General features: G+C 64.2%; 48 protein-coding genes (1 of these 48 only partly in view). 29 read left to right on the forward strand and 19 right to left on the reverse strand.

Features of this window, described 5'->3' with window-relative positions; genetic code table 11:
* Positions 1-1,940, forward strand: the 3' portion of a protein-coding gene (locus AC1DGE_RS09480) for a DUF262 domain-containing protein (protein ID WP_476917349.1). Its footprint begins 16 nt before the window's first position; only the last 1,940 of its 1,956 coding nucleotides appear in the window; its start codon lies off the left edge, out of view; it ends in the stop codon at positions 1,938-1,940.
* Between the two features lie 435 nt (positions 1,941-2,375).
* Here the strand turns inward: AC1DGE_RS09480 and AC1DGE_RS09485 are convergent, their stop codons facing one another.
* Positions 2,376-2,687, reverse strand: coding sequence for a hypothetical protein (locus AC1DGE_RS09485; RefSeq protein WP_476917350.1), 312 nt, complete (start codon positions 2,685-2,687; stop codon positions 2,376-2,378).
* A gap of 508 nt (positions 2,688-3,195) precedes the next feature.
* Here AC1DGE_RS09485 and AC1DGE_RS09490 point away from each other — a divergent pair.
* The gene (locus tag AC1DGE_RS09490) at positions 3,196-3,717 is read left to right on the forward strand and encodes a helicase C-terminal domain-containing protein (RefSeq protein ID WP_476917351.1); all 522 of its coding nucleotides are present in this window, start codon (positions 3,196-3,198) and stop codon (positions 3,715-3,717) included.
* Positions 3,718-4,768: 1,051 nt separating this feature from the next.
* Here AC1DGE_RS09490 and AC1DGE_RS09495 read toward each other — a convergent pair.
* The 5 genes from AC1DGE_RS09495 to AC1DGE_RS09515 all read right to left on the reverse strand — a co-directional run bounded on the left by AC1DGE_RS09495 (position 4,769) and on the right by AC1DGE_RS09515 (position 10,011).
* Complete coding sequence (locus AC1DGE_RS09495; protein ID WP_476917352.1) at positions 4,769-7,942, reverse strand: DEAD/DEAH box helicase; 3,174 nt, start codon at positions 7,940-7,942, stop codon at positions 4,769-4,771.
* Positions 7,943-7,978: 36 nt separating this feature from the next.
* The gene (locus tag AC1DGE_RS09500; RefSeq protein WP_476917353.1) at positions 7,979-8,617 is read right to left on the reverse strand and encodes a DUF7255 family protein; all 639 of its coding nucleotides are present in this window, start codon (positions 8,615-8,617) and stop codon (positions 7,979-7,981) included.
* Entirely contained in the window at positions 8,617-9,330 is a 714-nt protein-coding gene (locus AC1DGE_RS09505) for a TY-Chap2 family putative peptide chaperone (protein ID WP_476917354.1), read from the reverse strand. Before AC1DGE_RS09505 ends, AC1DGE_RS09500 begins: the two co-directional genes overlap by 1 nt.
* Positions 9,331-9,395: 65 nt before the next feature.
* Positions 9,396-9,647 carry a hypothetical protein gene (locus AC1DGE_RS09510; protein WP_476917355.1) on the reverse strand — a complete coding sequence of 84 codons (252 nt, stop codon included), beginning with the start codon at positions 9,645-9,647 and terminating at the stop codon, positions 9,396-9,398.
* 223 nt (positions 9,648-9,870) lie between these two features.
* Entirely contained in the window at positions 9,871-10,011 is a 141-nt protein-coding gene (locus AC1DGE_RS09515; RefSeq protein WP_476917356.1) for a hypothetical protein, read from the reverse strand.
* 129 nt (positions 10,012-10,140) lie between these two features.
* On the opposite strand from AC1DGE_RS09515, the gene AC1DGE_RS09520 reads away from it, so the two are divergent.
* Both AC1DGE_RS09520 and AC1DGE_RS09525 read left to right on the forward strand, forming a co-directional pair.
* Positions 10,141-12,195 carry a hypothetical protein gene (locus AC1DGE_RS09520; RefSeq protein ID WP_476917357.1) on the forward strand — a complete coding sequence of 685 codons (2,055 nt, stop codon included), beginning with the start codon at positions 10,141-10,143 and terminating at the stop codon, positions 12,193-12,195.
* An 8-nt stretch (positions 12,196-12,203) separates the two neighbouring features.
* The gene (locus AC1DGE_RS09525) at positions 12,204-13,853 is read left to right on the forward strand and encodes an Hsp70 family protein (protein ID WP_476917358.1); all 1,650 of its coding nucleotides are present in this window, start codon (positions 12,204-12,206) and stop codon (positions 13,851-13,853) included.
* On the opposite strand, the gene AC1DGE_RS09530 is transcribed toward AC1DGE_RS09525, so the two are convergent.
* Together AC1DGE_RS09530 and AC1DGE_RS09535 are read right to left on the reverse strand one after the other, a co-directional pair.
* Positions 13,846-17,211 carry a DEAD/DEAH box helicase gene (locus tag AC1DGE_RS09530; protein ID WP_476917359.1) on the reverse strand — a complete coding sequence of 1,122 codons (3,366 nt, stop codon included), beginning with the start codon at positions 17,209-17,211 and terminating at the stop codon, positions 13,846-13,848. The two genes, AC1DGE_RS09525 and AC1DGE_RS09530, sit on opposite strands and share 8 nt — an antisense overlap.
* A gap of 422 nt (positions 17,212-17,633) precedes the next feature.
* The gene (locus tag AC1DGE_RS09535) at positions 17,634-18,305 is read right to left on the reverse strand and encodes an NUDIX hydrolase (protein WP_476917360.1); all 672 of its coding nucleotides are present in this window, start codon (positions 18,303-18,305) and stop codon (positions 17,634-17,636) included.
* Positions 18,306-18,398: 93 nt separating this feature from the next.
* On the opposite strand from AC1DGE_RS09535, the gene AC1DGE_RS09540 reads away from it, so the two are divergent.
* Together AC1DGE_RS09540 and AC1DGE_RS09545 are read left to right on the forward strand one after the other, a co-directional pair.
* A complete protein-coding gene (locus AC1DGE_RS09540) occupies positions 18,399-19,358 on the forward strand; it encodes an ARPP-1 family domain-containing protein (RefSeq protein WP_476917361.1) in 960 nt (319 codons plus the stop codon).
* On the forward strand, positions 19,355-20,935 hold the full coding sequence (locus AC1DGE_RS09545; RefSeq protein WP_476917362.1) for an ADP-ribosylglycohydrolase family protein: 1,581 nt from the start codon (positions 19,355-19,357) through the stop codon (positions 20,933-20,935). Before AC1DGE_RS09540 ends, AC1DGE_RS09545 begins: the two co-directional genes overlap by 4 nt.
* 390 nt (positions 20,936-21,325) lie before the next feature.
* On the opposite strand, the gene AC1DGE_RS09550 is transcribed toward AC1DGE_RS09545, so the two are convergent.
* Positions 21,326-22,123 (reverse strand): VWA domain-containing protein, encoded by a 798-nt coding sequence (locus AC1DGE_RS09550; protein WP_476909184.1) that lies wholly within the window; start codon positions 22,121-22,123, stop codon positions 21,326-21,328.
* Positions 22,124-22,963: 840 nt separating this feature from the next.
* Between AC1DGE_RS09550 and AC1DGE_RS09555 the strand changes: the two genes are divergently transcribed.
* The 16 genes from AC1DGE_RS09555 to AC1DGE_RS09630 all read left to right on the forward strand — a co-directional run bounded on the left by AC1DGE_RS09555 (position 22,964) and on the right by AC1DGE_RS09630 (position 40,110).
* Positions 22,964-24,070, forward strand: a complete 1,107-nt coding sequence (locus AC1DGE_RS09555) for a DUF475 domain-containing protein (protein WP_476909183.1) — start codon at positions 22,964-22,966, stop codon at positions 24,068-24,070.
* Between the two features lie 56 nt (positions 24,071-24,126).
* Entirely contained in the window at positions 24,127-24,717 is a 591-nt protein-coding gene (locus tag AC1DGE_RS09560; protein WP_476909182.1) for a TerD family protein, read from the forward strand.
* Between the two features lie 63 nt (positions 24,718-24,780).
* Positions 24,781-25,362 carry a TerD family protein gene (locus tag AC1DGE_RS09565; RefSeq protein ID WP_476909181.1) on the forward strand — a complete coding sequence of 194 codons (582 nt, stop codon included), beginning with the start codon at positions 24,781-24,783 and terminating at the stop codon, positions 25,360-25,362.
* A gap of 66 nt (positions 25,363-25,428) precedes the next feature.
* Positions 25,429-26,010, forward strand: a complete 582-nt coding sequence (locus AC1DGE_RS09570; RefSeq protein WP_476909180.1) for a TerD family protein — start codon at positions 25,429-25,431, stop codon at positions 26,008-26,010.
* Between the two features lie 31 nt (positions 26,011-26,041).
* Entirely contained in the window at positions 26,042-27,238 is a 1,197-nt protein-coding gene (locus AC1DGE_RS09575; RefSeq protein WP_476909179.1) for a toxic anion resistance protein, read from the forward strand.
* Between the two features lie 34 nt (positions 27,239-27,272).
* Positions 27,273-27,791, forward strand: a complete 519-nt coding sequence (locus AC1DGE_RS09580) for a hypothetical protein (protein ID WP_476909178.1) — start codon at positions 27,273-27,275, stop codon at positions 27,789-27,791.
* Positions 27,792-27,799: 8 nt separating this feature from the next.
* Positions 27,800-28,342: a TerD family protein gene (locus AC1DGE_RS09585; protein WP_476909203.1), complete on the forward strand. Its 543-nt coding sequence runs from the start codon at positions 27,800-27,802 to the stop codon at positions 28,340-28,342.
* Between the two features lie 269 nt (positions 28,343-28,611).
* The gene (locus tag AC1DGE_RS09590; protein WP_476909177.1) at positions 28,612-29,169 is read left to right on the forward strand and encodes a hypothetical protein; all 558 of its coding nucleotides are present in this window, start codon (positions 28,612-28,614) and stop codon (positions 29,167-29,169) included.
* A gap of 37 nt (positions 29,170-29,206) precedes the next feature.
* Positions 29,207-30,388 carry an HpcH/HpaI aldolase/citrate lyase family protein gene (locus AC1DGE_RS09595; RefSeq protein WP_476909176.1) on the forward strand — a complete coding sequence of 394 codons (1,182 nt, stop codon included), beginning with the start codon at positions 29,207-29,209 and terminating at the stop codon, positions 30,386-30,388.
* The gene (locus AC1DGE_RS09600; RefSeq protein ID WP_476917363.1) at positions 30,385-32,997 is read left to right on the forward strand and encodes a phosphoribosyltransferase domain-containing protein; all 2,613 of its coding nucleotides are present in this window, start codon (positions 30,385-30,387) and stop codon (positions 32,995-32,997) included. The genes AC1DGE_RS09595 and AC1DGE_RS09600 overlap by 4 nt, the downstream gene beginning before the upstream one ends.
* Positions 32,994-33,911, forward strand: a complete 918-nt coding sequence (locus AC1DGE_RS09605; RefSeq protein WP_476909174.1) for an HAD family hydrolase — start codon at positions 32,994-32,996, stop codon at positions 33,909-33,911. Before AC1DGE_RS09600 ends, AC1DGE_RS09605 begins: the two co-directional genes overlap by 4 nt.
* A gap of 69 nt (positions 33,912-33,980) precedes the next feature.
* Positions 33,981-35,378 (forward strand): excalibur calcium-binding domain-containing protein, encoded by a 1,398-nt coding sequence (locus AC1DGE_RS09610; protein ID WP_476917364.1) that lies wholly within the window; start codon positions 33,981-33,983, stop codon positions 35,376-35,378.
* Between the two features lie 501 nt (positions 35,379-35,879).
* The gene (locus AC1DGE_RS09615) at positions 35,880-36,536 is read left to right on the forward strand and encodes a TM2 domain-containing protein (RefSeq protein ID WP_476909172.1); all 657 of its coding nucleotides are present in this window, start codon (positions 35,880-35,882) and stop codon (positions 36,534-36,536) included.
* A 120-nt stretch (positions 36,537-36,656) separates the two neighbouring features.
* Positions 36,657-38,273 carry an alpha-amylase family glycosyl hydrolase gene (locus AC1DGE_RS09620; RefSeq protein WP_476909171.1) on the forward strand — a complete coding sequence of 539 codons (1,617 nt, stop codon included), beginning with the start codon at positions 36,657-36,659 and terminating at the stop codon, positions 38,271-38,273.
* Positions 38,274-38,519: 246 nt separating this feature from the next.
* Positions 38,520-39,200, forward strand: coding sequence for a dTMP kinase (locus AC1DGE_RS09625; RefSeq protein ID WP_476909170.1), 681 nt, complete (start codon positions 38,520-38,522; stop codon positions 39,198-39,200).
* A gap of 16 nt (positions 39,201-39,216) precedes the next feature.
* Entirely contained in the window at positions 39,217-40,110 is an 894-nt protein-coding gene (locus AC1DGE_RS09630; protein WP_476917365.1) for a potassium channel family protein, read from the forward strand.
* A gap of 174 nt (positions 40,111-40,284) precedes the next feature.
* On the opposite strand, the gene AC1DGE_RS09635 is transcribed toward AC1DGE_RS09630, so the two are convergent.
* Entirely contained in the window at positions 40,285-40,665 is a 381-nt protein-coding gene (locus AC1DGE_RS09635) for a VOC family protein (RefSeq protein ID WP_476909202.1), read from the reverse strand.
* A gap of 312 nt (positions 40,666-40,977) precedes the next feature.
* Between AC1DGE_RS09635 and AC1DGE_RS09640 the strand changes: the two genes are divergently transcribed.
* From AC1DGE_RS09640 to AC1DGE_RS09650, 3 genes are all read left to right on the forward strand, one after another.
* Complete coding sequence (locus AC1DGE_RS09640; RefSeq protein ID WP_476909168.1) at positions 40,978-41,736, forward strand: DinB family protein; 759 nt, start codon at positions 40,978-40,980, stop codon at positions 41,734-41,736.
* Positions 41,737-41,795: 59 nt separating this feature from the next.
* Entirely contained in the window at positions 41,796-42,269 is a 474-nt protein-coding gene (locus tag AC1DGE_RS09645) for a hypothetical protein (protein WP_476909167.1), read from the forward strand.
* A gap of 146 nt (positions 42,270-42,415) precedes the next feature.
* Entirely contained in the window at positions 42,416-43,498 is a 1,083-nt protein-coding gene (locus AC1DGE_RS09650) for a glycerophosphodiester phosphodiesterase family protein (protein ID WP_476909166.1), read from the forward strand.
* A 164-nt stretch (positions 43,499-43,662) separates the two neighbouring features.
* On the opposite strand, the gene AC1DGE_RS09655 is transcribed toward AC1DGE_RS09650, so the two are convergent.
* Positions 43,663-44,082, reverse strand: a complete 420-nt coding sequence (locus AC1DGE_RS09655) for an ester cyclase (protein ID WP_476909165.1) — start codon at positions 44,080-44,082, stop codon at positions 43,663-43,665.
* A gap of 327 nt (positions 44,083-44,409) precedes the next feature.
* On the opposite strand from AC1DGE_RS09655, the gene AC1DGE_RS09660 reads away from it, so the two are divergent.
* The 3 genes from AC1DGE_RS09660 (at position 44,410) to AC1DGE_RS09670 (ending at position 47,096) form a co-directional block, all read left to right on the forward strand.
* Positions 44,410-44,991, forward strand: a complete 582-nt coding sequence (locus AC1DGE_RS09660; RefSeq protein ID WP_476909164.1) for a histidine phosphatase family protein — start codon at positions 44,410-44,412, stop codon at positions 44,989-44,991.
* 584 nt (positions 44,992-45,575) lie between these two features.
* Positions 45,576-46,445 (forward strand): Ltp family lipoprotein, encoded by an 870-nt coding sequence (locus tag AC1DGE_RS09665; protein WP_476917366.1) that lies wholly within the window; start codon positions 45,576-45,578, stop codon positions 46,443-46,445.
* Between the two features lie 234 nt (positions 46,446-46,679).
* Entirely contained in the window at positions 46,680-47,096 is a 417-nt protein-coding gene (locus AC1DGE_RS09670) for a hypothetical protein (RefSeq protein ID WP_476909162.1), read from the forward strand.
* Positions 47,097-47,211: 115 nt separating this feature from the next.
* Here AC1DGE_RS09670 and AC1DGE_RS09675 read toward each other — a convergent pair whose 3' ends face one another.
* The 8 genes from AC1DGE_RS09675 to AC1DGE_RS09710 all read right to left on the reverse strand — a co-directional run bounded on the left by AC1DGE_RS09675 (position 47,212) and on the right by AC1DGE_RS09710 (position 55,782).
* Positions 47,212-49,104 carry an FAD-binding monooxygenase gene (locus tag AC1DGE_RS09675; protein ID WP_476917367.1) on the reverse strand — a complete coding sequence of 631 codons (1,893 nt, stop codon included), beginning with the start codon at positions 49,102-49,104 and terminating at the stop codon, positions 47,212-47,214.
* Positions 49,105-49,310: 206 nt separating this feature from the next.
* Positions 49,311-50,675: an MFS transporter gene (locus AC1DGE_RS09680; RefSeq protein WP_476917368.1), complete on the reverse strand. Its 1,365-nt coding sequence runs from the start codon at positions 50,673-50,675 to the stop codon at positions 49,311-49,313.
* A gap of 213 nt (positions 50,676-50,888) precedes the next feature.
* Positions 50,889-51,095: a GYD domain-containing protein gene (locus AC1DGE_RS09685; protein WP_476917369.1), complete on the reverse strand. Its 207-nt coding sequence runs from the start codon at positions 51,093-51,095 to the stop codon at positions 50,889-50,891.
* A 194-nt stretch (positions 51,096-51,289) separates the two neighbouring features.
* Positions 51,290-52,057 carry an amino acid ABC transporter ATP-binding protein gene (locus AC1DGE_RS09690; protein ID WP_476917370.1) on the reverse strand — a complete coding sequence of 256 codons (768 nt, stop codon included), beginning with the start codon at positions 52,055-52,057 and terminating at the stop codon, positions 51,290-51,292.
* Complete coding sequence (locus AC1DGE_RS09695) at positions 52,054-53,142, reverse strand: amino acid ABC transporter permease (RefSeq protein WP_476917371.1); 1,089 nt, start codon at positions 53,140-53,142, stop codon at positions 52,054-52,056. Before AC1DGE_RS09695 ends, AC1DGE_RS09690 begins: the two co-directional genes overlap by 4 nt.
* Positions 53,143-53,148: 6 nt before the next feature.
* Positions 53,149-54,051: an ABC transporter substrate-binding protein gene (locus tag AC1DGE_RS09700; RefSeq protein WP_476917372.1), complete on the reverse strand. Its 903-nt coding sequence runs from the start codon at positions 54,049-54,051 to the stop codon at positions 53,149-53,151.
* 81 nt (positions 54,052-54,132) lie between these two features.
* A complete protein-coding gene (locus tag AC1DGE_RS09705; RefSeq protein ID WP_476917373.1) occupies positions 54,133-55,404 on the reverse strand; it encodes an alpha-hydroxy acid oxidase in 1,272 nt (423 codons plus the stop codon).
* 42 nt (positions 55,405-55,446) lie between these two features.
* A complete protein-coding gene (locus AC1DGE_RS09710; protein ID WP_441418359.1) occupies positions 55,447-55,782 on the reverse strand; it encodes a cupin domain-containing protein in 336 nt (111 codons plus the stop codon).
* Positions 55,783-55,938: 156 nt separating this feature from the next.
* Between AC1DGE_RS09710 and AC1DGE_RS09715 the strand changes: the two genes are divergently transcribed.
* Positions 55,939-57,651 (forward strand): RecQ family ATP-dependent DNA helicase, encoded by a 1,713-nt coding sequence (locus AC1DGE_RS09715; protein ID WP_476917374.1) that lies wholly within the window; start codon positions 55,939-55,941, stop codon positions 57,649-57,651.
* The last annotated feature ends 20 nt before the right edge of the window (positions 57,652-57,671 follow it).

A 57,671-nucleotide genomic window follows, 5' to 3' on the forward strand; every position in this document is an offset into this window, starting at 1 on the left:
TCAGCCCCGACTTGTGCACGGTGGCTCAGTTGTTCAAGTCAAGCGCCATATACACAGTTCCGGTCTATCAGAGAAGTTTCGCGTGGCGAGCTGAACAGATCGAACAGTTGATCGGGGACATTCGAGACGCGATCGAGCACGGCGAGGAGCAGTACTTCCTCGGTAACGTCATCGTCACGGCCAGAGGATCTGAATCATCGGAGTACGAAGTGATCGACGGACAGCAACGACTTACTACCTTGTATCTGCTGCTAACCTTCCTAGGGCGAGCCGACGGTGTCGCTAGCCCAAGGTTTCAGCATCACGCCACTCGCCTTCGCTATGAGTCACGTCCACGTTCCAGCGAAGCACTACGTCGACTTGACGGAGGTTTCCCGGAAAATTCCGCGAACACAGCTCCGGGTAGCCTGGAAGATTCCGGAATCCACCAGGGCTACAACATCATCCAGCAGTACATGGAACAACACGTTTCAGGCGACGCCCTCCACATATTCGGAAACTACCTGCTGAATCACGTACAACTTGTTAGGGCATCGTTGCCCGGAAGCACAGATCTCAACCGGTACTTCGAGGTCATGAACACCCGCGGGGCGCAATTACAACCGATCGATATTGTGAAGGCTCGTCTAATGAGCTACCTTCCTCATGAATCGGAGCGTGCGTGCTTTGCTTGGGTTTGGGATGCGTGTTCCAAAATGGATGCCTACGTACAAGGGCACCTAGCCCGCGGGAATCCGTCCCTTCGTGACGCTCTTTTCGACGAAAACTGGTCTTGGCTGACCGCTTCATCTTTTGAAGATCTGCTAGAAGCGTTTGATGAGCACTGCGAGCCAAAGTCAGACCCTCGTAGGCGCACCGCTTCGCATGCTTCATCAATGAGTATCGACGAAGCCTTGTCGTTCTACTCGGAGAAGAATGCTTCGGATGAAGCAGATCCGTCCGAGGCAGATCGCTTCAGTTCAACGATCCCTTTCAACTCGCTGCTTCTGCACACGCTTAAACTACTTGAGTTCCGAGCAAATCCGCTTGAAGACGAAGGCGGCCTAGACGACAAACGACTTATCAAGTTGTTCAACACTGAGTTTTCCGAAAAAGGGCCCGAACGCGTTCGCGAATTCATTGCGCTGCTACTTCGCACGAGAGTAGCATTTGACGCATTCATCCTAAAGCGCGAGTTCTTGGCCACGTACTCCGACGAAGGCGAGTGGTCACTTCGCAAGGTTGTGAAAACGAGAAGCGGAAACAAAAGCACAATCGGCTATCGCAACACGTACGCAAGTGACTCCAAGGACGACAGTGACACAGTCGACCCCACAACACGCGACCTTCTGCTACTGCAGGGGATGCTACGCGTTACGTACACATCACCTCGCACGATGCATTGGATTACACTAACGCTCCATCACGTTCTGCAAGCGGATAACCCCGGCAATGTCTCCATGAAGGACTTGGTTTTTCTTCTCCAGACGTACGTGCGCGAAAAGGTTCGAGAAGCGTTCTCCTTCGCAGATGAGCCGGTCGGTTTCAATATTTCACGTGTCGTTTTCGCATATGTTGACTACCTTCTCGTCGTGAATAATTGGGTACCAGCTCTCTCTGCTGACTACATGTTCTCGTTCCGAACCTCCATCGAACATTTTTATCCCCAGAGTCCTGATGAACAACAATCAGGCGAACGGGTCAGCATTACCAACCTGCACAAACTTGGAAACCTCGCTCTAGTGAGCGTGGGGGCAAACTCCAAGTTCAACAACAGCCTGCCGCACGCAAAAGCCACCAATTACCGCCAAACTATCGAGAAGCAGAGTCCCAAAATGCATCTCATGGCGGCGAAGACGCGACAGCTGGGCGCCTGGGGTGATCGCGAGGTCGAAGCCCACCATCAGGAGATGGTGAGCCTACTTCGCCAAGATCTCGACCCTAGCCCCGATTTTTTATAGCCCGTGTAGGTGATAGATGCGGCTTCGGGCTGGCGGGCTGATCGCTGGTTGTTTTTTGGTTTCCGGCGGCGTGGCCCTTTGGTTCGCCTTAGGGTTTGGCGCTGGTTCCACTGCCGCGTGATGGGGCTGGGTTGTCGTGACGGGATGAGCTTGTTACCCCGGTTAGGGCGGGAGCTATGTGAGGCGTCGCCGAGGCAGGCGCCGACATCACCAAGCAGCCGATCTTCTCGGTTTGGAACGCCGTCCGACGGCGATCACCACGATGCTCTCCTACGAGGCCGAACGGCAAATCCTCAAGGGGTCGCCATTGCACGGTGAAAACACGGCTGGGGCCCGCAAACGCTTCCGCGGCAGGCTCCGGTTCCGCCTCCGCGACGGAGAGCCCAGGCCCTGTCCACGCTGGCGTTGTTCATCCCCCACGCGGCCCTGGCGCTGTCAGGCGACCCACTTGAGAGCCCCTCCATGAGCGGTTCCCTCGTGTCCGGAGACGCGGTGCGGGATGCTGCGGCCGCGGACTCCAAGGCCCTGCTTGGCGGCGCCGTCGTCGATCCGGCCAGTCGCCTCGGTGCATGGGCGTCCTATTCCTCGGTGCCCGGCGCTCTGCCGGCATAGTGGAACGACGACGTGAAGCTGGCGGCGCGTGAGCTGCAGGAGCTGGACGAACTCACCCAGCGGCAAGGCAAAGCCCCGGACGACGGGGACACCGAGCAGGAAGGTGGCGCCGAGGCCGGGCTCTACCTCGCACACGTTGACCGGATGCTCGCGGCCGTGGGCGGCGAGCCGGCGGGCTGGGAGGACGGAATCGAAGACCTGGCAGTCAACTCCCCCGCCAACTGCATCTACCGCGCCCTGAAGCGTGTGGCTCCGGACGATTTCGACGGCGCCGAGCTGTGGAAGGCCGCCCTGTTAGCGGCGACCGGCCTGCGTACCCTGTTCAACCGGCTCGACGCCACCGAGCTGCTCGACAAGCTCTACCCCGAGGGTGACTGCTGGCAGAAGGTCCTGCGCTACTGCGAAGCCGGAAACCTCCAGGCTGTGCTGGATGAGTACGTCTTCCAGCTCCGCAGCCAGCAGGCCCCCGGGGAGGTCACCGCCGAGCAGCTGTTGTCGCTGGCTGATGACACCCGGCGCTCGTTGTCCCTCAAACCGGCGCAGATGCTCGCAAAGTATCCGGACGGGTCGCACGAGGATCTCCGCATGGGCAGCCCGCTTCGCGGTGCGCTACAGCAACGCCAAAACAGACGACAGCAACCGCATGCCCGACGTCCGCCGGGCCTTCAACAGCCCCTTCTGGCCGTTTGTGCTTGCGTCCACATCGGTGGGCCAGGAAGGCATCGACTTCCACTGGTGGGCCCACTCGGTCATCCACTGGAACGTGCCCGGCAGCCCCGTCGACTTCGAACAGCGCGAGGGCCGGGTGCACCGGTACCTGGGGCACGCGGTGCGGAAGAATGTGGCCGAAGCCCACGGCGCAGAGGTGCTGAAGCCGGGGGTCACAGACCCATGGGAGTCGCTGTTCTCGGTTGCCGCAGCCGACGTTGCGGCGCACCCCGAAGATTCCAACACGGAGTTCGCTCCCCACTGGATACACCCGGGAGCACACAAGATCGAACGGCGGCTGATGGACCACCCGCTGAGCCGCGACGTGCCCAGGACCAAACACATGCTTGCCGGGCTCGCAAAGTACCGGCTGACGCTGGGCCAGGCCCGGCAGGATGATCTGCTGGGGTTGATCAAGGACGGGGCTGAGATTGAGCCGCTGAATTTGCGGCCTTAGTGCCTGAACCGACGTCAGCGCCGCTTCCCCGTGCCTTGTGAAGTGCCGAGCCTCACTCTGCGCCAGCCGCCGTCGGTTTCGATGTCCTGGCGAGGGGCGTCCTGAAACAGCGACCAGTGATCTTCATCCTTCATTCGGCTTTTAGGATGGCTAAACGCACCTGTTGCCTTCTTACTGGGGAGCATTGCAGGACGTTCCCTGACGCCCGCGACTGCCCGTTCTGATGACTTTATTGGAAACGGTGGGCGGGGCGCAGACTTCGAACTCTTTTTCCTGCCTAGGACTTTTCCTCGAGTCCCCCGACCACCCTTCGAGGCCGAATTTGCCGAGACGTCTACAGCCGGCTTACCTACGCCGCTACAGAAATCCCCCTTCGCATTTGCGTGCTTCGTGACTCGGCCGGCAAGGGGTTTCGCCGCCAGGGTTTTGCGACAGGCAGGACACTGCCATCCCTTCTCGTTCGAGCGAGCAACAGACGCCATCATTTCCCCCGCAGATGTTGGAATTCCAAATATCGTTCAACTTACAACACCGGCAGTAATGACTCATTATTGGGTACTTGGGCCGGGCGTGACCGGTCGATTGACAGCGGCGCGCAGCACTTACAGACTGATGAGGGCTGAAGTCGGCTCGACATCCTAGCGTCTCTTGCCAGTGCCCGGCGGTGACGACGGCGCAGCCCTGACACTTTCGGTGCCAAACTCAGGCAAACCGTAGTTCGGCCGAAAGGGGCGGCGTATGCGGACGCACTCCGCCTCCCGGCCGCCGCCCGAGCAACGCGGGCCGGTCTTCCACCTGTGGGCTGGAACGAGCGTTGACCCAGTAAGCAGCTGCTTCTCTTGCCCGCAGGAAGGGCATCGACCCATCCGTATCTGCTTGTCCGGCTCGGGTTCGATGACCACGGGTTTCATTTGTGCCTCGACCGTGGAGAACGACCATCCGGATGCCGAACAGTAGCGGCCTCGCGGACTCGTGTGATTCGGAATCCTGGCCATGTCAGCAAGCACGCCGAGGTGTTTTTCACACATTGGGCATTCCCGGCCATTTGAATTCATTGCGCCACCGCAGCAGCCGTCGCGAATACATCAGCCGGCATAGGCCGGTGCAGCTTCCAGGTGATGGCAATCGGCTTCTCCCCGGAGTGCTGCACATAGTCCACCTGGCCGAGGCACGTGTACGGAACGGTCAGCCCGGTCTCATCCTCCGAGGTATCGCGCGTGAAGATAAGGATCCTCGAGCGGTGCGAGGCGCGGTCCAGGTACCGCTTGCCCGTCGGGCTTCCGGGGGACGTCACGTTCTGCGATTCCCAGTGGAACAGCTCCGGGCTGATGGCGTAGTCCTTGTACATCGTGGTTGCCGAATGCTTCTTGTCGTCCTTGTTGAGCGTGACGAAGAAGGCGTCCGTGGACGTCGCCGGGCACCAGGCCACACCTTCGCGGTGCTGCACGTTCTTGCCCAGCTCCAGCGAACCGTATTGCAGGGCCGCCAGGATCTCCTCACGCCGGTAGGTCGCGTGCGAGAGCAGCGGAACATGCTGCAGCCCCGCCCCGAGTCCCTTGGCGGCGTGCTTGGACGCGGCCACGCCGAGCTTCACAAGCTGGCGGATCTCGCTGCAAACAAACTGGTAACCGCGCAAATAGTCCAGGCCGGCGTCGTACGACTGGAAGCCGCCGCCGCCGTCCCAGAGCGTGTAGAAGAGCATGCGGGCGAATGTCTGCTCCCGCATGCCGAGCTCAACGTAACGTGGCGCGTCGGCACCGACAAGCATCGAATAGGCGTCGGCGCGTTCGGGATCATCCACGTGGATCAGCGCGGCCATCCGGCCGAGGAGCTTCTTCTCGTCGGCGTCGGAGAGCTCCCGAATCCTTCCGCTGAGGACCGTTTCCAACGGCGAGAACCCCTCGATCAGGCCGGCCCGCCGCAGGTAGCCGGTCCACGAATCATTGGTCGACCGGTAGATCGACTTCACGTCGTTCCCGGACCGCTCCAGATAAGTCTCCAGCTCGGTCTCCGCGTACGAGGCGATGTCCCGGACCAGCTGCGCCCGGTTGAACCGCAGCTGCGCCCTAATGTTGTCCAGCACCACCTTCTGCGCCACCCGGTCCAAGACGATCTGCGAGCCCGACGGCAGGTAGGGGAACTCGTCCTCGATAGCTTTCTCCAGTTCCTTGCGCCCGTAGCCGGTGAGCGCCCGGTAGCGCAGATCGAAGCGGAACTCACGGCGCTGCTGGCCGATGAAGTCCATGACGGTCAGCACAGCCTTGCCCTCGGCGCGGCGCAGCCCGCGTCCCAGTTGCTGGAGGAAGATCGTGGCGCTCTGTGTGGGCCGGAGCATCAGGATGGTGTCCACCTGCGGCAGGTCCAGGCCTTCGTTGAAGAGGTCGACGGCGAAGATGCAGTTGATCTCGCGTGCGGCGAGACGTTTCAGCGCCGCCGCCCGCTCGGTTTCGTCGGTGCTCCCGTCGACGGCGACGGAGGCGATGCCGGCACGGTTGAAGACCTCCGCCATGTAGTGGGCGTGCTGGACCGAGACGCAGAAACCGATGGCCCGCATCTGCTCGGTGCTGGTGACCTTGTCGCGGAGTTCGCGGATCACCTTGGCGGCGCGGGCGTCATTGCCGGTGTAGAGGTTGTTCAGCTGGGCGGTGTCGTAGTTGCCGCGCTTCCATTCCAGCTGGCTGAGGTCGACGTCGTCGGAGACGCCGAAGTAGTGGAACGGCACCAGGAGATCGGCGTCCAGGGCGTCCCAGAGGCGCAGTTCGCTGGCGGTGCGGCCGTCAAAGAACTGCTGGGCGACGTCGACGCCGTCGCCGCGTTCCGGCGTCGCGGTCAGTCCGAGGAGCTGCTGCGGCTGCAGGTGGTCCAGCAGCCGGCGATAGGTGGGCGCCATGGCGTGGTGGAATTCGTCGATGACGACGACGTCGAAGAAGTCCGGTTCCAGCTGCTCGATGCCGAGGATCGAGAGCGACTGGACCGAGGCGAAGATGTGCTTCCACTGACGTGGCTTGTGCTCCCCGACGTAGAGTTCGCCGAAGGCGCCGTCCTGCATGACGTCACGGTAGGTGCGCATAGCCTGCTTCAGTATTTCCTGGCGGTGTGCGACAAAGAGCAGCTTCAGGTCTTTGCCCGCTGCTTCGCAGAGACGCTTGTAGTCCAGGGCCGCGATGACGGTTTTGCCGGTGCCGGTGGCGGCGACCAGGAGGTTGTGGTTGAAGCCCTTGAGCCGTTCGGCTTCGAGGTCTTCAAGCATCTCCTCCTGGTGCAGGAAGGGCTGGAGTTCGAGGCCGGTGGCTGCCCCGGGGATTGCTGTCCGCCTGCCGCCGTTGCGTTCCAGCGCGGCGTCCAGCTTTTCGCCGTCGCGTTCCGGATCATAGCGCTGGAAGGCTCGCTGCTCCCAGTAACTGTCGAAGGTGACCTCGAACTTTTGCAGCAGGGTGGGCGTGCCGACGGAGCTGAGTCGGACGTTCCATTCCAGGCCGTCCAGGAGCGCGGCCTGGCTGAGGTTGGAGCTGCCGACGTAGGCGGTGTCGAAGCCGGAGTTGCGTCGGAACAGCCAGGCCTTGGCGTGGAGGCGGGTGGCCTGGGTTTCGTAGTTGATCTTCACTTCGGCGCCGTATCGGTGGACGAGTTCGTCGATGGCGCGGCGTTCCGTGGCGCCCATGTAGGTGGTGGTGATGACGCGGAGTTTGGCGCCGCGCTCCTTGAGTTGCGCGAGGGCTGGTTCGAGGAGCCTGAGGCCGGTCCAGCGGACGAAGGCGCAGAGCAGGTCGACCGTGTCGGCGGATTCGATCTCGGTCCTGAGTTCTGCGGCGAGGTTGGGATCGTCCTTGCTGTTGGTGAGCAGGGCCGAGTCGCTCAGCTTGGTGGCGGGGCGGCGTAGGTTGCGGCGTTTGAGCGTGTCTGGGCGGTGCAGGGACTGGAGCTGAGTTGGACCGGGCGCGATGCGGTCTGTGGTGTTCAGTTCCTGGAGGAGCTTGTTCGCGAGGGCGACGCGGTCGGTGGGTTTGGCTGCGGAGAGGGCCCGCCGGACGGCGTCGGCTACGTGGCGAGAGAGGATGTCAGGGGTGTCTTCGTCTTCAATCTCTGCGAAGACTGGCTGCAGTTCGGCTTCCTGATTCAGGCGTGTGCCGAGTAGGTCCGTGCTGAGTAGTTCATACAAGCCCTCGGGCAGCTGCTCGGCTGCCTTTCCCCCAATGAAGTTAGTCACTGCGCCAGGGTACGACATGACTGGGCGGGCATTCGACTTTGTCGTGAGGTGACCCTATTTGCTCCGATGAATCGTTGTAGTTCTTGCAGCGAGAAATTCATGAACAGCAGATTCGGACACGCCCCTCTTAGCGCGCAAGTAATCGTTGACGCTAACACCGGCAACGATGTCGTGGATAGATATCCGCGCGAGGCGATGTTGGTCGTTGTGTATGGCGAAGGCATCCTTGACGGCGTCGTAGAGTGCTCGCTGCTTCCAACGCGGGGAGCCCCCGGACGTGAGAACCCCTGGGGCGCTGCCGGTCCCAAACATTCTTACGGTGGGCGCAGACGTCCACTTCCCGCCGAGTCGCCCGGCTTTCCAACACATCTCCTCACCGTAGAGACAATGCTGTTGGTATGCGGCTGTCCACGGCAGCTCGGGGGACAATGTCGTGTCGAGCGTCAGCGCTCTATAGCGGTTGAAGTGGAGATCCTCATCCAGTTCAACTAGGAGTCCGTCAGCGAAGGCGAAATCCCAATCCCCGGGAGCCAGGATAGGAGAGTCAAGGACACCGCCAAGGCATCGATATAGGTGTAGAAGTTCACGCTGAGCGTGCGAGGGAAGGTCAGCCATCCTCGCACGCCGGACTTTGATGAGCGGCCCGTGACGTCGCTGGAGAACGTTCAAGAGCGCCATCTCCCGGGCACCCATCAAACGCCTGTCGTGAGGAACTGAGAACTACAATTGAGTGTCAACGCATCGATGCTTCTTTCCAACTTATTGAACCGATGCATGAGGCAGACGGGCGGCCGATCGTCGGGAAAGTGGACATACGCCTCCTCGTCGAGAGCCAAGACCCCATCCCCATTCTTGTAGATTACCCAGAAGCCGTCCGCGCCAGCAGCCACGCCACCCCGGCCGTAACGTGCCTCGAACTTATCCAAGGCCGATGGAAACTCCTCCAAGGCATCGCTAGGTACAAAGCTCTTCATCAAGGCATCGTAGTAACTGCTTGAGAATGCCCTCCACGTATCCCCGGACCACACCCTGCTGGCTATCAGCTTCGCAATTAGTCGATATACCAGAGTCTGCTCAGTCGTCTCCAACGCATGATGCGGAACATTAATCTGCAATTGTCGCTCGACAGTGGTAATCGCTTCACGGGGCGGAAGTTCCAGTATCTTGCTCCAGCCGTACGCCCACGTCGCCGATACGTTGCCGTCTACAACCGCCCTATTTGGAACTTCATCAGAGATGAAGGCAAGCAATCGAGTCTCAGTATCGAATAGCCCTAAAGTCTCATCCAGTCCCATGGTTTCGACACACGTCGAGAGGGTCAGGTTCTTGTGCCGCCTGGCGACCTCCGATGCCAGCCACCACCCATGTGCAGCGAGCGAATTTTGCTGTAGAGAAGACGATTTCATGTTGCCCCCCGAAGTTCCGTGCGACCTAGTGTCGTTATTCTTTGGCCACAATAGGACAATCGGAGTCAGAACACCGGCAGATTCACGGTCTCGTCCCCCTGGAGCCCCGATCTGCGCCTGCTTCTTCCCGTCCCCTCACCCACAACCTTGCCGGCCTCCCCGCGGTAGACAGCCCCCAGCCACTCCACCGCCCTCGCCACCATGTCCGCATGGCCGTCCGGCAGTTCAGCGAACAGCTCACCTTCCCCCGTCACGGAAGCCGGTCGGACGCCGTCAGACTCCAGTGCCGGCAGAGCCGCCAGGGGAGTCACGTCCACGTGAGCCACCTAGAGAACCCAGACGCGGTCGTCGCGGCCCGGCTCATCGAAGAATGAGAGCTATCGTGGCACCTGCCCGGAGATCCCGGCCTTTTCGCGCAGGCACCGGGGCACCGTAAACCAGGGTCTGGCGTTCATGCACGAAGGTTCCCGGCAGGGGTCATTTTCCTTGCTGGTGGTCGTCCGCGCGGCGCACCACCAGCACCGCGCCCCTCCGCCACCGTCAGCACCGGGCTGTGAGTCCTTGGATGACCTTCTCGAAGTCGAGACTAGACGCCGAGCTCAGCGAAGTCTCGGCGACCTTGGCGCCGCCTACGGCCAGTAGGGATTCTGCGTCGACAAAGATTGCGCTCTGGGACTTCATGGGCCGGATGCTCCGGTCAGCTCCGTAGAGACTTCGAGGCAGCAACCAGAGCTTTGGTTCTTGCGTATATACCTCCTCGCTCCCTCCATGGTGTCTGGTTGAAGCCGGTGCTGTGGATACAATACGCGGGTGAAAGTGCCTCAGGTGGTCGTGGACCTCGATAGGAAATCTCGGGCGGTCCGTCGAGAGGGACTCATCGTCGACCGCAGGAATGTTGAGGTCACTGTTCATTGGAGTGACGGGTCAACAGATGATGTCCGGCTCGGTATTGATGGGGACCACATGCTACTTTGCACCGTGGCTGGCGGGCTACGCCACCGAAAGTACGTCGATCCGGCTGGCGCCTCAGAGCTCGCGCGTTCCTCCCCCGCCCAGGCTTTCGCGTTCGCTCTTCTCGACTCATCGAAGCCGATGTCGAGCAAAGACCTCATCGCGAGTGTCGAAGAGGTCTTCACCGGTGATGTCAGCGCCTTGTGGAAGCGGGCTCGCCAGACTTTTGAGGCTAACGAGAATGTCAAGGCGTCGGGTAAGGGTGCGAGCCTCCGGTACACCTGGGTGGGGCAGGCCCCGCTCGATGCAGTGTCGGCTGACATAACCGCCCAATCGCGGGGATGGACAGCCAAAGAAGAGAACACTGTGGCGACGGAACCCGACGCCCGAAATGCCGAGCGGGGCGGTGACGCTGCTCCACAGGGCGCCGATGGCGCTGTCGGCAGGACAATGGATTCAGAAATCCGGGGCGAGGTCCGAGGCAGCGCACACAGCGCCGACGGCGGCCTGGTCCACCCGGCTGTCGAACTCGTCCACGCGACTTCGGTCTCAGGCCAACTGCCTGAGAACTGGCTTAGGCTACTGGAGAGTGCCCTGCGCAATCCTTTGGCAGCTGGAATCGCTTTGGACTCGCTGTCCGATGATGCCCTTAAGGCGGCCGTTCCGGCGCTCGGTCGAGCGGCATTGATCCTGCAGGCCCTACCGCGGGAAAGCAAGACGATCAACGCAATTGACGCGGTGCAATTGGCGGGGCCCGAGGGTGCGGCCGCTCTAATCGATGCGGCAGAGGCAGAGTTGCGCGGTCTTGAGCCGGCGTCTGCCAGAGTCCAGGACCTAAGGCGCGCCAAGGACTTCCTGATTCGGAGGCTGTTGAGCTCGCCATCGGTTGGTCTCCTCAGCCTGGATACTGTCCTTCGTGCTACCCAAGAGGTGGAGACGCCAAAGGATGCTGCCAAGAAGGCTGCGTGGGTCGCCGAGCTTCTGGCGACCGTCATAGGCGCGATGGACCAGAATTCCTGGAAGAATCTCGCGCTACAAGACAAGTCTGCCGTTGCTCGGCGGCTCACCTCCGTTCCGCTGGATGCTGACGGCCCAAGGGCACGCGTTCTGGCTTGGATCTGGCGCAATCATCCAGCAAATCTCTCAGACGCAATGTGGTGGCGTGGAGTGGAGTTTGACGATCTGGCCGCGGTGGCCACCACGCCACTGGCCAGCGCGCTCGAGAGCGACGCCATAGCGTCCGCCGTAGTCAAGCCCTTGGTGGTCAAGCGGCTTGCGTCAGCCACCACGAGGCGTCAGCTGCTTACGTCACTCGCCGCCCCTACTGCACTTGCTCGCCTCATGGATGAAAGCGCCGTTCAGCTAGCTTTCGACCGAGTACTACGGGATGACAACATTGGCCGGGCCTGGCTTGTGGGCCTCAGGAATGAGACTCGGATAACCGAGCTTGCTCACCAAGCAGAGGCTCTCACTCGCCAGGCGACGGAAATGACGGAGCTTCTCGGCAAGGCCCAGGAAGCCGTGCGGTTGAGTGATGCCCGGCGGCACCGCGTGGAGGCACAACTTGGCGAGGCCGCCGCGAACACCAACGAGCTTCGCGAATCTCAGTCTCGCCAGATCCGGATCGACGTCATGCGCGCCTTTGCGGAGCTCTGCGCGTACGTCGACGGGGCTGCCGACAGTCAGTCCGCGCAGCGCATCCGGGAGCGGGTAGGACGGATGGCCGCACGTGAGGGACTGACTCCGTCGGGGGTCCCAGGCCGGACGGAGCCTTATGACCCACAGCGTCACGATGTCATAGGGGAGCCGCCACTGCCCAAGACACCCGTGACTGTCACCGGCATCGGATATACATGGGGCGAGGGGGCCGATGAGATCGTTCTCGTGCGCGCCCTCGTTGAACGAACCTATTAGGAGTGGGAGTGGCTCGAGAGCAGTATCTGGGTGTCGACTTTGGCACGAGCACGACGCTGATCGCGGAAAGCCTGCCGGCGGGCAGACCAACGGTGGTCCCGATCGGTCACGCCGAATCGTGGATGCCCTCGGCGGCTGCGGTCTGCGGTGACGCCTTGGTGGTCGGCGAGGACGCGCTCACGCACAATCCCGCCGCTCTGATCACTTCAGTCAAGCGTTGCATCACCGGACGCGCGGTAGTCGCCCGAAGTGCGGACGGTTCCATAGAACGCGACGCCGACGAGGTCATCGGCGCGGTCCTTCGCGAGATCGCGAACCGTGCCCGCGCTGATCGGCTCCCGATCTCCGATAAAGGAGTCACGCGGCTCGGATGCCCTGCAATGTGGGACGGCGATCAGCGTGAACGGTTGCTCGGCCTCGCCGAGATGGCGGGCTTCAGCGTCGGCCCCTCGACTCTGATTGACGAGCCGATCGCCGCTGGACTGAACTGGATCGGGCAGCGAACGCAACAGAGGGCGTACTTCGACGAAGAGCGCGTGCTCGTGTTCGACATGGGCGGAGGCACGCTCGACGTCGCCGTCCTTGACGTCACGACGGGTCCGCTGAGGGATCCGGAAATATACGTCCTCGCCTCAGATGGCCTCAACGAGGCCGGTGACGTGCTCGACGGAACGATCGCCGCTGACCTGGAGATCGCTCTCCGCGACCAAGGGATCGAGCTCGAGACGTTGCCCGACGCTGATCTCGCGAGGGCTTACCTGATGCGCGCGGCAGCTGAGGCGAAGGTTGACCTCTCGACACACCACGAGACGCAGGTGCATGTCGGCTATCAGGGCGGCAACCTGCCTAGCCTGCACTACACCCGCGAGCAGCTGGAGGACGCCATGCGTCCGCAACTGGAACGCGCCTGGAACCTGATCCTCTCGACCCTGCGCGCTTCATACCTGACCCGTGCCGACGGTGCGGTCACATCTGCCCTGCGCCAGATTTCGGAGGAGAGCCTCACCTCGAACGTTCATCACGTTCTCCTTGCCGGGGGCATGAGCCGCGCCTCCGCTGTGGAAAAGTTCCTCAGCAGGAAGCTCCCCGCTGCCAAGCTCCACACCTTCCCTGGCAGGAACGGTGCGCGGGAGGCGATAGTTGCGGGGCTTGCCGAGAGCACTTCCTACGAGCAAGTGAACCTGCATCGTCCCGCCTTCGACTTCGTGCTCGAGTTCTCGGCCGGAGGCGGGGACCTGACCCGTGTGCCGCTCTACCGAGCGCACACGAAGCTCTACGAATGGTGGCAAGCGCAGAGCCGGGACCGGCTCAGGTACGAGTGGCCACACGGCGCCACCGCGGTCAATCGCGATTCAGCTCGATCATTGCCAACACTTGGCTACGGCCGCCTCGCTGTCTATGCGATGGACGGAACGCCTGTTGATCTGAGGCACAAGGAAACCGACGTGCCTGGATTGAAAGTTGCCTTCGGCCATGATGGTGTCCGCTTCGACCTATCCCCCGAGGGGCACGTCAACATCACAGATGGCCGCGGAACGAGTCAGTCATTCCGCGTCACGCGCTGGCCGGTGCTCACGGGGGGTTTCGCCCGCCTTGCCCTTCCTGTCAAGGACCCGGACTGGCAGCCAATGGAACGCCGTGACTGGGACGTCAAGTAGCCGGACCGACGACCTCAATCACTGCGACCGCCCTGCGGCTCATTGAGAAGGCCCGTTGTCCCTCCAGCTCGGCTTCAAGCTGCTCGAGGTCTTGACCGAGATTTCGGATGCGACCTTCTGCCATCCGGATGACTCTCGGATCGCGTTCTCGCTCCTTAACGACCTCCAACGTGGCTCTCGCCTTATGGATCTTGACCTGAAGACTCGCTTTGCGTGCGTCTAGGCGGGTCCTTACCAACACCTCGTTGTCCGAACGTCTGTGTGACTCCTCCCCAAGGTGTCGAGCCCAACTGGCCTCCTTGAGCGATGTGAGGAAGGGCTCCATTGGCGTTGGTGTGGTTCCAGTAGCTTCTTCCAGCGATCCGTTCGCCACGGCCTCCAGCAACTGAATGCCCACGTCTGGCGCAACGGCCCCGGTCCGGATATCGATCGCCGTTGACCACAATTCCTTGGTCGGCCTCACCCCGGTCGACGCTACCAAGTCCACCGTGACGGCATAGCGAGAACCGGACGGCAGCGTTGCAAGCCTGCCTATGCCATAACGATGCAACCCGAGCCTGTCGTGTTCCAGTTGGTGCAGTGCCACGTCAACGATGGGATGTCGGAGAGATAGGAGTTCCACGTCTCTCGTGCTTGCCAGGTCGGCGTCGAAGGTCACTTCGATTGGTTCTCCGTTGCTGATACGGCCTTGGAACAATATCGCTGACCGACGGCTCGCTCCCTGGGTGCCTCGAAAGCGATGGATGAGGTCGGAGAGCTCATTGCTTCCCCGCAACAGCAGGATGCCGGGATGCTCCGACTTCTCGAGCTTTCCTCCAGTGACTCGCAGTATGTGCTCAATGAGGGTGCGCACTTCAGTGGTTCCGACGTAGCGCCCGTCGGCTGGCCCTGATTCCGAGAGGCCCTCGACCTGCATCCCATCAATCGTGGACAGAGTACCGCGCTCCTCATTCAGGCGCCGAAGGTTCGCCGCCCTCGTCTCCATAGCCGTTGCGATTTCTTCCCCGCGCTGCCTTCGCTGGGAGTCGTCCAGGCGCGGATCAAGGATTTGGTTAGCCAAGTCACGGAAGTCGTCCCTGAGGATCGGTTCGAGGTCTCCAATGGAGTTCTGGAATACGCCAATTCGGGTGTACAGGCGTTCCAAGATGTCGGACTCGATGGTCCCCGGCACGTGCATATTGAGGATAAGGATCTTCTCGTGCTTTTGGCCGAATCGGTCCAAACGCCCGATTCGCTGCTCGACTCGCATGGGGTTCCAGGGCAGGTCGTAGTTCACCAGTACGTTGCAGAACTCGAAGTCCAGACCCTCCGATGCCACCTCGCTCGCAATAAGGAGGTCGAATTCCCCGTCCCGAAAGGCATCGATGATGGGCTGGCGTTCCAGCATGGGAATACCGCCGTGGAGCTGCTTCACCCTGAAGTTTGAACTAAGGCGTTCTGCCAAGTACGCGATGGTCCCCCGAAAGGTGGAGAAGATCAGTGCCTGACGCAAGCCTTGTTCGCGCAAGTGCGTGAGCTTCTCCAGCAGGGCTTCAAACTTCGAGTCCTCGCCATGCCACTCGAAGGACGTACAGTCCTCGCGCATTTCCGCCAGGTCCTCTTCGCCGTACTCCTCGTCGTAATCCTCCACCGAGCGCGCAAACCGGTCAGCGTTGGCAGAGAGTCGCTCCTGCATGGCGGGCAGGCAGCTCGCGACTTGGCGCAGCGGCATCTGCATGGCGAAGCCGGGTGGCGTTCCGTGTGCGCGGGCCCGGGACATGCAGTGGTCGACGACGCGGTCGTAGAAGTCCTTCTCGTCCGGCGACCAGTTCACGACTACCTGATGAGGTTCGCGTACTGCCTTGGCGTCAGGTACGTCCACCTTCCGAGTCCTTGAGAGCACGCCACTCAAGGTGTTCAGCTCGGAAACGAGGCGTTTGACTTCGGCCCGTTGGCCCGCTTCCAGAGGTGCAGCGGTGTCAAGGAGCTCCTCTAAGCGTGCGTAGTCCGGGCGGTCAGCGACGGCGCGGCCGAAGGGCAGTGTCTCGATGGCCCGAAGGTGGTGGCGCAATGCTGAGCCGGACGAGCCGTGAGATATGCCGCGTTCGATCGCGTTGAGGTGCTTATTCGGCTCGAGCTGCATATGGAAGATTTGGGAGTCCTGGAACATGCCGTCGTCGAGCAGAGTCAGCAGGTTGTACAGGTCCTCAGAGCGCAAGTTAATGGGGGTGGCCGACAAGAACAACAAGTGATCGGCCCAATCGGACAGCAACCCGCCTAGCAGGTTCGACCTCGTTCCGGCATTGCGCAACACATGGGCCTCGTCGACGATGACCAGATCAAATCTCGGTCGGATCCGGGTCAGCTGCTCGAGCACGTCGCTGGCACTGCGGAGGGACTCCACCGAGATGATCGCGTGGATTTCAGGGTCCCGACCGGCCAGGAGATCTTCGGCGAGGTCAGCCAGCTTGCGAGGCTTAATAACCTCGAGGTCACGATCGAAACGCCGGCTCATCTCCATGCGCCATTTGTGAGTCAAGGACGAAGGCGTGACCACAAGCGTGCGACGAAGCGGTGACCTTTGCTCCAGCTCGCTCCACACCAGTCCCGCCTCGATCGTCTTTCCGAGGCCCACCTCGTCCGCCAGAAGTAGCCGCCCGGTCGGAGAGTTGAGGATCTTGAGCGCAGGGATGAACTGGTAGGCACGAAAGACCGTTTTTGTCGCTCGGTAGGAGTACAGGGTGTTCGAGAGCGGCTCGCGCAACTTCGTCCACGTCAGTGTCATTGCGATCTCCCGTGCCGTAGCGGGTACCGAGGATACCCAGAACGCTGGGTCGCGTGGGTCTCCATCCACCTTCTGGAGGGACTCGGGCGCGACGTGGTGAAGCTCCCCGTCGATGCTCACGTCAATCACGTAGCCCGCGCCCGTGCGAGTTATCCGCCGCACCCGACCAATGCGATCGCGCCCAAGCACTTTTACGACGTCCTCGGGCGCGAATGAACTTGTGCCGATGAAGGGCAGACCGTCCTCCCACTGCTCAACCAGGTCTTCTCGAGCCTCTGCGAGGTGACGCATCCCCCCGTCCGCAGTGAATCGATGGCGGGCGGTCACATTTGGCCTTTCTTGGCCCTCTCCACGGATGACGAGGGCTTCCCATCGACCCTTGCGGTAGACCCCGTACACACCGTTGAAGAGATTGCCGAGATTGCCGCCGGAATATCCGGGCGGGAGCTGACGGACGTCGGCGTCGAGCGCCTCCAGCTCTTCGACGTCCAGCGTCGCTAGTTCGCCTCGAACGAGGACCCGCTGGGCCCCGATCTCCTTCAGCCAAGCAAGCCCAGATTTCAGCCCTCGATAGACCAGGTCATCCATCGACATGAGACGCCGACCTCCCCAGGACCATTTGAATCCCCCAACTGGCGCTACCGCCAACGCAAAAAACCTTCATCAGACTAGTGGGTGTGCACATCGCCCGCGCTGTTGCCCGTAAATATGTCCCACCGTACTTGGAACTGGTTACAACTATGGCCACCTGCGAGACCTGTGTTGTCTTCTCATGTATTTTTTCGTTCTTGGGAGGGCGTAGGCTGCCCATCAGGTCAACATAATCCGCCAATATGTGACTCAGTAGCGATATTTTCTCCTGCTCGCAAGAGAAAATATCTGCCGATTCCAAGACCAACGGGTCATCGTCGAGAGAAACTAGTGGCTCCCCGGAACTAAATGGCACAAAGCGACAATACCCGCGCGCGTGCCACTTCTCCGGGTTTTACAATTGCGGACCCCAGCACGTCGCGTACTCAAGCCTCGCCCCGCGCCCACAACCGCGACGGCCTCCCCCGGGTCCCGTCGGACATCTGCCCGGTACCCTTCAGCTTCGGCTCCATGAACCGCCGGAACGTATCCCGCATCAATGTCGAGCCCGCCACCGTCTCATGCAGCTCCCGCAGGTCCTTCAGCGTGAACGGTTCGGCCAGCAGCGCCCCCGGGTCCGGCATCTCCACATAGGCAACCCGCAGCCACTCCACCGCCTTCGCGACAATGTCCGAGTGCCCGTATGGAAGCCCGGCGATTAGCTCCGGTTCGCCGGTCACGGAGGCCAGCCGGACGCCGTCGGACTTCAGCGCCTCCCCCAGGGCTGCCAGCGGCACCACGTCCACGTGCGCCACCGACAGCACCCAGCCGCGGTCGTCGCGCGCCGGGTCGTCGAAGACCTGCAGCTGGCGCGGCACCCGCCCGGAGATCCCAGCCTTCTCGCGCAGGCAACGCAGCACCGCGTTCGCCAGGGTCTCGCGGTCCCGCAGGAAGGTGCCGGGCAGCGCCCACCGCCCGTGCTGATGACCCTCCGCGCGCCGCACCAGCAGAACGCAGACGGAACCGTCCGCCACCGTCAACACCGCCGTATCCACCGCCACCGAGGGGCGCGGGTAGTCGAGCAGGGACGTTCCGGGGCCGTTCTGGGAATCCTTCACAGGATTATTTATTGCAGTATTGCGCTAAAGATGCAAGCCGTGCATACTGAAGTCAATTAGCGCAGAACTGATCTAAATCAACCGGAGGTTCCCATGAAAGTCCCCCAGCTCCACGTCGGCGCCGGCAGCACGCTCGGCCCGCTCAGCATCTTCCCCATCTGGACCTCCGGCTCCGGCAGCCTCGGCATCAGCACCGGCACCCACGCCGACGTCGCCGTGACCGAACTCGCCAGCGGCCCCCAGGTCGCCCGGCTCACCGTCACCAACAACGGCCCGCACCCGGCGCTGCTGCTGGAAGGCGAGCTGCTCGAGGGCGGCCAGCAGCACCGGACCTGCGCCCGCGACGTCGTCCTGGGCCCCGGCGAAACCCGCGACATCGACACCTTCTGCGTCGAGGCCGGCCGCTGGGAAGCCGGCCAGTCCAGCCACCGCCGGCAGGCACGGCGCGCACCACTGAACGTCTGGTCCGAACTGGCCAACAACCTCGACGGCCGCCGCGGCGGCGACCGGCAGGAACGGATCTGGGAGCGAGTCAGCCGCTTCGACGCGGCCCGCGGCGCGTCGGTGACCAGCTCCTTGCTGGACCACATGGACCTGTTCAAGGACAACGCGCACAACCGCTTCGACGCCACCGCTGCCCCGGCACCGCTGGAGGGCCAGCGCGGCGTCGTGATCGGGCTGGGGACGCAGCCGCTGCTCCTTGAAGTCTTCGGCACCGGCACGCTGTTCCGCCGGCACTACCGCCAGTTGATCGACTCCGTGCTGCTGGATCTGGAGCTCCTCTCACCCCAGGCGCTGGCCTCCGGTCCCATGCCGGGCCAGCGGGCCCGCGACTTCGCCGCCCACGTCCAGTCGATGGACTTCGGAACGTTCGACGGCGACGCCGCGGCCGTCGAGGTCCGGACCCATGGCTCGCTCCGGAGCCGCAACATCGCCCGTGCCGCCGGCACTATGTCCGCCGCCGGCATCGCCGTCGAACTTCCCACGCGCCGCCCCCAGCTGGCCCACCTGACCGGCTGGAACACCCAACACCCCCTGATGGAGATGGCATGAAACTAACCCCCTTGCAGAATGACCGCGCGGCCGGCGTCCTCGTCGCCCTGGCCGCCGGTGACGCCCTCGGCGCCGGCTACGAGTTCGGCGCGCCGCTGCCGGACGGCGCCGAGGTGACCATGAAAGGCGGCGGACCGTTCGGGTTCGCGCCGGCCGAGTGGACCGACGACACCTCCATGGCCGTTCCGATCGCCCAGGCGCTGCTCGAGGCTTCGTCCGACGCCGGGCCCTCCTCCCCTGCGGCGCTCACCATGGTGGTCCGGGCCTGGACGGCATGGGCGGCCGAGGCCAAGGACGTGGGCGCCCAGACCAGCTCCGTGATCGCCGCCGCCCGCCGGCTCGCTATCGCTGCGGGCAGACGCGACGTCGATGCTGCCGATTTCAGTGCCGCCGCCGCGGACTTCCATGCCCGCACCGGCCGCAGCGCCGGCAACGGCTCGCTGATGCGCACCGCGCCGCTGGCTCTGGCGTACCTGGACCGGGATCCGGCGTCGTTGATGGCGGCGGCGGGGACTCTCAGCGCGCTGACCCATGCCGACCCCGATGCGCAGGAGGCCTGCGGGCTCTGGTGTGTGGCCATCCGGGGGGCAGTGCTGACCGGGCGGCTCAATGTGCGGGCCGGTCTGCCGCTGCTGTCCGCCGAGCGGGCCGCAGTGTGGCTGGAGCGGATCGAGGTGGCCGAGCGGTCCCGTCCGCGGGACTTCACCCGCAACGGCTGGGTGGTCGAGGCGTTCCAGGGCGCCTGGAGCGCCATCCACTTCGCGGGCCTGACCGCCTCGGGCCCGGCCCACCTGCGGGCGGCGCTGGAGGAAGCGGTGCGCGGCGGCCGGGACACCGACACCGTCGCCGCCATCGCGGGCGGACTGTTGGGGGCCGCCTTCGGCTACACGGCGGTGCCGTTCGAATGGCGGCGGCGCCTGCATGGCTGGCCCGGTCTCCGGGCGCGCGATCTCATGATGCTCGGCATGGAGCTGGGACGGGGCGAGGGCCGCCGGCCCGCAGCCTGGCCCCGCGCCGGGCACCAGGACTACAGCATGTGGGGCCGCACCGACGCCTTGGTCCAGCACCCGCACGACGACGGCGTCTGGCTGGGCGGCGTCGGCTCCCTTTCACGGGTGGCCGAGTTGGGGATCGACGCAGTGGTGTCGCTGTGCCGGCTGGGGACTTGTGATCTGACCGGCGTGCCGGCGGAGTATCACGCCACGTTCTGGGTGGTCGACTCCCCTGCCGAGGAGGACAACGCGCACGCCGCGTTCGTACTGCGCGACGCAGCGGCCGCCGTCGAGCGGTTCCGCGCCGAAGGCAAGACGGTGTTGCTGCACTGCGTCCGGGCCGAATCCCGGACACCGAACGTGGCGGCGCTGTATGGGGCCAAGGTCGCGGGGATCACCCCGTTGGAGGCGCTTGAGGATGTGCGGCGGGTGCTGCCCGGGGCTAGTCCCAATAGGTTGTTCTTGGGGTTGCTGAGGAATGATCAAACTACGCTAAGCTGCGTAATTCATACAACTCCGTTGATCAGAGTTGAGGAACTAGACGCGCCGGGGCCAAAGCCCGTTTTGCACTCACGGGGAAATTGAAAGCGGCCGATGCCCGGTCAAACGACCCTGCGGCGCTAGGCTCTGCTAAACACTCACATCGACCTTAGGAAAACAACTTTGGCCAAGAAATGTCCTGACTGCACGCGCTGTAACGCATCGCTTCTCTCAAAGACGGGGCACGGCGCAGCAACATTCGTGGCGGCCACGTCCGGCCTCCGCCTTATGGCAAAGCTAAGTCCAATCAAGCCACGGAAATGCGGACGATGCGGGCACACCGGCGGCGCACACAAGTAAGCCGAGAAACACAGTCTGGGCGCCCGCAACAGAATCAGTAATAGGAGGGGCCGTTGACATTTCCCACGGAAACGTCAACGGCCCTTTTGCCTCTCCATCGGTTTAATCAAGCCATCTGGCCAACCGTTGGAAGTGCTACTGGATGAGGTTCTTTGCGCGGGCTTCCTTGAGCCAGTCCGGGAATTCCGTCAGCATCTTCTTGAACAGGTCCGCGTCGCTGATGGCGTCGACATCGCCAATGGGCTCGTAGTTGGCGTTGTCCATAAATCGATCCGTGAGCGTATCCAGCTTCTCCAAGAAGACCATCGACTCCCGGCCGATGGAGAGGAACTTCCAGAAGATGGGGGCCGTCGAGACTTCAGTCAAAGCACGGACCGCCTTCGACTGGTTGTCCGGGGCGCCGTCAGTCAAGAACAAGACGTACACAGGAATATCTGCGGGCGTCTTCGACGCCTCTACCGCCGGGGCGATTGCAGCGGGATGTGCCTTTCCAAATCCGAAAAAGCCCCTCTTTTGCCGGGGAACCGACACAGCGCCCCCTGTCGGCGCGAAACCAAAGTGGTTTCGAATCGTCAGGAACGCGTCTGCGTAATTCGTGCTGCCCATGCTCCGGCCCTTGGTTAGACGATCCACAGACCCAGCGAAGTCATCGATACTGATCTCGCCCAAATATGCCGCCGTGGAATCGAAGACAAAGAAGTCGATAGCTCCGTCGTCGTCGAACTGGGTTGCCAAGGCCAGCGACTTTTCTACCAAGCGCTGCATGGCCCCCGAGCGGTAGACCCTGCCCATGGAGCCCGAGAAGTCCAGGGCGAGGGCGACCTTGGCCTTCTGCCCATTCAGGCCCGAGTGATCGACAGCCTGCACTGCCGTTTTGGCCAATGAAAGCAGACCGGGGGCCTGCTCGCTGATCTTGTCGAGGGAAAGTGCCATGTTCGAGTCCTTTTGTTGGTGAGTATTGCCTAAATTGCGGATGACGCGGTCGGCCCCTCTCCGGGGGCGTTGTCCATCGATGACGTCGAACTGCGAGCAGCCGAGCCGGAGCAGTGCCATCCCGTCAAGCAGCTGGCGCGCTGCTCTGCACACGATGCACCGCGACGGCCTCTGGTTAGTGACCGTTTAGTCGGCTATGCACGGCGACAAGGGACGCCGCCTCATCCGCCGCGCGCGCATAACGGATAAGGGCTCGGACACGCCCATAGAGACCGAAAACGATCGCACCCCAGAATACAAAGTAGGAGCCTCCTGATTTCGATGCGGAGGCGAGAGTGCCAATCGTAACGACTAGTCCAGCAACGCAAATCGCCCCATTGATCAGGGCTGAATTTCGTGCTTTCCGTCGAATTCATGGCGGCAACTTCCTGCACCGCCACGCTGAATTCGGTCATCTTGTCCCCCACAAGTTCTTTCACGGTCCCACTCTGCAGTGCTCTTTCGACAAGATAGCGTACGGGCAACCTTCTGGTGGCGCACTCGACTTGAAAATTTTTGCTTCGGGCGCCGACTCATCACCTCTGCAGGCACCGCCCGGCATACTTTGGATAACCGCGCAGGCACCCGGGCGGCGTCGAAATCCATCTGTGCCGGCGGGCACGAAGCCGGCTGGGACACGCACCATCACAATCAGGCAACGCCCTCCCGTCTCAGGACAAAGAGTCTGTGCGTGGTTATATGCTGTTGCCACGAAGTCTTGGGGGATAACTTCCGGGACGTTTTCTGCCGTCCTGCCGGCGTTGCCCGGCTAGGACCCTTCGTTCCAGGAGTTGTTCCAGCGTGTTCCTCAAGACATTCGGGTGGTCATTTGCCGTCACCGCCATCGCGTTGGTGGTCGCCTTTCTCTACGGCGGACCCCAAGCACTGATCCTTTGCCTCATACTGGGCATCCTTGAAATCAGCCTCAGCTTCGACAACGCCGTCGTCAACGCACGAATCCTTGAGCGGATGAACCCGTTCTGGCAGAAAATGTTCCTCAGCGTGGGCATCATCATCGCCGTCTTCGGGATGCGAATCCTCTTCCCACTGCTGATCGTGGGCGTCACCGCCAACCTGAACCCGGTCGAAGCCGTCAGCCTCGCCATGGAGAAGGGCGATCCGCACACCCCGGGCACTTACGGATACCTGCTCCACGAAGCCCACCCGCAGATTGCGGCCTTCGGCGGAATGTTCCTACTGATGCTGTTCCTGGACTTCATCCTGGCCCACCGCGATATCAAGTGGATCAAGTTCCTCGAGATCCCGCTCGCCCGGCTGGGCAAGCTCGAAGGCGCATCCTTGATCATCGGCATGGTGGCGCTGGCCATCGCCGGCGCTGTCTCCGGTGAGAAGCAGGGCATCGTCCTGCTCGCCGGCCTGCTCGGCATGATCACGTACTTCCTGGTGAACGGCCTTGGCAATCTGTTCGACGTCGACGAAGACGGCGACGTCGACGCGGCGGACGCCGATCTCGTCGTCCACTCAGGCCCCTCCGGTGCAGCCCAGGTGGCCGGCAAGGCCGCCCTGATGCTCTTCCTCTACCTGGAAGTCATCGACGCCTCCTTCTCCTTCGACGGTGTCATCGGAGCCTTCGCCATCACCTCCGACCCCATCATCATTGCCCTCGGACTGGGGTTCATTGGCGCCATGTTCGTCCGCTCCCTCACTGTCTTCCTGGTTCGCCAGGGAACGCTGGACGAATTCGAGTACCTGGACCACGGCGCACACTGGGCCATCGGTGCCCTGGCAGTCATCCTGCTAGTCACGATCGTCGTGCCCGTCAACGAAATCGTTACGGGTCTCATCGGCGTCGTATTTATCGGGGCCGCATTTATCGGCTCGGTGCGACGCAACAAGAGGGCCCTCGCCGCCGAGCAGGCCCAATCCCTCGAGCCCGCGAACAACTAGAGCCCCGGGCACCACAGCCGAAAAGTACAGTCACCACTAGGAAAGCGAGTAATTCAATGGGTTTGAGTTTGCAAAAGGGCCAGTCCTTGTCACTGACGAAGCAGAACGGCGATTCAATGACGAACGTCCGTCTTGGCCTCGGCTGGGACTCCGCGGTCCCCGCGAAAAAGGGATTCTTCGGCGGGACCAAGACAGTGGAGATCGACCTTGACGCATCGGCCATCCTGTTTGACGCCCAGAGCCAGCACCTCGACACGGTGTTCTTCAACCAGCTCACCAGCAAAGACGGCTCCATCCGACACACCGGAGACAACCTGACGGGCGAAGGCGAGGGCGACGACGAAACCCTCATGGTCAACCTGCCGAACGTGTCACCGGCCGTCGCGCACATCGTGTTCGTCATCACCAGCTACAGCCAGCAGACCTTCGACATGGTCCAGAACGCGTTCTGCCGCGTTATCGATGACTCCGCGGCAGGCAGCCCCGAGGTCGCCCGCTACGACCTCACCGAATCGGGACGGTACACCGCGATGGTGATGTCCAAGCTTTCGCGAAACGGGAACATCTGGAACTTCCAAGCCATTGGCACGCCGGCCAATGGACGTACGCCCGGCGACGTCCGCGGCGCCGCTGCCGCGGCCCTTTAGCCTGATCGAAACAGCGCTCCCCAGCGCAACTCAACGTACACACCGAATTTTAAGGAGTACCTCTTGTCTAGCCTCACTCTTAGCAAGGGCAGTAACCTCTCGTTGACCAAAGCCGATCCCGGGCTCCGCAAGGCCATGATCGGTCTGGGATGGGATCCGCGAAGCACTGCCGGCGAGCAGTTCGACCTCGACGCCTCGGCGCTCCTGGTCCGCGCCGACGGCAAGGTGCGTTCCAACGACGACTTCATCTTCTACAACCAGTTGTCCTCCAAGGACGGCTCGATCGTGCACCAAGGCGACAACCGCACGGGTGAGGGCGAAGGCGACGATGAGCAAATCCTGATCGACCTCGACGCCGTCGCCGCAGACATCGCGAAGATCGTCATCGTTGTTTCCATCGACCAGGCCGAAGCGCGCCGCCAGAACTTCGGCCAGGTGCGCGATGCCTTCTGCCGCGTCGTGAACCAGGAGACAGACAATGAGGTCGTCCGCTACGACCTCACCGAAGACGCTGCAGCGGAAACGTGCATGATTTTCGCCGAGATCTATCGGAACGGCAGCGAGTGGAAGTTCCGTGCTGTGGGGCAGGGATACGCCTCAGGCCTCCGCGGCGTGGCCACGGACTTCGGCATCGTCCTGGATTAGGTCCGAGGCCCGGCGCCGCCGGGCCCTCGGACCACCATTTAGCTCATTGATTAAGGAGAACAACCCATGGCTGGACTGACGCTTACCAAAGGCAGCAACCTCTCGCTCACGAAAACCGATCCGGGACTGAGCAAGGTTCTCGTGGGGCTGGGCTGGGATCCCCGCACTACCACGGGTGATGCCTTTGACCTGGACGCCTCGGCACTCCTGCTGGGCGCCGACGGCAAGGTCCGCAGCTCCGCGGACTTCATCTTCTACAACCAGCCGGCGGCCGCCGACGGCTCGGTGGTCCACAAGGGCGATAACCGCTCCGGCGAGGGCGACGGCGACGACGAAGTGATCGCCGTCGAGCTCTCAGCCGTCGGTGCTGACGTTGAGCGGATCGTCTTTGTCGTTTCGATTGACCAGGCAGACACCCGCCGGCAGAACTTCGGCCAGGTGCGCTCTGCCTACTGCCGCGTGGTTAATCAGGAAAGCGACGCCGAAGTGGTCCGCTATGACCTGAGCGAAGATGCCGCGCCGGAGACCTGCATGATTTTCTCAGAGCTCTACCGCCACAACGGCGAGTGGAAGTTCAAAGCCGTGGGCCAGGGATACGCCACGGGCCTCGCCGGCATCGCCGCGGACTTCGGCGTTCACCTCGGCTAAGCCCCGAGAACACAGAAAGAGAGACGCAACAATGAGCATGCAACTCACGCCGCCTGAGACGTCGGCCGCGAACCCGCTCGTACTGAACGCACCGGAGGCTCCGAGCATCGTCAAGGAAGACGATGCACCGGGGATGGTGCCGGTCCCGGCCGAGCGCCAGCAGGAAATCAATGCCCAGGCGCGTGCCTTCATCACTGAAGTGTCGGCCCTGAGCCCGTTCAGCCCCGAATACTCCAGCAAGATCGATGGCATCAACCGGCTCGGCGGCCAGCAGCTCGTGGCATCCGCCAGCACCTCGAGCCGGCTCCTGGAGCGGTCGTCCACCTCGCTGGCCGGTGCGAAGAAGTCCGGCAGCAGCGCCCAGGTGCAGGTTGCCTCGACGCTCGGTGAGCTCCGCTCCACCGTGGAAGACCTGACTCCGAACAACGCCGATTTGAGCGTAGGCCGGAAGATCCTTGGAGTCATCCCGGGCGGCAACAAGCTGGCCAAGTACTTCCAGAAGTACGAGAGCGCGCAGACCCAGCTGGACAAGATCATCAAGTCCCTGATGGCGGGACAGGATGCGCTGCTAAAGGACAACGCCTCCCTTGCACAGGAAAAGACCCAGCTGTGGGAAACCATGCAGGGACTCAGCGAGTACGCGGTATTTGCCAAGGCCCTGGACACAGCCACGGCAAGCAAGATCGACGAGATGAAGATGCAGGGCCAGATCGAAGAGGCGGGCAAACTCGATTCCGACGTGCTGTATCCGATCCGCCAGCGCCACCAGGACATCCTGACCCAGCTGGCAGTCTCGGTCCAGGGATATCTCGCCATCGACATGATCCGCAAGAACAACACCGAACTGATCAAGGGCGTGGAACGTGCCCGCACGACGACCATTTCCGCGTTGCGGACGGCCGTCATCGTCGCCCAAGCCCTGGCGAACCAGAAGATGGTGCTGGACCAGATCGACGCCATCAATACAACGACGAACAACATGATCCTCAAGACAAGCGAAATGCTCAAGGATCAGACCGCGCGGATCCACCAGCAGGCGGCGAGTTCCGGGGTCAGCGTGGAGACGTTGCAACGTGCCTTCGACAACGTCTTCCAGACGATGGATGCCATCGACACCTTCCGGTCCCAAGCAAACAAGAGCATGGAAGGCACCGTGCATGCCCTCGAAACCGGGCTGGAGCGGGCCCGACCGTACCTGGACAGGGTGCGGCAGCAGGAGGGGAATTAGTGGCCGTCAGTCCTAAGCAATAGGCTTACAGGCTATGGTCGCAAATTTCTTGGGCTCGTTGTTCGGCGGCGGAGCGGCACCCCGCTCCGCCGCCGCTCCAGGCGCCGCTCCTACGGCAAACGACTCGGCCGGAGACGAACTGACAATCACCGGAGCCGCGCTCGAAGAGCTACGTCGGACTGTATTGACCAACGGGGCCAGGCTGCCCCCGCTCGTGGTGTCTCAGGTGCTCCAGATTGTGGACATCTTGCGCGCCCTCATCGGCTACATAGCCCGGTCTGGGGCGTCGACCGAACAGCGCGTCCTACTGGACGCCGTCATCACTGACTACCTGCCGTCGCCGCTACATGCCTACCTGAGGCTGGGCGCTGCATCACGGACCGACGGTTCCACTGACACGACGGTATTGCTGGAGCAGCTTGAAGTGCTCCATTCCACCGTCCGGAACCTGGACAACCAGGTCCGCACGGGTGCCATCACGGAGTTGGCAGTCCACGGCCAATTCCTCCGGGACAAATTTGATATCGATGGTCTTCACTTGGAAGGACACTAGTGGCTTCAATGGTTGCGGGCAGCAACGCCGCCCTCACAGCTGAGAACCCTGGGCTGGAAAAGGTACTACTGGGGATCGGCTGGGACGTTATCCCGAGCCGTGGTCCGCAAGCCGAGCTAGTGCCCATGGTGATCATGTGCGGCAAGGACGGCCGGGCCCTTTCGGATGACCACCTCGTCTTTTTCAACCAGATCGCAAGCCCCGATGGCAGTATTTCCTTCGCAGGGTCCGAAGATCAGGAACAGGTCGACGTCGACCTGAACCGCGTGCCGGAGTCCGTCAGTAAGATCGCGGTCCTGCTCTACGTGGATCCGGATGTTCGCGGGCCTGGCACCTTCGGGCCCGTCAAGAACGCTTATCTGCGGGTCGCGACCGACTCTAACCGGGAGCTTCTTCGTTTCACGGTGCCCCGGGGGAACCTCGACAAGATCAACGCCATGATCTTGGGTGAGCTCTACCGCCACTCGGGAGGCTGGAAGTTCCGTGCCCTCGGCCAAGGTTATGAGAATGGGCTCGCAGCCGTCGCCGCCGACTTCAAGTTGAAGCTCTAACTATGGCGTTGAACAGAACCGCGGTACGGACCGACATCGGATACCTCAGCCGACGCAGGAAGGCCGTTGCCGAGCCTGAGCCCACGCAGCCGCCTGTGCGGAATACTGCCCCGGTTTCCGGCGCCCGCCCGATGCCATCGACCGGGCTAACGCTCGGTGCCGGCCCCTCCACGGCCTCGTCCGGCGGACCCACGGTCGTCGCGGGCGTTGCATCGTCCGCCGGACTGACGCTCGCCGACCCAGCGGCCGCACGGCCAGGGCGCACCAACGTGGCCGCAACAACCCGTCCCCGGTCTGCCCCGAGTGCGTCGGAACTGCTGTTCCCGGCACCTGGTTTCGGCAGCCTCCGGGAACTGGACGCAGAGAACCCGGTTGTTCGACTCAACCCGCGCCAGTCCGCGATCGGCTCCCTCTTAATTGCGGGGGTTCGTTCGGCAGCCTGGGAGGATGAACAGCTCTCCGCTGGCGCTCACCACTCGGACGGGGTGAGCGCCGGGGCCGCCGTCGTTACTCCCGGAAACCGGCCCCTCGTCGGGGTCCAGGACGGCGCCGGCATCGTGTCCCTGCGGCACGTCCGACTGTTGCGCCGCGCGTTGTTCGTCGCCGGAGAGATGCCGCTGACGGTCGGGGTCTTTGACGGCGCCGCCGCCGCCGTCGCCGCGCGAAGCGAAACGGGCTTGCGGAGCGTTTTGTATGTCGCGCGGATTGACTCGGTCCTTGAGCTCCGCGCAGAGTTCGTGCCCGCGGACGCCCCGGACGCAGCCATCTGGGCGATGTTCGGCTTCACCATGACTATCCCGCTGGACCAACGGGTCCTGAGCCGCTGATTTTCAAGCGCGCACCACTGCAAACCACTGGGGGACGATGCAGCACTTCCATGCCTTGGCCGAATCCGTAAAGGATCGGCTCTTTCACAAGCGCCCTGAGCAGCTCCACCGCACCTCCAGCCCCGGCCTTCTGGCCGTCGCTCTGGGGGCCACCCTCTACTCGCCAGCCACGAGAAGCTCGCTGGCGCACGGAATCCGGAAACAGGCCGCGGCCGGGTGCCTCAGCATCGTCATCTGCCTCGAGGACGCCGTCCCTGACCAGGACGTCCCCGCCGCAGAGGAGAACCTGCTCGTTGCCTTGGCCGAGTTGGCACTGGACGACCCGGATGAGCTCCCGCTGATCTTTATCCGATGCCGCACTCCTAAACAGCTGCTCGATATCGGCCGACGCGCCGGGGCCGCCCTCGGGGTAGTTTACGGTTTCGTCCTGCCCAAGTTTGAGAACGAAACAGGACGCGGGCGGGCCTTCCTCGCGGCGCTGCAGCTCTTGAACGACGAGACCGGACGCACCGGCGGACCGAAACAACAGCGCCTGATGGCGATGCCGATCATAGAGGACCTGTCGACAACCCACTTGGAGTCACGCGTCCGGGTTCTGACGGATAACCTCGCCCTGGTCGAAGAGTTCCGGAATCTGGTGCTCTGCGTTCGAATCGGTGCCACCGACATGTCCAGTGCCTTTGGTTTGCGGCGCTCCCGCGATCTAACCATCTACAACGTCAAGGTCGTCGCGAACATCATTGGCGACATCGTAAACATCTTCGGCCGCCCGAATGACGGCTGGGTCATCTCCGGCCCGGTCTGGGAACACTTCGTCAACACCGAACGGGTTCTGCGGCCGCAACTGCGGTCCACGCCGTTCGAGGCCGCCAACGAGGTCGAGCTCCGTCAGCGCATCCTCATGGACAATCTGGACGGCCTGATCCGGGAAATCGAATTGGACCTGGCCAACGGGCTGCTGGGAAAGACGGTCATCCACCCGACCCACGTTCCGGTGGTACACGCCATGTGCGTCGTAAGTCACGAGGAATACCTCGACGCCATGGACATCGCCGGGGACGCCGGGGGCGGGGTGAAGGCGTCGTCCTACGGAAACAAGATGAACGAGCTGAAGCCTCACCGCGCCTGGGCGGAGCGCACACTGCTGCGGGCCAGAGCCTTCGGGGTTGCGAGACCCGGAGTCAACTTTGTCGAACTACTGGAAGCGAGCATGCGGTGACGCAACTCTCCACGGATGCCCCTTGGAGCGGCAGTTACGTAACCGACGCCCTCGGCGTCGACGTGACCTCAGACCCAGGCACCAGCGTGCTGCCCGTAAAGGCACTGGTCGGATTAGCGCTGCGGCGTAATCCGAAACGGGCCCACCTGCTGGTCTCCCGGGTTCTCGCCAAGCACGTCCCCACCGAACCCGGGATCGTAACGTCAGCGGGCCGGCTGCTGGGACTCCTGGTCCGACGCGAACTCCTGCTCCCAGCCGACACCGGATCGCTGACTGCCGTCATCGACGACGCCGCCGACAGGCTGGGCCGCCTGCTGGGTCCCGCAGCACCGACGGACGCCGGGACTGCGCCCGCCCGCGATAAACGGTCCAACCGGATGGCCGCCGTGGCAGCCCTGTGCAACCTGGTCGCCGGACAACAAGTGGAAGCGCCCGACGTCGTGACCATCGGTTACGCGGAAACTGCCACCGGTCTGGGCCAGCTGGTAGGCGCACAACTGGGCACGTATTACATCCATTCCACCCGACAGAGCAGCTGCGGGATCGAGCCGTACGGGGCCTTCGAGGAAGCACACTCGCATGCAACCTCCCATCAGTTGCTGCCAACCAGCCGTGCAGCCCTGAATCAGGCCGAGACCGTGGTCCTGGTGGACGACGAGCTCAGCACCGGCGCCACAATCATCAATACCATCCGCGAGTTGCACGGCACCGCTCCGCACCGCCACTACGTCGTGGCTTCACTGGTGGACCTGCGCACCCCGGCAGACCGGGACCGCCTCGGTGAGCTGGCACGCGAGCTCGGCACCCGAATCAGCGCAGTGGCGCTGGCACAGGGAAACATCGAGTTGCCGGAGACTCTCGCCGCCGACGCGGCGAAGCTGATCGGCACTCTCCCACTCCCGCCCAAAGCAGCCCCCACCCCGGGCCAGGTTCAACTGCTGGACCTCAACGGCGTCGTTCCGCCAATCCGCAGCGCCCGCTTCGGCATTGCCGGCCGTCCGGATCCGGAGCAGGCTGCCCGCATCTCGGACAGCCTCGCCGCCGCCCTGGGCAGCAGCGCCGGTGCCGGCCGCCGGGTGCTGGTCCTGGCCACCGAGGAATTTATGGCGCTGCCGTTGGCGGTGGCCACCAGGCTCCAGGACCTGTGCCCCGAAGCAGACATCCGCTATTCCACCAGCACCCGCTCACCGATCGCCGCGCTGGACGAACCGGGATATGCGGTCCGTTCCGCGATTGCGTTTGGCAGCGCCGACGACTCCGCGGACGGGGCCGGGCCGCGGTTTGCGTACAACTTCACGCACTCCCAGGGACGCTTCGATACGGTGCTCATCATGGCGGAGCCCGGTGCCGGGGTTGCCGGACTATTGGGGCCCGGCAAGATTGCCGAGGCCGTTGCAGGTGCCGCCGTCGATGTCAGGCTCGTCCTCCTGCCGGTCCAGGCGCCATTCCCGACGCCACTGGTCGGCCCCGCTTTTGGCTCCTATCCGGCCGAGGATGTGCGGTGGCTGTTGAAGGATCTGAGTTCTGCGCAGCTGGAAGCTCCGAAGGAAGAGCGTGAAGCAGCGATCCAGTCCGGCAAGGCAAGCTACGCCGAATCGTTGCCGCAAGAGTTCGAACCCTCGCCCGAATACGGCGCACTGTTCCAGTCCGCGCTGGAGAGTACCGCCGTCCGGATCGCCCACGCCGTCGGAACGCTCACCGAGCAAGTCCTCAAGCTGCGCGGCAACGCGCCAGTTCTGGTGTCACTTGCCCGCGCCGGGACCCCCGTCGGCATCCTGATGAAGCGTTGGGCGTGGGAAGTCCACGGCTTGGAGCTGCCGCACTATGCCATCAGCATCGTGCGTGGTCTCGGTATCGACCAAACTGCTCTCGGCTATCTCGCCTCCCGGCACCGCCCGGAGGACATCATGTTCGTGGACGGCTGGACCGGCAAGGGAGCGATCGCGCGCGAACTCGCCGCCGCCGTCGATCTTTTCGGGAGGACTGACCGGGCGGAGTTCCGATCAGACCTTGCCGTCCTCGCCGATCCAGGTCATTGCGTCCGGATCTTCGGCACCCGGGAGGACTATCTAGTCCCCTCGGCCTGCCTGAACTCGACCGTCTCCGGCCTCGTCTCACGCACGGTGTTCAACAAGGCACTGATCGGGCCCGGCGATTTCCACGGGGCCAAGTTCTACTCGGAGCTCTCCGGCAGCGACGTCTCCCACGACTTCCTAACCGCCGTCACGGCCCGGTTTGCCGATGTCCGCGACGACGTCCTGCAAACCGCAGCCCACGCGCCGTCGGATATTTCAGCGTTGCCGGAAGCAGACTGGTCCGGGTGGGCCGCCGTCGAGGACATCAGCCGCAGCTACGGCATCAACAACGTGAACTTGGTCAAACCGGGTGTCGGCGAAACCACCAGGGTGCTGCTCCGGCGCGTGCCATGGAAGGTACTGGTGCGTCCGGAGGCTGTGCCCGAGCTCGCCCACGTGCTGCACTTGGCCGAACAGCGCGGAGTCGAGGTGCTGGAAGTTCCGGGCCTGGCTTACAACTGCGTCGGACTAATCCACCCGGTCCACACACCGGGAGCGACCGGCGCAGATGGCAAGGCGGTGGTCGACGTATGAGCGGCCTTTCAAGCGCCGCAACGGTGATGGTGGCCAGCGACCTGGACCGCACGTTGATCTATTCGGCGAATTCGATGGCGCTCGTGGGTAGCGACCATCTGGCGCCACGCATGGTGGTCGCCGAGGTTTACGACGCAGCCCCGCTCTCCTTCATGACCCGGGCTGCGGAAGGGCTGCTGGAGGGGGTCGTGGAGCAGAGCGTCTTCGTGCCCGTCACCACCCGCACCCAGGCCCAGTTCTCCCGGGTGCAGCTGCCAGGAGCGGGGCAGGGGTACGCCGTGACCACCAACGGGGCCGTCCTACTGCACGAAGGCGAGCCGGACGCCGACTGGTCGCGCCATATCCAGCGATCTTTGGGGTCGGATTGCGCGCCGCTGGACGTCGTGCTGGGCCATCTCACAGGAGGAGCGGCAGACCCTGCAGTCCTAAGGGTCCGGACCGCCGAGGACTACTTTGCCTACTCGATCGTTGACCGGGAGGCGCTGCCCGCCGATTACCTGGACGAGCTCGGCGCTTGGTGCGATGCCCGCGGTTGGACAACGTCTTTGCAGGGGCGAAAGCTTTACTGCGTCCCTGCCCCGATAACCAAGGAAGCCGCCGTGGCTGAAGTCCGGCGCAGAACCGGCGCCGGACTGCTCGTTGCTGCCGGTGACTCCCGGCTGGATGCCGGGTTCCTCGAGTTGGCAGACGTCGCCATCCGCCCAGCGCATGGCGAACTCGAAAGCGACGGATTCTCCCGGCCAAACCTGACCGTCACATCGGCGTCCGGCCTGCTGGCGGGCGAAGAGATCGCGCGGTTTTTTCACGGCGTCCTGACTGGAACGGGAAATTCGACCAGCATCTTCGCAAGCGGCGAAGCATCACGTGCCATGCGCGTGCTGGGAAATCAAGGAGAGACCTTATACTCCCTATGACGATGAATTGCGTCATAGGTCTGGCCCCCAGCGACGTCGCTGGTGGGCTGAAATACATGGGGAATACAAATGAAGAGTTACCGACGCCTAAAGGGTAAGCCGGATTCGTACTACGCGATGCAGCCGCGGAAGCCGAAAATCTCAACATTCATTGTCGGAGCTCTGGCTTTGGGTGCCATAGCGCTGGGCGCTGGCAGCAGCGGAGTGGGCGGAGCAATGGTATTGCTCGCCATATTGGCTGCGCTGACGGGTCTTTACGTCGTGGTCACAGGCCGCCGCTCGTGGGCAAGGTTGCCTGGCAGCCGAAAAGTTGGCGGTATCGTTCTGGCTGGCTCTCTGGTGCTCTTCGTGGTCGGCGGAATCACGCTGCCGCACCGGTCCGCAGAAAGCATTGCTGCCCAGGCGGCATCGGAGAACGAAAAACGAGCAGCAGAGGAAGCAAACCGCGCCGCCAGCGCGTCCCCGTCGCCCTCCGCCACTCCCTCCGCCGTTCCCACCCCCACTCCAACGCCGACGGACACGGGCGAACCACTCGACCCCGACACGGTTACCGAACTCGCCAAAGGCGTCAGCTACAAGGCGCCGAAGAGCCAACCTGCGTACGCCACCAAGGCACTCGATCTCCTCGCCACTCTTCCCGTCAAGGAAACGGAGGCGTCGCTCGGATACGGCGCCCGCGCATCCTACGGTCCGGCCTGGGCAGATGTAGACCGGAACGGGTGCGACACCCGGAACGACATCCTCAAGCGAGACCTGACTGACGTAGCTCTCACCGCAGGTTCGACCTGCAAGGTTGAGAGCGGAGACCTGGCCGACCCCTACACGGCCATGACAATCCACTTCCAACGTGGTCCCGAAACGAGCAAATCCGTTCAGATCGACCACGTCGTCGCCTTGGGCGATGCTTGGCTGAAGGGCGCGCAGAAACTCACGGACGTTCAGCGGATGGCCTTTGCCAACGACCCACTGAACCTTCAGGCAACAGACGGGCCGACCGACGTCCAGAAGGGTGACAGCGACGCAGCGGCATGGCTGCCGCCGAACGAGACTTTCCACTGCAGTTACGTGGCACGACAAATTTCGGTTAAGGCGACTTACAAGCTGTGGGTGACGCAGACCGAGCACGACGCCATGGCCCGCGTGCTGGAGGACTGCACCGACCAGTTGGTTCCGACCAGTGAGAAGAAAGTCGCCGTGGTGGCAGCCGCCAAGGCTTCAACGACGCCTAAACCCAAGGCAAAAGCCGCTGTGGTTGTTCCGGCGCCGGTGAAACCTCTTCCGGCGCCCCGGTACGTCGCTCCTGCACCTGCTCCGTACGTACCGCCCGCACCCGCACCCGCACCCGCGGCAGTGTATTACGCCAACTGCACCGCTGTAAGGGCAGCCGGGGCCGCGCCAATCTACCTGGGCCAGCCAGGTTACAGCAGCAAGCTCGACCGGGACGGCGACGGCGTCGCGTGCGAGTAGTAAGGAAATTGACAGGACCGCTTCTGCGTACGAAACACTAATGCTCGATCCGATGAGTCCTGCCATATGAAGGCCGCGCTTGAACCGTAAACCGGCGACCGAGGGCAATAGTGTTACTCGCTTTGAGTGGAACCGGGTCTGCATTCTGATGTTACGAACCGAGTAGCTCCAACACGACTACAGAGAATCCTTATTTAGGATCACTGCCCCTCTGAGTACCACCCAGCCGATTACTGATGACGCAGTAATTTCCCCAAAATACGACACGGGAGTCATTTTTCGGCCTGATTGATTTGGCCTCACATATTGCGTGTAACATGCGCTTTGCGGGTATCTACGCCCGCGGCGCTATTGGGGAAGCGAATCTGCATGTGACTAGCTGCCAGCACGATGCATCGCGTCCGCGATCCGCACGCCAGGACCACTCCCACCGTTCATCACCGCACCCACCCCGCCCGCTTCACTCCGCACGTCGGTCAGGTGTCCTATGAAAGGACTCTCATGAGCCAATCCCCCAACCTCGCCCCTTATCCGCCGGCTCTCAGCTATGAGAAGGTGCAGCAGAGCGACAAGTCGTTTCTCGTAACATGGCTGCTTTCCCTCCTTCTCGGAGTTCTCGGCGTAGACCGCTTCTATCTGGGCAAGATCGGATCCGGCGTCGCCAAGCTGGTCACCTTCGGCGGTCTAGGGATCTGGGCCCTGATAGACCTCGTCCTCGTGCTGGCGAACAAGATCCGCGATAAGCAGGGGCTTCCCTTGGAAGGCTACGACAGGCACAAGAAGGTTGCGTTGATCGTCACGGGCGCCTTCCTGCTCCTTAGCATCGTCATCAATGCCAGCCGCGCCGGAGCGGCCTCGACGTCCGCGACGGCCCCGATGACGTCCACGCCAGCGGCTCCAATCGCTGCCGCGCCCGTGGCGACTGCACCTGCTACACCTGTCAAACCCCAGACGGCCGAAATTCCGACTGCAGTTAAGGGCATGAACGCTCAGGCCCTCGACGAGGATCTGGCCGCTTTGGGATTTGAAAACGTCATCTACAACTCCACCACGGGCAAGACAGTCCTCTTGCTAACCAACTGGACGGTTACCGGAATTGATAACCCAGGCGCAACGCAGCCTGTTGGCAAAGCCGTGGTGGTTCACGTAACCAAGTAGGGTTACTGAGGGTACAGGCGGTGTGATCGGAGCCCTAACGGTGGTCAGTATGGTGCGAATCTTCCAGCGACGAATCGTTGTAGGCCGAACTCCGGGCTGCAGCAAGCCATCGGTCAGCCGATGACTGCCGCTGAGGAAACGACGCTGGTTCCCACAGCCTGGTGGCAGTCCGCCGTCATCTACCAGGTCTATCCGCGTTCGTTCGCGGACGGTGACGGCGACGGCGTGGGCGACCTCGCCGGGCTGGCCGACCGACTTCCGTACATCGCCTCGCTCGGCGTCGACGGCATCTGGATGACCCCGTTTCAGCCTTCCCCGCAGGTGGACCAGGGCTACGACGTGTCCGACTACTGCGGCGTGGACCCGCTGTTCGGCGCCATGGAACAGTTCGAGGCGCTCCTTGAGCAGGCCCACGCGCTCGGCCTGAAGATCCTGCTCGACGTCGTTCCGAACCATTGTTCCTCCGAGCACCCGCTGTTCCAGGCTGCCCTTGCGGCCGCGCCGGGCTCGCCGGAGCGAGAGATGTTCCACTTGGTGGCCGGCTCCGACGCCGACACTCCCCCGAACAACTGGCAGAGCGTCTTCGGCGGACGAGCCTGGAGCCGCGCCAATCCTTCGTCCGCGACAGACCGCGACTGGTACCTTCACCTCTTCTCCGCCGGCCAGCCGGACTGGAACTGGCGCAATCCCGCCGTCGGCGATTACTTCGACGGCGTGCTGCGCTTCTGGTTCGACAAGGGCGTGGACGGCCTCCGGATCGACGTCGCGCATGCCCTGTTCAAGGCCGACGGACTGCCGGACTCGCCCTCCACGGGCGGCGTGGTGGACGGGCTGCGGTCCAACCCGCAGGTCTCGGACCAGGAGGAAGTCCACGAGGTCTACCGCCGCTGGCGCACCCTGGCCGAGAAGTACGAGCCGCACCGCCTGCTGGTGGGCGAGGTGAACCTGGAACCGGGCCGGGCCGCCCGCTACACCCGGCCGGACGAGATGCAGCAGGCGTTTGCGTTCGCGTTTGTGAAGCTCGGCTGGGACCCGGAGGCGTGGGCGGCCGTCGGGAAGGAGCTTGAGGCTGCCCGCCGGGAACACGGCGCGACCCCCACCTGGGCGCTGGAAAACCACGACATTGTCCGTTCCATGACCCGCTTCGGCGGCGGCGAGGTCGGCGCGATGCGGGCCCGCGCCGCGCTGGTGGCCCTGCTGGGCCTGCCCGGTCCTGCGTACCTGTACCAGGGCCAGGAGCTCGGGTTGCCCGAGGTCGACGTTCCGATGGGGGCCCGGGTGGATCCGATGTGGGCCCGCGGCGGCGTCTGCCGCGACGGGGCCCGCGTGCCGCTGCCCTGGACCGAGGATCCAGCGCTGCACCACGGCTTCGCACTCGGCACCGCTGAAGGACCACCCTCCGAGCCCTGGTTGCCGCTCCCCGCAGGCTGGGGCAAGCACGCCGTCGAACCGCAGGAGCAGGACGCCGGGTCGGTCCTGAACCTGACCAAAGCGGCGTTAGCGCTGCGCCGGAAGCTGTGGAAGAACGAGGTCTTCACCGCAAACGACGGCGGCACCTGGCACGTGGAGCCAGGGAACCTGCTGGTCTGCGAGCGCAACGAGCACTTCCTGGTCGCCGTCGCGATGGGAACGGAACCGGTGCGCCTGCCGGCGGGCACGGTGCTGCTCAGCGCGGCGCCGCTGGAGCAGGACGGCTGGCTGCGGCCGAACAACGCTGCCTGGATACTGACTCGCTAATGGCGCCGAGGGGCTGACGCAACCGTCGTACTGCCCCGGCCCTCCCCCGAGGCCGGGCCGGGGGCGGCACGCTCTCTTTCCCTCAGCGGGTGTACCGTGCTTCACTAATTACGTACGGAGGGGAGTATCCCCAGATCCGGTCCGTCGTCAATACGGGTGTCCCAGTACACTCCGGCGGGCAGGGCCGATCACTTCGGCCGGGAGAGACCTCCAGTTGGTTCAATAACTGACTGGAAGCAGGTCCCCATGAACGTTCCCCTGGCCGCCACCTCCACCGAAGCGTCCCCGTCGCGGCGGCTGTCCGGGACCCGCCCTGCCGTGGTGGTTGTGCTTGCCGGCATCGACGGCGCAGGCAAATCCACGGCGGCGCGACTGCTTGCCCAACGGCTGGTGGGCTCCGGACGGCGCGCGACCGTAGCGAAGAATCCCTGCGGGCGGAGCAAAATGACCGCATGGTCCAGCCGTCTCGGCCTGACCGTTCCCGCCGGATTGTTAGACGCTGCCGAAACGTCCATCCGCTGCGCAAACGTCCTGCTTTCCCATCTACGGGCCAGATACTTTTCCGGCATCGTGATCATGGACCGGTACCTGTACTGCCAGCTGGCATTGAAGCGGGTGAAGGGGCTGGGCCCGGGACGTTTCCTGCCCTGGCTGCTGCGGTTGCTTCCCGCCCCGGACGCTGTGTTCTACTTCGCCGTGCCGGCTGACCTTGCCTTGAGCAGAATCGTCAAGCGGGGCACGGACACCGAGGACCTGGAGAGCCTGGCGGCCTTCGACAAGGGCTATAGGGAGCTCGACGATTTCCCCTCCTTTGTCATCATCGACGCCGGGCAGTCTTCCGGGCAGATCGCGGAGACGGTTTGGCAGGAGCTCACCCGCTCCCTGGGCCCCGGTCCACCCGACCGGCCCGTCACGCCGTCGCGATAGGCCCATAAGATGAGGCATGGACTTTGAGGACACGCTCTGGACAGTCTTAGGGGCCGGGCTGGTTCTGCTGATGCTCGTTGACGTCTTTCGAACGCTGCTTTATCCCCACGGTTCCGGTCCTGTGGGCCGGGCGATCATGCGGGGGTTTTGGCTGGCGTCAAGAAAGCTGCGGGGCCGGGGCTCCTTCATCGCAGCGCCGTTGGCCATGGCGGCTGTCATTGGCGCCTGGGCGGGCCTCGCGGCCATCGGCTGGGCCCTGCTCTACTTGCCGCACCTGACGGACGGTTTTGTTTACGGAGCCGGGGTCCCCCTGCGGGCCGACTTCGCCGAAGCCCTCTACATCTCCCTGGTCACTCTTTCCACCGTGGGGTTCGGCGACATCGTGGCAGCGCATCCGCTGCTCAGGCTGGTTGTGGCACTTCAGGCCGTCACAGGTTTCGGTTTGCTGACAGCAACAGTCACCTGGATCCTGCAGATGTACCCAGCCCTTAACCGCCGCAGGGCCCTTGCCCACGAGCTGAACTTGTTCAGGGAGGCTGCAGGTCCTGCGGGTGTACTGTCCGTGGAACCCACGCATGCCGCCGCGTTGTTGGAGTCAATGGCCGGAAACGTGGCTCTTGTGAGCATCGATCTGCTTGCGTTCCATGAAACCTACTATTTCCGTGAAGCCGAGCAGCGCGGCTCCTTGCCGGCCACAGTCGCCTACGCCCAGGAACTGGCATCCCAGGCCCAACGCAGCGACAACCCTGAACTCCAGTTCGCCGGACGGATGCTCCACGCCGCGCTGGATGGACTCGCCGACGTTCTTCGCGGCAAGTTCGGCCATTCGGGAACCACCTCTTCTGACGTGTTCGACAGCTACGAGCTGCACCACCGCCACCTTCGGGGCAGGAAACCCGACAGTAACTAGCGTGCGGGCAGCCGCCGCTGCGAACGCTGCTGTTGTGGGCGCGCTCGGTGCCCTGTCCAGGGGCGACGTCAGGCTCGAAACCGGCTCCCGCCTTGAGGGCGCGGTCCGGTTCCCTCCGGCTCCGTTGCCGGGGGTGGGGGTGTTATGAGTCGTTGACCGGTGCCGGACTCCTGCCTACGAGCGCTGGGCGATGTTGAGGATGTTGCCCTCGCTGTCCAGGAACCATGCGCCTTTCCCCCAGGACGCCGTGGCAACGCCGTTTTCCGTTTTCAGGCCGGGAAAGTCGTACTCTTCGAAGACGACGCCGCGACCTCGCAGTTCCTCCATCTCGCGTTCGAGGTTGTCCGTTTCCCAGCCCATCTGGGTGTTCTTGGCCGTCCCTGCATTCTCTGTCTGGTACACGAGGAAGCGGGTTCCCTGGCCGCAGCTGTACATCACGCTGCCCTCTTCCATGGATTCGGCGGGTTCGATGCCCAGCTTGTCCCGGTAGAACTCCTTCGCCCTGTTGATGTCCTTCGCGGGGAGGACAGCCATGATGTTTGAATCCTTGAACATGATGAATCCCTTCAGTGCGTCGATGACCGCAGTGATGGCGTAGCTCCCCCCGGTTTCGGTCCCCGGGATCATGGTCCGGAGCCGTGACCGCCCCTCGCGCCTAGCCGGGGCAGCCACCTGGGACTCTCCGATGCCGCGCTACATCATCGCCGGCGCGAGGGGTCCCCGAAGCTTATGTGGCCATTATGGACCGATCCGGTCCTGCGGAAAATGGGCTACCGGTAAACCCAAAGCATCCCCGGAGTGCCGGTTGTCGCCACGGAACTCCGCCCAGGTGCTGCGCGACCGACGCAGCCGTGGCAGAGTGCTCGCATGGCAGCTTTCACCCAGACAGATAACCTCCAGGGCGCACACTTCACCGACGTGAACCTGCGCGGCGCCCGGTTCGTCCGTTCCGACCTGTCCGGCGCGGTGATGCGCGCGGTCGACGCGGCCGGGGCGGACATCGACGCCCCGTGGCTGCTCGAGGCCGGGAACACCCTGTACGTCAACGGCGTCGACGTCGTCCCCTTCGTGGAGGCGGAACTCAACCGCCGATTCCCCGGCCGGGCCGGGAGGCGCGCCCAGGACCCGGACGGGCTCCGGCAAGCCTGGGCCACCATGGAGCGGACCTGGCAGGCGACGCTGGAGCGGGTTGCTTCGATGCCGGCCGGCACAGTCGATATCTCGGTCGACGGCGAGTGGTCCTTCGCCCAGACCCTGCGCCACCTGGTGATGGCCACGGACACGTGGCTGGGCCGGGGAATCCTCGAGCTGGAACAGCCGTACCACCCCATCGGCCAACCCAACGCCGAGTATGAGACCGACGGGTACGATCTCGCCGTCTTCTCAAACGTCACACCGTCCTACAACGAAGTGATTGAGGTCCGGGCAGAGAAGGTAACCATGGTGCGGGACTACCTCGCCACAGTCACCTCGGCAGACCTGGCCGCGGGCCGCCGCAATCCGTGGGCCCCCGACCAACCGGTGACCGTCCGCTCCTGCCTGCACACCATCCTCAACGAGGAATGGGAGCACCACCGCTACGCCGTCCGGGACTTGGACGCGATCGAGGCGGGGGCCGCCACCTAGAAACCGTTGTCCCGGCTGACGCGAACGCACTCTTCACCGGCACGTGGAAGTATTCACTTATGACTATGGACAATGATCCCGCCAACCTTCCGGCGCCAGCCGCCTCACCCGGCACAGACGCCTCGACCGACGTCGGCCGCGGCTGGGACCACATCGGGGCCATCATTGTCGACGCCACGTTGCAGCGTCGGCAGAACTACCACGAGACCGTCAAACCAAGGGTCGACGCCCTCGTTGCGGCCTGGCCGGACGCCGCCACGACCAGCGGATTCCGCCAGCGACTCGATACCGGGAAGCTCTCGGACGTGATCGACTGGCCCTCTCCGGGCCGCCTGGCCCAGATGGAGGAAATCACCTGCGTGTTCGAGGGCCAGGGCATCCACACGGTGATGGAACTCCGGGACGCCCTGTCTGACCCGGCCAGGAGAACCGTTCTCCGTGAGGCCCTCGCAGCGGTGCGGCACGTCAGCCCCAAAACGCTGGATTACATCGAGACCCTGAGCGGAACCGACACGGGAGCCACCGGCGTCTAGCCACCCGAGAACCGGGCCTTCGGCAGCCGGCGCGCACAGTTCACCCGGAGTCCAGCTTCCGGAACACGGCGGTCCACCTGCGTTCCCTAGCGTGGACGGGTCTTCGGCTCAACGCCGGTATCCGTACCCCGGAAGGAACCATCACCATGCGCACAGTCCTGACTGCCGCGGCCGCCGCCGCGCTTATTGCGTCGCTGGCCAGCCCCGCCGTCGCCGCTCCCAACGACGACGCCGGCTCCGCGCCGTCGTCGAACGCTGCGTCGAACGCTGCGGGAACCGCAACCTCTGAGGTCAGGACCAACGAGCGCAACGGCTCCTTCGACCTCCAGGCGCACCGCGGAGGCCGCGGCGAGTGGACCGAGGAATCCCTGGCCGCCTTCGCCAACGCACTGAAGCTGGGCGTAAGCACCCTGGAACTGGACACCCACCTGACCACCGACGGCAAGATCATCGTCTGGCACGACGACACCATCCAGGCCGACAAGTGCCAGGACGCCGCGCCGGCCGCCCCGGGTGATCCCGCCTTCCCGTATGTCGGGGACCGGGTGGCGGACCTGTCGCTCGCGCAGATCAAGACGCTGGACTGCGGTTTCACCCAGCTGAAAGGCTTTCCCGAACAGGACGTGATCGAGGGCAACCGGATCGCCGAGCTCACGGACGTCTTCCAGCTGGCGCGCGACGCCGAGGCTGGCAAGGTCCGCTTCAACATCGAGACCAAGGTCGAGGACGGCAAGGCCGGCGGCCCGGGCATGGTGGCCCTGACCAAGGCCGTGGTCGCCGAGATCCAGGCCTCCGGCATGGCGGACCGCTCCACTGTGCAGTCGTTCGACTGGTCCTCGCTGAACCTGACCAAACAGCTCGCCCCGGAGCTGCCGCTCGTCGCCCTCTCCAGCGGAGACGCGTGGCTCGAGGTCGGCCGGCCCGGCGCCAGCGCCAACCTCGGCGGCATCGACATCGACAGCTACGGCGGATCCCTCGCCAAAGCCGCGGCCGCCCAAGGCTACGACGCCATCTCCCCTACCTTCCGCTCCGTCACCCCGGGAATGATCGCCGACGCCCACAACCTCGGCCTGCCGGTGATCCCCTGGACTGTCAACACCACCGCGGACATGAACCGGCTGATGGACCTCGGCGTGGACGGCCTCATCACCGACTACCCCACCCGGCTGCGCACCGTGATGGACGAGCGCGGCCTGAAACTCCCGAAGGCGTACGCGCCCGCGGCCTGAGACACCGCCGACACGAAAGGCTGCCCACGATTCCCAAGGAAAACGTGGGCAGCCTTTCTGTTGCGACGGTTCTGATCCCAACCGTTCTGTTCCCAACGGTTCTGATCCCGACGACGGCCGGTCCGGCCGCCGTCGTCGGTGGTGCCGTCGTGCGTGGGTGCCGCTCAGCCAACGGCCACCGCGCCGATCTGCTGCATGAGGGCCAGGTTGTCGGTGGTGCCCCAGTGCTCGGCCACCTTGCCGTCCTCGACCCGGATGATGTCCGTGCAGTCGAACTCGACGCTCTTGCCCGTGGCCGGGATGCCGGCCATCTCGCCGCGGTGGGTCCCGGTCAGGATCACGTGGCATGCTTCCATGTTGCCGGCGGACATTGAGGGCTCAATCGCCTTGACCTTGATGTCCGGGAAGGCGGACCGCATGGTGTTCACGAAGAATTTCACGCCGTCCTTGCCGGACGGCTGCCCGGGAAGGCCTTCCTCGTGATCGACATAACTGTCCGTCGCCAGCTCATCAATGAGGGCAAGATTTCCGCTCTCCACGACGTCCTTGTAAAACCGCTCTATCAGTCCAATACCCTCCGACATTTCCTGCTCCTAGTAGGCGAGAGACCGAATTGGATCCCCCAGGCATGTGGCCAGGCGCGGCCCGCTCAGCCGACGCAGCCGAGGCTCCGTTCCGGGAGCGCCCGGGCATGCGGCACCGGAAAAACCTGTGCCTAAGTAGTGGAGAAGGGGCGAATCGCCTCGTTAAGGCTGAAGGTATGCCCGGGCTTTGAAGGTGTCAAGATGCTCCGGCCACAGCTTTTTGGCTGGGTCCGACACCCAGCTACGGCAAGGGAATAGGCCGCCCACCAGCCGTCGTTGTGAAGGGGCGATTCCGGGTCCGGCCCCCACCACCGGCACAATGGAACCATGCCCCTCACAACTTTTGCGCTCATCCGTCACGGCCAGACCGACTGGAATGCCGAGCGCCGGCTTCAGGGCTCCACTGACATTCCGCTGAACGACGTCGGCCGCGGCCAGGCGCGGGAGGCTGCCGCAGCCTTGTCCGGCGACGAGTGGGACGCGATCGTGTCCTCGCCGCTGGGCCGTGCGGCCGAGACCGCAGACCTGATCGCCGCCGGGCTCGGCCTCAGCGTGGGCCGCCACGTTCCCGAGCTCACCGAGCGCTCCTTCGGCCCGGCTGAGGGGCTGCAGGACGGCCCGGAGCTGGACGCCCTGCGCATCCCCGGCGGTTTCCGCGGCGCCGAAACCGAGGACGACGCCGCCGACCGCGGACTGGGCGCGCTGGAAGCCCTCGCGGAGGAGTTCCGCGGCGGCCGTGTCCTGGTTGTGGCGCACGGGTCGCTGCTCAGGGTCAGCTTGAGCCGCATAGCCGGCCGCCCGCTGCCGCGGGTCGACAACGCCGTACTCAACCTGGCCCACCACCACGCCGTCGACGGCTGGGAGCTTGAATACTTCAACGGCGAGCGGTTGGCCGCAACCGTCAGCTGACCACCGGCGGGGCGAATTATGCCGTTCGACTCGCTCGATTGATTCCCACAACTGGAACGCTGCCCCGATGCGTACCGGCTCCCGGTGGTAAGACGGTTAGTGCTTCTTTGAGCGCAACCGCCCCGCATTCAGTCCTCGTCGAGACTGATTTCATCAGCTCGAAACGGAGTGACCGAAAACTCCCCTTTCAGGACGCTCTCCTTCTCAGAACGCAGCTGGCTTACAAATGTTGCGTGCTGGAATTGACCCGAATCGTCTCGAAAGTCATTTTTCCAAACTTATCGGCTTCAATGTCGCGGATTGCGTGTAACATCCGATTTGCGGGTATCTGAACCCGCGACGCTCGTGGGGGAAGCGAACATGCTTGTGACTGTCGGTTGGGGAGCCGTGCCGCCTTTGCGGACTGCGTTTCCGCCCGGGCTCCCCCTATGCGCATCCATCACTGCACCCACTCCGCACGCTTCATATTGCACGTCGGTCAGGTGTCCTATGAAAGGACTCTCATGAGCCAATCCCCGAATTTCGCCCCCTACCCGCAGGCCCCTGCCTATGGGCAGGCCCAACAGAGCAGCAAATCATTCCTCGTGACTTGGTTGCTTTCCCTCCTCCTCGGCGTTCTCGGCGTAGACCGGTTCTATCTGGGCAAGATCGGAACCGGCATCCTCAAGCTCGTCACCTTCGGCGGTCTGGGCATCTGGGCACTGATAGACCTCATACTCGTACTGGCGAACAAGACCCGCGATAAGCAGGGGCTTCCGCTCGAGGGTTACGAAAAGCACAAGAAAATTGCCTTGATCGTCACTGGCGCATTCCTCCTCCTGAGCATCATCATCAACGCCAGCCGCGCCGGAGCTGCCACGACCTCCGCGACGCCCGCTTCCGCCGTGAACGACTCGGCCGGTGCCACCGCTGCCGCCCTCCCGTCCGAGACGGCAACCGTGGATCCCGCCGTCGCGAAGGCCGAAGCGGAGGCTGCCGCAAAGGCCGCCAAGGCCGAAGCCGACGCTGCCGCGAAGGAAGCCAAAGCGAAAGCCGATGCTGACGCCAAGGCCAAGGCTGATGCCGACGCCAAAGCCAAGGCCGACGCCAAAGCCGAAGCCGCTGCGGCCGCCAAAAAGGCAAAGGCCGAAGCCGACGCTGCTGCCAAGGCTCTGGCCAACGCAGGGACGATGAGCCAGCAGAACGCCCGCAACAAGGCTGGCGACTACCTCGAATTCGCCGCTTTCTCGCGCTCGGGCCTGATCGACCAGTTGGTATTCGAGAAGTATTCGCCCGCGGACGCGACCTGGGCTGTGGATCACATGACGGTCAACTGGAACGAGCAGGCGGCCAAGAAGGCCAAGGACTACCTTGACATGACGTCCTTCTCGCGTCCCGGTCTGGTCGACCAACTGATCTTCGAGGGCTACACCCCGGCGCAAGCCGAGTACGGCGTAAGCAAAACGGGCCTCTAAGAACGCGCTTCAGTTCCATCTGCGTTGGCCCTGAGGTCGCAGCCAACGCAGATGGAACTACGAGGCGTCTCGGCCTCCAGCCGACCGCGGCACTAATAGTCGAAGGGGTGCGTACGGGATTGTGACCCGAGGACGGGAACAGCCTCGGGCGCACCGGTCCATGAACGCCGCATTAACGAATGTATCGACCCGCCCGTTAGTGGCTGGGAGCTCCAGAAAAAGAAAATGGGAATAATGAAAAAAGAACTGGCCCTGACGGGTTTGCTTTGTCTCGCGCTAACAGGGTGCGCGGGAGGGACCACGCCCCAAGCTGCTCCGACGGTCACAGAGACCGTCACCGTGACGGAAACGGCCACCGCAACTGTAACGGTGACAGCCGAAGCCGCCGCTCCAGTTGCTGCAGCGCCCGTGGCAGCCAAACCTGCCGCTCCCGCTCCGCCCAAGACGGCCGTTATTCCGGCCGCAGTTGCGGGCATGAATGCTCAGGCCCTGGACGACGACCTAACTGCTTTGGGATTCGAGAACGTCATCTTCAACGCTGATACAGGCAAGACAGTCCTCTGGCTGAGCAACTGGACAGTGACCGGAATCGACAACCCGGGCGCCAAGCAACCCCTTACTAAAGCTGTTGTCGTTCACGTAACCAAATAGCCTCTCGGCGGGTGCGGATGGCCAAATTCAACCGTCTGCACCCGCCTGTCACTGCACGGAGTCCCGATGACGGATTTCCGGCTCACAAGAACCGCAAGACAGCGCCAGCCCCGCCTCAGACCGAAGAACGTTCCCCCACCAACCCCGCGAAGAACGCGGCGAGCTCCGCCGTCGCCGTCAGGGGCAGGACGGTGGCCACGTACTGGTCCGGCCGCACCACCACCACAACGCCGCCGCGGTCCAGGCCGCGCTGCTCAAAGATGTCCGCCCGCGGATCCGCGGCGTAGACCTTCTCGAGGTAGTTGAGCTGGAACGGCCCCACGGCAGGCTTGAAGACTGCCGGCACGGCGGTGATATCCACCTCCGTGTGCTCCTGCTGATAGATGACCTTCACGTCGAACCAGGCGTCCCGGTCCAAACCCTCCGGGGTGGCGGCGAGCGGCGAATCCGGCGCCTCGGCCAGCCAGGCGGCCAGGTCCGTGGTGGGCGACGCCGCCCCCGCCACAGCCTGGTCCGCGAAGACGTAGATCCGCCACCGGCCGTCCGCCGTGGCCTGGTGGCCCAGGTGCAGCGGATTGGTGTCGCAGACCCGCACCACGGGCGCGGACTTGAAGCGCTTGCCGATCGGGAAGCCGGTGGCCAGCTCCTGGTGCGTGGCCTCGCCGATCAGCATCGACGGGGTGTACTGGGTCATGAAGCCGGCCGGGAACTCCGCGGTGCTGACGTAGAAATCCTCCAGCTGGGACGGGCTGTCGAATTCCTCCGGCTTCTTGGCCATCAGGGTCGACCATTCCTTGTCGAAGTCGATGAGGTTCTTCGCGACCACCTGGCGCTCGGCTGAGTAGGTGGCCAGCAGGCTCTCCGGGCTGCGGCCTTCCAGCACATGCCCCAGCTTCCAGCCGATGTTGAAGCCGTCCTGCATGGAGACATTCATGCCCTGGCCGGCCTTGGCGCTGTGGGTGTGGCAGGCGTCGCCGGTGATGAACACGCGCGGCGTGCGGGTGCCGCGCTCCTCCGGGACGACGTCGTCGAACCGGTCGGTGAGGCGGTGGCCCACCTCGTAGACGCTGTGCCAGGCGACGTTGCGCACGTCCAGGGTGTAGGGGTGGATGATGGCGTTCGCCTTGGCGATGATCTGCTCGATGCTGGTGCTGCGCACCGCGCCGGCGTCGCCCTCCGGGACCACGCCCAGATCCACGTACATCCGGAAGAGGTGGCCGCCCTCGCGCGGAATCAGCAGGATGCTGCCGCCGGCGCCCGAGGTGATGGCGCATTTGGTGCGGATGTCCGGGAAGTCGGTGTTGGCTAGCACGTCCATCACGCCCCAGGCGTGGTTGGCCTTGTCCCCCGCCATGGTGCAGCCGATCGAATCCCGCACCTTGCTCCGGGCGCCGTCCGCGCCCACCACGTACTTGGCCCGCACGGTGCGCTCCCGGCCCGCCTCCGGTCCGGAAGTGTGCGCGAGCGTCACGGTGACGGGGTACTCCCCCTCGCCGACTTCCAGCCCCACGAATTCGTAGCCGTAGTCCGGTTTCATCCGGGTGGGGGCGTTGGCCATGACTTCGGCGAAGTAGTCCAGGACGCGGGCCTGGTTGACGATCAGGTGCGGGAACTCGCTGATCCCGGCCGGGTCATCCAGGGTGCGGGCGGCGCGGACAATGCGGGACGGGTCCGCGGGGTCCGGCTTCCAGAACGCCATCTCCGTGATCCGGTACGCCTCGGCAATGATCCGCTCGGCGAAGCCGAAGGCCTGGAACGTTTCGACGCTCCGGGCCTGGATGCCGTCGGCCTGGCCGATGGCGAGCCGGCCCGGCCGGCGCTCCACGATCCGCGTCGTGATGTCGGAGAACTGGGAGAGCTGCGCGGCGGCGACCATGCCCGCGGGCCCGGTGCCCACAATCAGCACGTCGACGACGTCGGGAAGCTCTGCCGGGCGGTCGACCCCGACGCCGGCGGCGGGCTGGACCCGCGGGTCCCCGGATACATAACCGTGGTGGTGGAAGTGCACGGGATTTCCTTACGTCGTTGTAGGGCTGGCTGCTGCCGTCAAGATCGATTGTTCGATAATAGAACTCAATGTTCTATTATCGAACCGCTGAGTCGACTATAGGCGTCCCGAAGGCGCGCAGGCAAATATTTTGTGGCTCCGCTCACACATAGCCCCCGTGGTGCGGGGGCGTCAAGGGCTCCGGCGGCAGTGCCGGCCAGACCGCCCTAGGCCGGCCGGCGCTCCCGCCAGAGCAGCGACACGACGAATACCACCGCGCCGAGGCCGAGCATGACAAACACCATGAGCCCCCAGTTCGCCTGGCTGACTCCGGTGCCGTAAAAAATGCCGATCAGCACTGTCGCGGTGATGGCGCCGAGGTAGCGGCAGGTCTGGTAGATCCCCGCCGCCACACCACGCTCCTCCAACCGGGTGGAAAGGTACATGCCCTGGCTGGACGCGATACTGACCACGCAATACGGGACCCCCAGCAGCGCCGTCATCGCCAGCACCAGCGGAGCGGCCAGGGACGCGGTCAGCAGCCACATGGTTCCGGACGCGGCGATCAGCAGCACGACGCCGGCGATCAGCACCCGCCGGACGCCGAAGCTGTCGATGGCGCGGACCGCAAAGGGTGTTCCGACCACCGAGATCGCGGCGAGCGGCAGCATCAGCAGGCCCACGATTCCCGGGTCGTAACCGCCGGCGGTCTGCAGCAGCTGCGGGAGGCCGAAGAAGGCGAAGTAGTAGACGCCGTTGAACAACGCGAAGCCCAGGTACACCAGCAGCAGCGGCCGGTTGGTCCCCAGCAGCCGCAGGTCCAGGAAGGGCGGGCTGAAGCGCAACTCCCGCACAGTGAACAGCACGGCGAGCAGCAGCCCGCCGCCCAGCAGCCACCAGCGGTAGGCGGGCAGCACATTGAGCAGCGCCATCATCACCAGCACCAGGGCGCCGATGAACGCGCCGATGCCCGGCAGGTCCGAGTCGCGGAGCAGTTCCGACACCTTGCCCCGTTCCCGCTCAACGTCCGCCGGGGCGAACCTGCGTACCACCAGGATCGCCGCCAGCGCCAGGGGCACGTTGATCAGGAACAGCGCCTGCCAGCCCACCAGGCTCACCAGCAGGCCTCCCACCACCGGCCCGACGGCGGCCGCCGAGGTGTTCGCCATCTGGATCCGGCCCAGCGGCCGGGTGGATTTGACGTTCGCCTGCCGCGCCAGCGCCGCGACCATCACGACGGCGCTGGGATACGCCGTGGCGGTGCCGAGCGCCATGAACGCCCGCGCCACGCAGAGCAGCGCGAAGTTCGGCGCGAACGGGGCCAGCGCGCAGGTCACCGCCACCAGGGCCATGCCCAGCAGGAACAGCCGGCGCGGGCCGAAGCGGTCCGCGAGCCGTCCCATCAGCGGCTGGCCGGCCGCCGAGGTCAGGTAGAAAGAGGTGACCACCCAGGTGACCGTGGCGACGTCGAGCGCGAAATCCGCGCGCAAGACCACCAGCGCGACGGCGATCATCGAGGAGTTCAGCGGGTTCAGCGCCGTGCCGAGGCTGAGCCCTGCGATGGCGATGCCGGTGCGGGGAGAGTTGCTCACGGCAACAGTCTGTCCTACGACGGCGGCCGGCACCGAACCCGCCGGCCGTCGCGGACCAGTTGGGCCGTCACAGAACGCAGGCTTTGACGGCTAGCGCCCCTACTGACCCGGCGCCCGGTACGTGGGCGTCTTCTTGACCGCTTCGTCGATGTCTTCCACCGTCATGAGCGGCTTCAGCCGAACGTTGACGTTGCCGGTGGCATTGATCATCAGCTAGAGGGCTGCGGCATCGGCGTCGCTCGGGGCCTCAAGGACACCCAGGACGTCGGTGTCCCCGAAGGCGTAATAAAAGCACTCGAGCGATCCGCCCACGGATTTGAGGGCGTCCATCAGGGCGTCGCGGCGTTTGCTGCCGCCCTCGCGCATCAGTCCTTTGGTTCCTTCGCCCAGGTAATTGGCTTCAAACAGATACTTGGTCATGGCAGTTCCTGTCCCGTGAAGTCCAGGACGCAGGCATCCGGGATGTGCTGGCACCCCAGCGAGGGAGGGTCCTGGAGCCGGTCCCGGAGTGGGGCCGTCGAGGCACAGCGTAGGCCCGCTCCGGCACACTGACAACGGGTTCCGGAAAGTCCGACGGCGGCATCCGCCCACCCGGGCCGGAGCCCGGTGTCGCGTCAGAGGACCTTGGAAAGAAACGCCTTGGTGCGGTCGTGCTGCGGGTTGCTGAGGAGCTGCCGGGGAGGTCCGGCTTCCACCACCACACCCTCGTCCATAAAGACCAGGGTGTCCGCAACCTCCCGGGCGAACCCCATCTCGTGGGTCACCACGATCATGGTCATGCCGCTCTTGGCCAGCCCCTTCATCACGTCCAGGACCTCGCCCACCAACTCCGGGTCCAGGGCGCTGGTCGGTTCGTCGAAGAGCATCAGTTTCGGGTCCATGGCCAAGGCACGGGCGATCGCCACGCGCTGCTGTTGGCCACCCGACAGGTGCGCGGGATAGGCATCCCCCTTGTCCTCCAGCCCCACACGCTCCAGCAGTTCCATAGCCCTGACGGTGGCCGCTGCCTTGGACTGTTTTTTCACCCGCATGGGCGCAAGGGTGATGTTCTCCAACGCGGTGAGATGCGGGAACAGGTTGAACCTCTGGAAGACCATTCCGATGTCCTGCCGTTGGTGCGCTGCTTCACTTAGCTTGAGCTCGTAGAGCTTGTCGCCCTTTTGACGGTAGCCAACCAGCTGGCCTTCCACCGACAGCCTGCCGCCGTCGACGCGCTCCAGGTGGTTGATGCAGCGCAGGAAGGTCGACTTGCCTGAGCCGCTGGGGCCCACAATGCAGAGCACCTCGCCGCGGTCTACTTCCAGGCTGATCCCGCGCAGCACCCTGTTGGTGCCGAAATTCTTGGAAACCTTTTCCGCAAGGACCATGGGAGCGCCGGTCATCCTTTTCCTCCAAAGTCGTTACCGGTCGGGGCGCCGGGCGTCCCGGGTGCGCCCTGCACGCCAGGTCCCGCCGTCGCCGCCGGCCCGGGCTCCGCGGGTCCCTTGCTGGTCTTCATCCGGCCGGTTCCGCGCGAGAACCGCTTTTCGATGAAGTGCTGGCCGACCATCAGCACCGAAGTAAAGAGCAGGTACCAGAGGGACGCGACGATCAGCAGCGGCACCGGAGTGAACGTCACCGCGGAGATGCCGCGGGAGACGCCGTAAAGGTCAATGCTCAACGGGATCGCGGCCACCAGGGAGGTGGTCTTGAGCATCGAGATAACTTCGTTCCCCGTGGGCGGAATGATGATTTTCATGGCCTGCGGGACCACGACGTACCGCATCGTCTGCCCCCAGGACATGGCCAACGCCGTCGAGGCCTCGGCCTGGCCCTCGTCCACGGACAGCAGGCCGGCCCGCACGATCTCAGACATGTAGGAGGCCTCGTTCAGGCCCAGGCCGATCACGGCGGTGATGAACAGGTTCGTGAAGACCTCGTTCGGGATGGTGACCCACGGCGTCATGAACGGAATCCCCAGGGTGAACACCGGATAAATCAGCGACACGATGCCCCAGAAAACCAGCTGGACGTAGACCGGAGTTCCCCGGAAGATCCAGATGTAGAGCCACGCGATGCTCTTCAGCACGGGGTTCGGGGAGAGCCGCATGATGGCCAGCAGGAGCCCGATGACGATCGCACCGATCATCGCGTAAATGGTCAGCCACAATGTCACCCAGGCGGCCTGGCTGATCCGGCGGTCGAAAATATACTTGCCCACATCCGCCCAGCCGTAATCAGGGCGTTGGGCGGCGTCGAGCACGAACACCGCAAGGCCCAACAGCAGGAGCACGGCGATCACGTTCCGCCAGGGGTGGCGCAGCGGGATCGCGACGATGGCCTCCGCCGGGGCGTCGTCCGTCCCGCTGCCCACGCCGGCGCGCTGCGCGTTACCGGCAGGCTGCGCCCCGCCGGCCGGCGCCGCGCCCGCGGGCAGCGGCTTGGCCGGGTCCGGCTCAATCATCCGGTCGGGTTCCCGCTCGCTCATGGGGTGTCACCCTTTGGCGGCCACGTTGAGTTCTGCCGTCTTGATGCCGCCGGCTTCCACTCCCCACTTGGCCAGGATCTTGGTGTACGAACCGTCGTCGATCAGCGACTGGAGCGCCTTCTGCAGGACCGGGGTGAAAGCGCTGCCCTTCGCCACCGGGATCCCGTACGGTGCCACCTCGAACGCGTCGCCGGCGGTCTGCAACTTGTCCTTGGTCTTGGAAATCGCATACAGCGTCACGGGCGAATCGGCGCTCATCGCGTCGACCTGCCCCACCACCAGGGCGTTCGTGGCCTGGTCCTGGGCGTCGTAGCGGAAGATGGTGATGGCCGCCTTCCCGGCATCCGTGCAGGCCTTCGACTTGGCCGGCACCTCGTGCGTGTCCTCGTAGGTGGTGGCCTGGACGGCGACCTTGAGCCCGCAGGCGTTCTTCGGATCCACGGTCTTGCCCTTCGGCGCGGCCCACTGAATACCAGCGGAATAGTAGTTCACAAAATCCACCTGCTTTTCGCGTTCCACGGTGTCGGTAAAGGAGGACATCCCCATGTCGTCCTTCCCTGCCCGGACGGCCGGGAGGATGTTATCGAAGGTGCCAATGTCGAAATTGACCTTCAACCCCATCACTTTTCCCAGCGCGTTAGTGAGATCCACGGACCAGCCTGCGGGTGCCCCGTTATCGTCCTTGAACTCGTTGGGCGGGTAATTGTTGGCCATGCCGACATTGAGCACGCCGGCGTTCTTGATTTTCTCCGGCAGGGCCGCAGCAATGGCGTCGTTCTTTTTCACGTCGACGGCGTCGGAGCTTGCATTCGCTCCGCCGGAGGCCGCGGGTTCGCTGTTGTTGACACAGCCTGAGAGGGAGAGCGCGGTTGCGATCGTGAGAACGGGAAAAAGGTATCGAGTACGCATGGTTTCCTTAGCTGTTCAGGGATTCATTGGCCTCCCGCGGCGCTGCGGGAGAACTCTGGGTGCCTGCTGGATCAGAGTGAATCACTTCGTGTCGCCTGACGCCGTCGATTCAAGGATTTCCCCGGAATGACGAATGTCCCGGAGAATTTCTCCACCCCGGGCTTTCAACTCGGGAATGCTGGAAACGCCTACTAACGTCATCGTACGCCGGAGTTCGTCCGCGAGGATCTCGATGATCCGTCCGACGCCGGGCGACCCCGCGGCGACCAGCCCGTAAAGGTAGGCCCGGCCGATCGAGCAGGCGTCGGCGCCCAGCGCGAGTGCCTTGAGGATGTCGCTGCCCCGCCGGATGCCGGAGTCCACGTAGATCTCGATCGAACCGCCCACGCGCTGCCGCGATTCCTGCAGGACGTCCATGGGGCTGAGCATGTGGTCGAGCTGGCGTCCGCCGTGGTTGCTCAGTTGCACGGCGTCCAGGCCAATGCGCGAGGCTTTGGCGACGTCGGCAGGGTTGACGCAGCCCTTCAGGACGATTTTGCCGCTCCACGCCTGCCGCAAAGCCTCCAGCTCATTCCATCCGCTGGTCGCGTCCGAGTGGCCCAGGATGTTCTGCCACATGGCGGGCGTAATCATGGAGGTTGCCGATGCGCTGCGGGGGTCCAGGTTGGGGAAACTGATGCCGTCCGACTTCAGGAAGTTGATCCACCAGGCAGGACGCCGGGCGATGTCTGCGATGGTTGACAGCGTCAGCGCGGGAGGCGCGGTGAAGCCGTTGTGCAGATCCCGCTCCCGGGATCCCAGCGCGCGGGTGTCGACGCCGACAATGAGCGTGGTGAAGCCAGCGGCTTCGCAGCGCGCCAGTTTGTCTTTGAGCGCCCGGGCATCGGAGGTGAGGCCGAAGTTGAACCAGCGGTCAAGGTTCGGCTGGCGCGCCGCGATCGTTTCCATCGCCACGGTGCTCAGCCCTGCCAGCCCGTACGGAATACCGGCCCGGTCTGCAGCCGCGGCGACGGCCGCTTCTCCCTCGGGATGGAACAGCCGGGTGGCTCCGGTCGGGGTCAGGGTGAGCGGCAGGGCGCTTTCTTTCCCCAGCAGGGTGGTGCTCGTGTCGGGTCCGGATACCGGGCCCCAGCTGGGCATCAAGGCCCAGGCATCGAAGACGGCACGGTTGCGGCGCAGCGTCACTTCGTCCTCGGACCCGCCGTCGAGGTAGTCGAAGATCCCGGTGGGCAGCACTTTCCGTGCCGCCTTCCGGTACTCCTCAACGTTGAAGGCGTTGGCCAGCACCCGGCGCCGGCGCGACAAGATGGGCGCCTTGACCTGGATGAGCTGCCTGGCTTCGCTGACTTTCAAGGAGGGCCTTTCAACTGGGTGGGTGCGCGTTCTGGTCAGTACTCAGCCCTTGGTCTTCGCCACCGTCATCAGGATCGCCGAGTCCTCTTCCGCCATCAGGCTGTGCAGCCCGTCGGGCACAATCAGCAGGTCGCCGGCCTTCCCCTGCCAGGATTCCTCGCCGGCCTGCAGCCGGACGCAGCCGCGGATCACGTAGACGGTCGCCTCCCCCGGGTTCTGGTGCTCGCTCAGCTGCGTCCCGGCCTTGAACGCCATCACGGTCTGCCGGAGGACCTTCTCGTGGCCGCCGTAAGCGGTGTCTGCGGCCCGGCCGCTGGGCGCCGCGAGCGCCGCCGTAACCTGCTGGCGGGCAAGGGCCTCGATCGATATCTTCTGCATGCGGGTCACCCTACCCACCGCTGAGGTCCCTGCCGAGGGCCATTTGTCCCGACCGTCAGCCGAAGCGTTTCTTCTATCTCCGGGCTGCGCCTACCCTGAACCCAACGGCCTGCGTTGCGGGCCGCCAAAGTCCGCACCGTCGCAAGGGAGCGTCGAATGAGCGAGGCCACCGCCGGCCCGGTCCGCGAAGCACCCGACGACGGCGCCCTCCGCACGCTCGCCGCCGCCAGTTTCGGTCTCCCCCGGCTCCGCGAGGGACAGCTCGAAGGCATGCACGCGCTCGCCGTCGGCCGGGATGTCCTCGCGGTGATGCCCACCGGGTACGGGAAGTCGGCCATCTATCAGGTCCCGGCGCTGCTCCTTCACCGGCAGCTCAAGCGGCCCACCGTCGTCGTCTCCCCGCTGATCTCCCTCCAGGAGGACCAGCTGGACGGCCTGGCGGCCGTGCTTGGCCCGGACCACGCCGTCGCCGTCAATTCCTCGCACAGCGCCGCGGAGCAGGAGAGCGCCTGGCAGGCCGTGGAGCACGGCGAGGCCGCGTTCCTCTTCCTCGCCCCGGAGCAGCTGGCGAAGACCAGCACGGTGGAGCGGCTCGCGGGCCTGAACATTGCCCTGTTCGTGGTGGACGAGGCCCACTGCGTGTCCACCTGGGGCCACGATTTCCGGCCCGACTACCTCGGCCTGGGCGAGGTCCGCGAGCGCCTGGGCAACCCGACGACGGCGGCCCTCACTGCCACCGCCGCTCCCCCGGTCCGGGAGGAGATCCTGGACCGCCTGCGGATGACGGATCCGCTGGTGCTGGTCCGCGGCTTCGACCGGCCCAACATCAGCCTGGACGTCATCCGGCATCACGAGGACAAGGAGAAGCGCCGTGCCGTGGTGCGGCAGGCGGCAGCGTTGGTCCGCGAGCTTCAGGGCCCTGGCCTGGTCTACGCGGCCAAGCGGAAGGACACCGAGAAGTACGCCGCGAAGCTGGCGCAGAAGGGCCTGCGCGCCGCGGCCTACCACGCGGGCCGGAGCGCGGCGGAACGGGACGAGGTGCACCGGCAGTTCCTGGCCGGGGACCTCGACGTGGTGGTGGCGACGACCGCGTTCGGGATGGGGATCGACAAGCCGGACGTCCGGTTCGTGCTGCACGCGGACATTCCCGAGTCGCTGGACAGTTACTACCAGCAGTTCGGCCGCGCCGGACGGGACGGCCGGCCCGCCGTCGCGGCGCTGCACTACCGTTCCGAGGACCTGGGCCTGCGCCGCTACTTCGCCACCCACCGTCCGGACCAGGAGGCCCTGTTGGCCGTCCTCGACGTCCTGCGCGACGCCGGCACTCCGGTTCCCCCGCAGGCTCTCGCGGCGGCGACTGGGTACCCGCAGCGCCGGCTCACCGGGCTGCTGAACCAGCTGCAGGACACCGGCGGGGTGACAATGGCGTCCGACGGGGTGGGCCTGGCGCCGGGCGCCGATCCCGCGGCGCTGGTGGAACGCGCCGTCGACCTCGCCGCGGCGCGCGAACGAGTCGACAAGTCCCGCATCGCCATGATGCGCGGCTACGCGGAGACGCACCGCTGCCGGCGCCAGTTCCTGCTGGGCTACTTCGGCGAGGACTTCCCAGCCCCGTGCGGGAACTGTGACAACTGCGGCGACGGTTCGGCAGGAAGGACGCACGGCGACGGCGCTGCCACGGCCGGTTCGTCCATGGCCGGCGCGGAAGAGTTCCCGCTGAACGCGGCCGTGGAGCATGCCCTCTGGGGTCCGGGCCTGGTGATGGGCCACGACGACGGGCTGATCACGGTGCTGTTTGAGCGGGAGGGCTACAAGACCCTGTCCCGGCGAGCGGTGCTGGCGAGCGGGTTGCTGAGGCCGCTGCCCTGATGCCCGCACCGTGGGTGTGA

This window comes from Arthrobacter sp. 05N425, from assembly GCF_056397125.1.

What these genes read in the sequence shown, in the direction of transcription:
- AC1DGE_RS09490 (WP_476917351.1), top strand. Translation starts at nt 3,196, where the DNA reads ATGCCCGACGTCCGCCGGGCCTTCAACAGCCCCTTCTGGCCGTTTGTG.
- AC1DGE_RS09495 (WP_476917352.1), bottom strand. Translation starts at nt 7,942, where the DNA reads ATGTCGTACCCTGGCGCAGTGACTAACTTCATTGGGGGAAAGGCAGCC.
- AC1DGE_RS09500 (WP_476917353.1), bottom strand. Translation starts at nt 8,617, where the DNA reads ATGGGTGCCCGGGAGATGGCGCTCTTGAACGTTCTCCAGCGACGTCAC.
- AC1DGE_RS09505 (WP_476917354.1), bottom strand. Translation starts at nt 9,330, where the DNA reads ATGAAATCGTCTTCTCTACAGCAAAATTCGCTCGCTGCACATGGGTGG.
- AC1DGE_RS09515 (WP_476917356.1), bottom strand. Translation starts at nt 10,011, where the DNA reads ATGAAGTCCCAGAGCGCAATCTTTGTCGACGCAGAATCCCTACTGGCC.
- AC1DGE_RS09530 (WP_476917359.1), bottom strand. Translation starts at nt 17,211, where the DNA reads ATGTCGATGGATGACCTGGTCTATCGAGGGCTGAAATCTGGGCTTGCT.
- AC1DGE_RS09540 (WP_476917361.1), top strand. Translation starts at nt 18,399, where the DNA reads ATGAAAGTCCCCCAGCTCCACGTCGGCGCCGGCAGCACGCTCGGCCCG.
- AC1DGE_RS09545 (WP_476917362.1), top strand. Translation starts at nt 19,355, where the DNA reads ATGAAACTAACCCCCTTGCAGAATGACCGCGCGGCCGGCGTCCTCGTC.
- AC1DGE_RS09550 (WP_476909184.1), bottom strand. Translation starts at nt 22,123, where the DNA reads ATGGCACTTTCCCTCGACAAGATCAGCGAGCAGGCCCCCGGTCTGCTT.
- AC1DGE_RS09560 (WP_476909182.1), top strand. Translation starts at nt 24,127, where the DNA reads ATGGGTTTGAGTTTGCAAAAGGGCCAGTCCTTGTCACTGACGAAGCAG.
- AC1DGE_RS09570 (WP_476909180.1), top strand. Translation starts at nt 25,429, where the DNA reads ATGGCTGGACTGACGCTTACCAAAGGCAGCAACCTCTCGCTCACGAAA.
- AC1DGE_RS09575 (WP_476909179.1), top strand. Translation starts at nt 26,042, where the DNA reads ATGAGCATGCAACTCACGCCGCCTGAGACGTCGGCCGCGAACCCGCTC.
- AC1DGE_RS09580 (WP_476909178.1), top strand. Translation starts at nt 27,273, where the DNA reads ATGGTCGCAAATTTCTTGGGCTCGTTGTTCGGCGGCGGAGCGGCACCC.
- AC1DGE_RS09585 (WP_476909203.1), top strand. Translation starts at nt 27,800, where the DNA reads ATGGTTGCGGGCAGCAACGCCGCCCTCACAGCTGAGAACCCTGGGCTG.
- AC1DGE_RS09595 (WP_476909176.1), top strand. Translation starts at nt 29,207, where the DNA reads ATGCAGCACTTCCATGCCTTGGCCGAATCCGTAAAGGATCGGCTCTTT.
- AC1DGE_RS09605 (WP_476909174.1), top strand. Translation starts at nt 32,994, where the DNA reads ATGAGCGGCCTTTCAAGCGCCGCAACGGTGATGGTGGCCAGCGACCTG.
- AC1DGE_RS09610 (WP_476917364.1), top strand. Translation starts at nt 33,981, where the DNA reads ATGAAGAGTTACCGACGCCTAAAGGGTAAGCCGGATTCGTACTACGCG.
- AC1DGE_RS09615 (WP_476909172.1), top strand. Translation starts at nt 35,880, where the DNA reads ATGAGCCAATCCCCCAACCTCGCCCCTTATCCGCCGGCTCTCAGCTAT.
- AC1DGE_RS09620 (WP_476909171.1), top strand. Translation starts at nt 36,657, where the DNA reads ATGACTGCCGCTGAGGAAACGACGCTGGTTCCCACAGCCTGGTGGCAG.
- AC1DGE_RS09625 (WP_476909170.1), top strand. Translation starts at nt 38,520, where the DNA reads ATGAACGTTCCCCTGGCCGCCACCTCCACCGAAGCGTCCCCGTCGCGG.
- AC1DGE_RS09630 (WP_476917365.1), top strand. Translation starts at nt 39,217, where the DNA reads ATGGACTTTGAGGACACGCTCTGGACAGTCTTAGGGGCCGGGCTGGTT.
- AC1DGE_RS09635 (WP_476909202.1), bottom strand. Translation starts at nt 40,665, where the DNA reads ATGTTCAAGGATTCAAACATCATGGCTGTCCTCCCCGCGAAGGACATC.
- AC1DGE_RS09640 (WP_476909168.1), top strand. Translation starts at nt 40,978, where the DNA reads ATGGCAGCTTTCACCCAGACAGATAACCTCCAGGGCGCACACTTCACC.
- AC1DGE_RS09645 (WP_476909167.1), top strand. Translation starts at nt 41,796, where the DNA reads ATGACTATGGACAATGATCCCGCCAACCTTCCGGCGCCAGCCGCCTCA.
- AC1DGE_RS09650 (WP_476909166.1), top strand. Translation starts at nt 42,416, where the DNA reads ATGCGCACAGTCCTGACTGCCGCGGCCGCCGCCGCGCTTATTGCGTCG.
- AC1DGE_RS09655 (WP_476909165.1), bottom strand. Translation starts at nt 44,082, where the DNA reads ATGTCGGAGGGTATTGGACTGATAGAGCGGTTTTACAAGGACGTCGTG.
- AC1DGE_RS09660 (WP_476909164.1), top strand. Translation starts at nt 44,410, where the DNA reads ATGCCCCTCACAACTTTTGCGCTCATCCGTCACGGCCAGACCGACTGG.
- AC1DGE_RS09670 (WP_476909162.1), top strand. Translation starts at nt 46,680, where the DNA reads ATGAAAAAAGAACTGGCCCTGACGGGTTTGCTTTGTCTCGCGCTAACA.
- AC1DGE_RS09685 (WP_476917369.1), bottom strand. Translation starts at nt 51,095, where the DNA reads ATGACCAAGTATCTGTTTGAAGCCAATTACCTGGGCGAAGGAACCAAA.
- AC1DGE_RS09690 (WP_476917370.1), bottom strand. Translation starts at nt 52,057, where the DNA reads ATGACCGGCGCTCCCATGGTCCTTGCGGAAAAGGTTTCCAAGAATTTC.
- AC1DGE_RS09695 (WP_476917371.1), bottom strand. Translation starts at nt 53,142, where the DNA reads ATGAGCGAGCGGGAACCCGACCGGATGATTGAGCCGGACCCGGCCAAG.
- AC1DGE_RS09700 (WP_476917372.1), bottom strand. Translation starts at nt 54,051, where the DNA reads ATGCGTACTCGATACCTTTTTCCCGTTCTCACGATCGCAACCGCGCTC.
- AC1DGE_RS09710 (WP_441418359.1), bottom strand. Translation starts at nt 55,782, where the DNA reads ATGCAGAAGATATCGATCGAGGCCCTTGCCCGCCAGCAGGTTACGGCG.
- AC1DGE_RS09715 (WP_476917374.1), top strand. Translation starts at nt 55,939, where the DNA reads ATGAGCGAGGCCACCGCCGGCCCGGTCCGCGAAGCACCCGACGACGGC.